Genomic DNA, 56878 nt, shown 5'->3' with positions numbered 1-56878 from the left:
CGCTGGGCGTATCGGCAAGCTGCCGGACAATTCGCACCTCCCAGTGATGACCATCTGGGATATCGGTATCGGCGACTCGACGGCCATCTGGTTCGTTCGCAAGGTCGGCACCGAGTACCACGTCATCGACTACTACGAGAACAGCGGCGAAGGCCTGCGGCACTACATGAAGGTGCTCAAGGACCGCGGCTACACGTACAGCGAGCACTGGGGGCCGCACGACATCGAGAATCGCGAGTTCGGCAGCGACGCCAAGACCCGCAAGGACATCGCCAAAGACGGCTACGAGATCGACGGGGTGAAGTACAGCCTGAAGTTCCAGGTGGTGCCCAAGATCGGCGTAGACGATGGCATTGAGGCGGCGCGGGAGATCCTGCCGCTATGCGCGTTCGATGAAGCCAAGTGCGACGAAGGCGTCACCCACCTGGAGAACTACCGAAAGGAATGGGACGACAAGCGCGGCTGCTGGAAGGATCGCCCGCTGCACGACAACACGTCGCACGGCGCTGACGCCTTCCGCTACTTCGCGGTTGCCATGACCAAGCGCAAGCCGACGCCAACCCAAACCCAAGACCTGAGAATCTGACCCGTATGAGCAACGACAACCCTGCCATCACGCTACCGGCAGTCGACCGCATGCGCGAGCACTGGGCTATTGTCGACCCGCTGATGGGTGGCACTCAGGCCATGCGAGCAGCCAAAACGGCCTTGCTGCCTCAGTACCCGGCCGAGAAGGACGACACCTACGCCGAGCGCCTGAAGCTGTCCACGCTGCTCCCGGCCTACGCCGAGACGGTGAGCAACAACACTTCCCGCGTATTTGCCGAGCCGTTACAGCTGGGCGAGGACGTGCCGGAGCAGATCAAGGCCCTTTGCACTGACATCGACCTGGGCGGCAACGACCTGAACTCGTGGTCGGTCGAGTGGTTCCGCGAGGCATTGGCGAAAGGCCTGTGCCACGCGCTAATCGAGCACCAACCCACCCGGGACGCCGAAGGCAACAAGCTGTACAAGACCAAGGCCGAAGAAGAGGGCGCAGGGGTTCGCCCCTATGCGGTGATCATCAAGCCCGGTCAGGTGCTGGGCTGGCGCTACGAAGGCGCTCGCCTGATCCAGTTCCGCTACCTGGAAACGGTGGAAGAGCAGGATGGCGAGTTTGGCGTCAAGTGCGTGGATCAAGTCCGCGTGCTGGAGCCAGGCCATTGGCGAACCTACCGCGCGCCGCAGAGCACCGGAAGGTCAACGGGCGGGGCATGGGAGCTGTTCGATGAGGGCTCCACCAGCCTGAGCTACATCCCCCTGGTGACGTTCTACACCGGCCGCACCGGCCCGCTGACGGCAAAGCCGCCACTGCTGGAGCTGGCGCACCTGAACGTCAAGCACTGGCAGTCGCAGAGCGACCAAGACAACCTGCTGCACGTCGCCCGGGTGCCGCTGCTGTTCGTGTTCACCGACAACGAAGAGTTCCAGCTGACGATCAGCTCGGCCAGCGCGACCCGGATGCCGAAGGATGGCGATGCCAAGTACGTCGAGCACACCGGGGCGGCGATCACCGCCGGCCGCGACTCGCTCAACGACCTGGTCGAAGACATGCGCATGGCGGGGGCCAAGCTGCTGCAGAAAGACAAGCAGCAGACCAAGACAGCGGCGCAGGCCAACGAAGAGGCGGCGCAGGAGCTGTCCCCGCTGGCGCGTCTGGCTGGCCACTTTGCCGACTGCCTGGCGCAGCTGCTGAAAATCATCGCCGACTATCAAGGCCAGCCGGAGGGCGGGCACGTCGAGATGCGCGGCAACTTCGACTCGGACTTCGCCCCCGAGGTATCGCTGCCGAACCTGATCAGCATGGCCAACTCGGGCAAGATCAGCGACGAGACCTTGTACTCGGAAATGCAGCGCCGGGGCGTCATCAGTGACGAGCTGGACTGGGAAGCCGAGAAGGCGCGCATCGAGGAGCAAGGCCCGGCATTAGGAGCCATCTGATATGCCAACGGTCAACGAGCAGCTACAGGCGGCCGCGATCAGCCATGCGGTCGACCTGCAGCACCTGAGCAACGCCGAGGCGCACAAGATCATCAAGCTGCTCAACAGTGTCGATTCTGACCTGCGGGCTCAGCTGATCGCCGCCGTCGAGCGCCTGGGGGCTGAGTCGTACACCGCCAAGCACATGAACACCGTGCTGGCCTCGGTCATGGCGCTGAACAAAGAAATCTACTCGGTCATCTTCGAGGCCATGGCCGCGTCCGTGGTCGAGATCGGCAAGTATGAAGTCGCCTATCAGGGTGCCTTGTTCACCAAGGTGATTCCCGAGCAGGTGCTAGTGCAGGTCGACCTGGCCACGGTCAACGCCAGGCAGGTGCGCGAGATCGCCCTTGCCCGGCCATTCCAGGGGCGCTTGCTCAAGGAATGGACCAGCGACCTGGAGGCCAGCAGAGCCGCCAAGATCCGCGACGGCATTCGTATCGGCATGGTCGAGGGGCAAGCCACCGACCAGATCGTGCGCCGCGTGATGGGCGTCAAGGCCGAGGGATACAAGGACGGCCTTCTGGAGCGCAGCCGGCAGGACATAGAGTCGATGACCCGCACGGCCATCAGCCACATCGCCCAGGGCGCCCGCGACAAGTTCTACAAGGAAAACGCCGACATTGTCGGCGAGGTGCGCTGGCTGAGCACCCTCGACAGCCGGACTTCGGCGCCGTGCCGACTGCGCGACCGCCTCGTCTATGAGAATGACGACGGCCACGCCCCGGTCGGTCATCAGGTGCCATGGGGTTTGGGCCCTGGCCGCATCCATTGGAATTGCCGTAGCACATCGGTGCCGATCATCAAGGAATACGAAGCGCTGCGCCTGGCCAAGGGCCTCCCCGAAAGCACCCGAGCCAGCATGGACGGCCAGGTCCCGCAATCCATCAGCTACGGCGAGTGGCTGAAGGGGCAGAGCGCTGCCCGGCAGGACGAAGTTCTTGGCCCGACCCGCGGCAAGCTGTTCCGCGATGGCGGCATGAGCATCGATTCGTTCTACAACGACAAGTCGAAGTACCTGACGCTTGAGCAATTGCGCGAGCGTGACGCCGCTGCCTTCAGTCGCGCCGGCCTGTAATCACCAAATCATCAGCCTCGGCAATCGCCGGGGCTTTTTTCTGCCTGTCTGTTCGGATGAGCGGGGCGCACCGGGCCGGATGGCCTGCAAGGAGAAGCAATGAAGATCAAGACAGTTGAAGTGGATGGCAAGCAGTACGCTGAGATCCAGGATGGTAAGCCGGTCTACATCGAGGACGACGGCAAAGAAGTCGCTTTCGACGCGGTAGGCACGCGCAACACCATCACCCGCCTGAACGCTGAGGCCAAGAGCCACCGCGAGCGCGCCGAGAATGCCGAGAAGATCGCCAAGGCGTTCGAAGGCATCGACGACGCTGGTGCAGCACGCAAGGCGCTGGAAACCGTCGCCAATCTCGACGCCAAGAGACTCGTGGATGCGGGTGAGATCGAGAAGGTGAAGGGCGAAATCAGCAAGGCCTTCCAAACCCAGCTGGACGAAGCCAACGGCAAGGCAACGACCTTTGAGCAGCAGCTGTACGCCGAGATGATCGGCGGCAACTTCGCCCGCTCCAAGTTCATCGCTGACAAGCTGGCGGTGCCGGCAGACATGGTGCAAGCCACGTTCGGCCGCAACCTGAAGATCGAAGAGGGCAAGGTCGTCGCCTATGACGCCCAGGGCCAGAAGATCTTCAGCCGCTCCCGCCCGGGCGAGCTGGCCGGCTTCGATGAAGCGCTTGAGACCCTTGTTTCTCAGTACCCCCACCGCGACCACATCCTGAAAAGCTCCGACGCCAATGGCGGCGGCGCTCAGAACGGTGGTGGCGGCAATTCCGGCGCCAAGGGCAACTTTGGCGGCAGCAAAGCAGATCGCGTCGCGGCCATCAAAGCGATGACCGCGAACACCTAATCTAGGAGCGCCTATGTCTCTGTCCAACATGAAGGTATTCAACGAATACCTCAAGAAAACCACCATCGAAACCCTGGCGCAGGACGTTGAGAAGTTCAACGCCGCCTCCGCTGGCTCCATCCGCCTGACCACTCAAGGCATCGACGGCGACTTCCTGCAAGAGTCGTTCTGGGCTGGCCTGCATAGCGCTCAGCGCCGTGTTGACCGCTATGCCGCCAACGGCGCGCAGGCTGCAACACCGCTGACCCAGAAGCAGTACGACTCGGTGAAGATCGCCGGCGGCTTCGGCCCGATCCTGTGGGAGCCGTCGCAGCTGTCCTGGGTGCAGAAGAACCCGGAAGAAGCGCTGGAAGTGATCAGCCGCAACCTGTCCGAGGCCATCATGGCGGACCAGCTGAACACTGCCATCGCCGCCCTGGTCGCCGCTATCGGCAACCAGCCATCCGCCACCAACGATGTTTCCGCCACTGCTGGGGTGAACTACGTCGCCATCAACAACGCTCACGCGCTGTTCGGTGATGCGTCGCAGCGTCTCATTGCGCAGGTAATGACCGGCGCCATGTACCACAAGCTGATCGGCCAGAACCTGGTCAACGCCGAGAAGCTGTTCACCTTCAGCGGTGTGCAGGTGGTCGACATCCTGGGCAAGGCCGTGATTATCACTGACGCCGCGGCGCTGTATGAGGCCGGCACCCCGAACAAGCAGAAGGTGCTGAGCCTGGCTGACGGCGCTGCAATGGTGATGGATGGTTCCGACCTGATCACCAACATCGAGACCTCCAACGGCAAGGAGCGCATCGAGACCACCATGCAGGCCGACTACACCTTCGGCATGAGCCTCAAGGGTTACACCTGGGACACCGCCAACGGCGGCAAGTCGCCAACCAGCGCCGAGCTGGCCACGGGCACCAACTGGGATCTGGTCGCGAACAGCATCAAGGCCTCGGCTGGCGTTATGACCATCGGTGACGCCACCAAATAACCGGTAGCGCGCCCTCCGGGGCGCATTCCCAAGGAGATCGCCATGAGCGAGAAAGTCGTTTACGAGAAACACCCGGTCACTGCTGAGCGCAAGGCTGAGCTGCGCCAGAAGGGCTACAAGATCATCGACGCCAAGTTCGCGCCGGATGACTACGAGCACCCTGAGCCGATCAAGGCTCGCGGCGATAAACCGTCCAAGGGCCTGAAGGTCGACGAGATCAAGGCAAAGCTGATCGAGAAAGGCATCCAATTCGACGTAGGGGCTGAACGGCCTGCGCTCGCTGAGTTGCTCGACAAGTCCGCCCAGGAATAACCCATGACCGACTTCATCACTGTTGCCGACGTGGACGCACTGCTGGGGTCGGGCTGGGCCGGGGCCGGTGATCCGGTCCTTTCTGTGATGCAGGCCAATGCCTGGCTGACCAGCAAGATTAAGCGCCCGGTGCCCGATCCGGTGCCGGCCGAGATCAAACAGGCCGGTGCTCAAGTGGCAAAGGTCGCCTCGACTGGCGATCTGTACAAGGCAAGCGAGCGCGAAACGGTGAGCGAGACGGTATCGGCTGGCTCAGGCGTATCCGTGAGCGAAACCTACGTGCAAGGCTCAACCGCGCTGTCTGCTGGCGAGAACTTCGCCCTGGCGCTGCTCTATCCGTGGATGACCAGCACAAACGCCATCCCGATGGTGAGGGGCTGATATGGGACTGCGCGACAAGATCCAAGCCAAGCTCGGCAAGGCCTTCGACGGCAAGCTGGCGGACGCGGTCAATGCCTTCTCCGGCTCCTACATGGGCGAAGGTGAGTGGGACCCGGTAACCGAAACCAGCACCGCCCAGCCCGTGACCTACGCCGGGCGAGGGGTCCTGGCCGGCTACGACAGCAGGCGCATCGACAACGTGAACATCAAGGTTGGCGACGTGAAACTGATCGCCCTGGCCAATGAAGTGACCGGCGCCCCCATGGTCGGCCACCAGATCGCCGCACCGGACCTGGTGACGGGCGAGCAGGTGACCTACCGCGTCGAGAGCGTCCAGGCCGATCCGGCGCAGGCGCATATCGAAGTCCAGCTGAGGAAATCCTAATGCCCGGATGGAGCATCCCGCCGACGGCGTTTATCGATCAGATCGAGAGCGACCTAGTTAAGCAGGCGCGCATCATCGCCATGGCTCTGCTGGGCGAGGTGATCCAGCGTTCACCGGTTGATACCGGGCGTTTTCGTGGCAACCACACGGTGAGCATCGGTGCGCCCGTGCTGACCGACAGCCCGAACCTAGACAAGAGCGGCGGAGCCACCCAGGCAGCCGGACAGACAGTGCTGCAAGGGCTGAAGCCGTACACGGTGATCTACTTGCAGAACAACCTGCCCTATGCCGAAAGGCTTGAAAACGGCCACTCCAAGCAGGCGCCCAATGGCGTCTATGGCCTGGCCTTCACCAGCGTAGCGGCGGCCTTCACATGACCTACGAGCAGATCAGGCTGGGCATCGTCAGCCGCATGAGGACCTTCACCGGCATCGCGCAAGACCGGGTCTTCTACCCGAACGCCCAGGTCCCAGCGCAGAACCTCGACACCTCGGGCGCCTTCAAGCCGCCGGCGACCGGCCTGTGGTGCCGGCTGAGCATCGGCCACGCCACCGCCTTTATGGCCGGCATGGCCGATCAGCCGTACACCCGCAAGCCCGGGATCATCACCGTGCAGTGCTTCGCCCGCGCACAGACCGGCATCAGCGGCCTGAACCAGTTGGCAGACGCCTTGGAAGCGCACTTCGCCTACTGGAGCAGCGGCGAGCTGGAGTGCATCGAAACCAGCCAGGTCGACGCCGGCGAGTTCGAAGGCTTCTACCAGATCAACGTGAACACCCGGTTCCGCGCCGGCTGACCATGAGCCACCCCATCTGCCCGCCGAGTGCGGGCTTTTTTATGCCTGCAAACAGGAGACGCACATGAGTAGCGGCGCCCGGCAAACATCGTACTTGATCCCGGAAGTCACTCCGGGCGTAACACCCCTCACTGGCGCGTGGGACACCCTGCGCCTGACCAGCAACACCCTGTCGCCGACCGTCAGCACTCAGGTCAGCGACGAGATCACCGAATCGCGCATCAGTCAGGGCTCGGTGGCCACTGGCGTCGAGATCGCTGGCGACCTGGTGGGCGAGCTGTCCTATGGCAGCTTCGACAAGCTGCTGGAAGCGGCCTTCTACGGAACTTGGGCTGCCAACGTGCTGACCGTAGGCGACACCCGGCGCACCTTCACCATTGCCAAGAACTTCGCGGATGTCGGCGTGTACACCCTGTTCAAGGGCATGCACGTCTCTACCTTCGCGCTGGATGTTCCGTCCGATGGCAAGGTGACAGCCACTTTCACCATGGCCGGTTTGGACTACGCCGATGGCGACACCAACACCGTCGCCACCGTCAACCCGCCGACCACCACCCCGTTCATGTCGAACATCAACGTCGGCACCCTGACAGTCGATGGTCAGTCGCTGGAAGGCGTGGCCTGCGTCTCAGCACTTACCGTCAACCTCGACAACGGCCTGCAAGCGCAGCGCTGCATCGGCACCGACAAACTCGGTCCCGGTGCGCAGATTGCCACCGAAGCCGCCGTCACCGGCAGCATCACCCTGGCCTGGTCGCAGCGCGCCTGGCAGATCTGGAAGAACAGCTTCACCCGGGGCACCGTCGCGGTGGCCTTCCCGATCACCGACAGCGAAGGAAACCGCTACACCCTGGACTTCCCGTCGCTGGAAGTGGATGGAGAGCTGCCGAGTGGTGGCAAGCGTGACCTGATCGAAGTCACCCTGAACTACACCGTGTCCAAGGTAGCTCCGACTATCACCCGCGCGCCTTATGTGGCGCCGACCAGTGTGGCTGTGGCTCCACCTACCGCAACCATCGCCGTGGCAGGCACCCAGCAGCTCACCGCCACCGTGTCGCCGGCTGGCGCCCCGCAGGAGGTTATCTGGACCAGCTCTGCGCCAAGCAAGGCGACGGTCAGCAGCACCGGCCTGGTCACCGGCGTGGCCTCTGGCTCGGCAACCATCACCGCGACCAGCAAATGGGACGGTACCAAGCTCGGCACCTCGACCATCACCGTGTCGTAACACCGCATCAGTCTTTTGGCCGCATCGGCTCAACGCCAACCGGTGCGGTCCTTTGTTTTGGCGTGGCGTAAGGAATTCAAGCATGGCATTGCGACTGACCAAGAACGAGCAGAACACCTCGGAAACCAAGTGGGTCGATTACGACGCCGACACCAAGGTGCGCCTGGCGCGCATCGACAACCCGCAGTACGCGGTCGCCCTGGAGCGCGAGCGGCGCAAGCTGCGCAACGCAGATGCCCAGTTTTCCGCCGGCGTGGTGGGTATCGTTCCTGGTGAGACCACCGAGCACCAGACCCAGTGCAAGCTACTGAGCCAGTTCATCGTCAAGGACTGGTCTGGCGTTCAGGACGAGGACGGCAACCCGCTGGCCTACAGTCCACAGGCCGGCGAACAGATGCTCGATACCCACCTGGATTTCTTCCTGTTCGTGCTGCGCGAAGCCTCCGCATCGACCCTGGAGGCGCAAGAAGCCATGGCGGAGACGGTGGGAAAGTAGTCGCCCGGTTCGAGTGGGAAAAGGAGTGGGGCGGCGGGGGCGAAAAGCGCCAGGTAATTTACCAGCGCCTGGGCATGGCCGTGCCGGATGAGCCGGAAAACGATCCTGTCACTGCCTACCTGCTAAGCACGTTCCGCAACATCACTCGCGGCCGGCGATTCCTGACCACGATGGCCGGAGCATTCCCGCTACCCTTGTCAGCTCGCGAAATCTCCGACTGGCTGGAGGCGCACCCTCCGGCAATGCCGCGCAGCGAGATAGACGAGGTGGTCTATACCCTCGATGCGCTGTGCCTGGCAGAGAAAGATGACTAAGGAGAGGCCCAGGTGATGCTAAAGTGACGGCCTCATTCAGGGAGAAACCTATGCGTATTGGGATCGCGATTGCCGCGGCAGTATTTATCAGTGGCTGCGCAGCCACATATCAAGCGCCAACCATTCAAAGCGTCAACGCAGTCAGCAACACGACGGCCAGCAAAGAGCAGGTCCTGATGGCTGCCAAGCGCGCCCTGGTTGCTGATGGATACCAGATCACGAGCTTCGACGATGCGGCCGGCGTAATCTCGACAGCTCCAAAGCAAGTCAAGCTGACCCCTCGGGACGCAGACTGCGGCAAGACCCTTGGGCTTGACTACCTGCTCGACAACAGAACCTCAACCAAGGTGACCATGGGCGTAATTGCCTATCAGGGCCGTTACGTGGTTAGGGCATCCATTGCCGGGGACTACCGCCCGGGCGAGGTGTCGCAGAACATGGATCTGACGTGCGTATCTCGCGGCAACCTGGAGGCGCTGCTCATGGAGCAGATCACTGCCGGCATCTAATCGAATCAGATACACAAGACCCGCTCCGGCGGGTTTTTTATTGCCCGGAGAAACGCAATGAACCAGACCTCGCGCCTGTCCATCGAGATCGATAGCCGCAACGCTGAGCAGAAGGCGGTCGACGTCCAAAAGGCGCTGGAGGCGCTGGAAGATGCAGGGCTGAGCATCAAGCCGGCGATGGAAAAGGCTGGCGCTGGCATGGAGTCGATGGGCAAGAGTGCAGACGGTGCGGCCAAGTCTGTATCAGCTGGAGCATCAGGCATCGAGTCGTCGTCTAAAAAGACCACGGCCGCCATCAAGGAGCAGGTGTCGGCCTCAGATGCTGCCACAAAGTCGTTCCGCGACCTGTACGGCGGCACCTCGGCGCTTGAGGCGGGCATGTTCTCGCTCGGCAACTCGATTAAGAACGGCTCTTTCATCAGCTCGCTGAAGGCAACCAAGGAGGCCGAGGCCTGGCTTGAGTCGCTGAACGCCACGACGAAGGAGTCGGGCAAGGTCTTTCTGGAGACGGGGCAGAAATTCACTCACCTGTCTAACGGCATGAAGGGCCTGGGCGCCTGGAATGGCACCGGCTCTCCGGTGTTCGAGTCGATCAGTCGGCGGAGCAAGCAGGTCTCGACTGGCCTATCCGGCGTAACCACTGATCTAAACAAGACTGGGATGTCGGCCAAGCAGACGGCGGCAGCCCTGCGCGGCGTTCCCGCCCAATTCACCGACATCGCCGTGTCGCTCCAGGGCGGGCAGGCGCCGCTTACCGTCTTCCTACAGCAGGGCGGTCAGCTGAAAGATATGTTCGGCGGCGCTGTCCCGGCAGCCAAGGCGCTGGGCGGATACGTCCTCGGGCTGGTTAATCCGTTCACCGTCGCAGCCGCGGCAGCTGGCACGCTCGGCCTTGCTTACTATCAAGGCTCCAAAGAGGCTGACGCCTACCGACAAGCCCTGATTTTGACTGGCAATGCGGCGGGCACCAGCGCAGGCGCCCTTGGCTCCATGGCTGAGAACGTCAGTCGGTCTGTAGGAACTATCGGCGCAGCATCGGTGGTGCTGGCTCAGCTGGCCGGCTCGTCAAAAATACCCGCGTCCTCTTTCGAGATGATCGCGACAGCGGCGCTCAAGATGGAAGATGCCACCGGAAAGGCCGCCAGCAAAACCGTGGCGGACTTCGAGAAGCTGGCGAAAGACCCGGTGAAGGCCTCGGCAGAGCTAAATGATCAGCTCGGCTACCTGACTGCATCCACTTACGCGCAAATTGAGGCGCTGGCGAAGCAGGGCGATCAGCAGGGCGCTGGAAACCTTGCCGAGAAAGCTTATGCCGAGGCTGTCAGTTCGCGGGCCGACACCATCAAAAGCAAGCTCGGGCTTGTTGAGTCGGCATGGGATGGCGTGAAGTCAGCAGCTAAGGGCGCGTGGGATGCGGTCCTGGACATTGGTCGGGAAGACACCTTCGAGCAGAAGCTGGTCAAGCTTGAGGATCGACTGAATAGAGTTCGCAATGCCAAGACGCCTACAATCTTCGACGACAACCCGAATCTTGGTGAGCTTGGAGCTGGCGAGAGCGGGGCGCAGTCGGCAATCACCGATCTGTATGTCCAAAAGGCTGAAGATGATCGCCGGGCCGCAGCCAAGGCAGAGTTGCTTCGACTGGATAAGGAATCCATTGCAAACCAAGGGAAGCTTAGCGAGGCGCTGAAAAATTCGGCGTCGAACGCTGAAAAGCTGAAAGCGCGTTACGCTGAGATCGATGAGCAGGTCAAGTCGGCCAGTCGTCGCGGCCAGTCGTACTCGGATGATCAAATCAAGCAGCTGAAGGACGCGGCAGCAAAGCAATACGCCGATCCCCAGGCCGCCAAGCCGAAGGCGTACACCGAAGACGCCGGAACCAAGATGCTGGATGCGGCTCGGCAAACCAATGCCGTGCTGACCCAACAGTTGGCATCGGTTAACGGTCAGGGAATTGCCGTCCAGCGTATCGGCGCCCAGGCGCAGGCCTTGGTCAAGTGGGAGCAGCAGCTCGCCGACATCAAGAGCAAGCAAACCCTGACTGCCGATCAGAAATCGCTGCTGGCCAATCAGGACTTGATCACCGCTCAGCTCAAGCGCAACGCCGCACTGGAGCGAGAAGCCGAGATTCAGAAGGGCATCAAGCAGGCCAATGAGGATCAGGTCAAGCTGCTGACCATGACCGGTCAGCTGCGCGAAGCCAATCAGCTCAAGTCCAGCCTGGAAGACGCCGCGCAACTGGCGGAGTACGAACGCCAAGGCAATGTCGAGGCAGCCAAGCGCCTGGAAACGCTGATCAAGATTCGCGACATCAACCTCAAGGCCGCCCAGAAACCTGGCACGGTGGAAGGCGTCAGTAAGGCGCCAACCACAACCGGGATTGATGCTTCTGTCGGCGGCGCCTACAGCGAGATAGACCGGCTTAATGATCAGCAGGCCGCTCTTGATGCGTGGCGAGCTACTGAGCTTGAGAAGCAAAGAGCCTACCTGGACCTGAAGGCCATCAACGAAGAGACCTACGCGGAGCGTGTCGAGAACATCGACAGGCAGGCGCAGGCCGGGCGCGAGCAGATCGAGAAAGCGAAAAACGCCGCAATCATGAGTGCAAGCGCTGACTTCTTCGGGAATATGGCCGTACTGAGTCGTTCTGGCAACAGTCGTCTTGGAGCTATCGGCAAGGCTGCGGCTATCGCCCAGACGACAATCAGCACCTACAAGTCGGCAACCGACTCCTATGCCGCGCTTGCTGCGATCCCGATCGTCGGACCGGCTCTTGGTTTTGCGGCTGCAGCCGCTGCTATCACAGCCGGTCTTGCCAACGTAGCAGCAATCAACGGTGTCGGCTTCTCCACTGGCGGCTACACCGGCCCGGGCGGCGTCAATGACCCGGCCGGCATCGTCCACAAAGGCGAAGTGGTCTGGTCTCAGGCTGATATCCGGCGCTTCGGCGGCGTGGCTGCGGTTGAGGGGCTGCGCACAGGAAACGTCACGCCGATCACTTCGGCGCGCATGGCCGGCGGATCCCAGGGACAGGCCGGAGCCGCCAGTGCGACTGGGATCCAGCAGAACATCAACATCCACAACTACACCAACAGCCAGGTCGAAACCCGACAGCGCTCGAACGGAGACATCGACGTCATCGTCAAGGCCGCCGTTGAAGAGGTTGCCGGCCAGTTCGCTTCTGGATATGGCCACGTGGTGGACGCTTATGAGGGCGCATATGGCGCTCGCCGTTCTGGAGGTTAGAGAGGTAGGCGATGAGTACAAGCGAAACCCAGGCGGACGAGACCCCGCAGTCGGCCTCCGAACCAGATGCAACGGCGCCACTCGATGAGAAAGAGCAGCTCCTGCAAAGGCGGCTCGCCCGCATCGAGGAAGCGCTGGGCCTCAGCCCTCTCACCTAAAACGAACCTCAGCTGAGGAATGGCAATGATTCAATACCCGGCAGAATTGCCACTTCCTCTGCAGGAGGGGTATGGCCTGAGCACGGTTGATCCGATGCGGGCTACGCCGATGGTTACCGGGCGGTCGCGGTACCGGAAAGTAACCAGTAATCCGCCGACCTCCGCTCAGTTCACATTCAACTTCAGCCAGGAAGAAGCCGCCCTCTTCGAGGGGTGGCATACCTGGGCTCTGAGCCTCGGCGTCGAGTGGTTCGAGATGCCACTTCAGACCCCGCTGGGTATGCAGGTGCACCTGGTGCACTTCAAAGGCATGTACACCGGCGGCGAGCTGGCTCAGATCAAGCGCTGGAGGTTCTCTGCTCGCTTGGAGTTCAAGAAGCGCCCGGTCTACTCCGAGGATCAGTATCTCGGCGCCTACCTGGGCATGCCGCTCGACCAGTTCAACGGCGGCCTTCAATCCGTCCTTGAGAAGTGGAACACGGAGTACTTCGGATGAGCCTGATCGAAGAGTGCTACGCCTCTGGGCGCGGGGAGCTGGTCGACACGATCGAGGCGAGGAAGGAGGGCGGCACGGTCTCCCACTGCTGCTGCTCTGGCTGGGAGGACCGGGTGTGCACCACCGAGGACGGCCGCACGCTCACCTTCATCGCGATGGCGATGGACCTGGCCCTGCCCAAGAACGACAACAGCGCGTTCCAGAACCTGGTACTGGGCCTGGACAACGTGACTGGCGAGGTGCAGGAGGTCGTAGAGGAAGCCAAGGCGGCGGACGAGCGCTTCATCATCACCTTCCGGCGCTACCTGGCCGAGGATCTGTCTTTTCCGCAGGAGCGGTACCGCATGACGCTGCTCAGCCGGGAGTATGACGGTGATGTCGCCAAGCTCACCGCCGGCTTCTTCGACCTGCTCAACACCAACGGTCTGCGCACCGTGCTGACCACCACCTTGGCACCTGGCCTCAAGTACCTCTAACCATGATCGAAAAATTCATGCGCGCCCCGTATCGCGAGGGTGCAAGGGGGCCTATTGCCTTCGATTGCTGGGGGATGTGCCGGGCGATCCGCCACGACCTGTTCGGCCTGCCATGGCTCCCGTCCTTGGGAGCGGTTGGAAAGGACAAGATCCGCGAAAACACCAAGGCCTACCGCAGCCTCCGCGAGGCAATGGAGGAGTGCACTCCAGAGCCTGGAGCCATTGCCGCGGTGCTGCGCGGAACTGCGCTCCTGCATGTCGGCACGGTCCTCCTGAGCGAGGGCCGGCTAAAGGTCCTGGACACAAACCCCGGCGGCGCCTGCCTCCGAACAACTGGCGAGTTCGAAGCCGCTCATCCGAAGGTGGTGTACTACCGTGATCGAATTTTTCCCGAATAAGCTGAGCGACACGGCGCCGCTCGGCACCTGGAAGACCGACCGCCGCATGTCGATCGAGGAATGGCTGAAGTCGCTGGCTCCGTCCTACGAGCGCCGGGAAAGCCCGCCAATCAGCATTGTCCTCAATGATGAGGTGATCGAGCAGCACCTGTGGCACAAGGTGAAGTTCAAGCCGGCCGACCTGCTGCAGATCTACCGCGAGCCGAAGGGTACCGACCCTTTCTCCATCACCTTCGCGCTGTTCAAGGGCGTCAAGGCGGTGGCGAAGGCGATGATGCCGAAGATGCCCGGCATGCCGTCCAGCGCCGGCTCTCAGCAGGGCGACCCTTTGACCGAGGCCAGTGCCAAGGGCAACAAGGTCAAGCTGGGCGAGCCTGTGCGCCAGATCGCCGGCCACCAACGGGTCTATCCGTCGTACCTGACCCAGCCCCGCCGGGCGCATGTCGCGCCGCGTGACCAGCGCGTGGAAATGCTGCTCTACATCGGCGAGGGGCAATACGACGTGCCGCTGGCTAAGGTCAAGGTGGGCGAAACCCCGCTCATTTCCCTGGGCGCCGACGCGACGTTCACGATTTACCCGCCAGGCGCTGACTTGTCAGGCGATCCGGCCCACATCAACTGGTTCAACGTGCCCGAGGTCGGGGCGAGCTCCAGCGGCTCGGCAGGCCTTGAGCTGACCATGGCCACCGACCTCACCGGGTCGGCCACGGCTTCGGCGTATCAGTTCGTTGGCGATACGATCAGCGTGCCGGCCGGCTCCGGCCAGTTCCCTGCTGACTGGTCGAACGGGATCATCGTTCGCGTGCTCGCGCCGTACACCTACACGGTGATCGACGGCGGCGCCGGGCGGGACATCATCCGTGGCCCGCTGGAAATGCTGAACCCAACGGCGGGCATGCTCATAGAGGTGGTCGGGGCGAACGCAGGCCTGTATGTGGTGCACAGCTACACGCCATACAGCCCTGGCGTGCCGGCCAACCCCGGCACCGCGTCGACGCTTACCGGTTCGGCCGCGCCCAGCCGGTACGACTTCAACGTCACGCCGCTGAGCTTTAGCCTGGTACGTGGCGCGTCCACCTACCCAGTGACCCTGAACACGGCCACAACCGACCTCGCCGGCCTGGTGTCTGAGCTGAATACCCTGCTCAGCGGTACGCCATTCCAGGCGCAGCAGAGCAGCGGTCTGTTGCGCTTCATTGAGCTGACCCCATTTTCCGGCCAGGCCATCACGGCGACCGGCGCATCCACCATCCTGGGATCGTCGCCTGTTGGGGCAACCGGCACGGCAGCGACCAGCGCCATTCCCGAGCAGCCAGCGGAAATGACGCTGGACTACGACGGTGGATCGCCTGTGGTGGGCCTGGCGCTTGGCCAGGGCCTTGCCACCATCGGCCCGCGCGGACTGCGGTACCGGATCACGGCCTTCAGCACGAGCCTGCTCGAGGTTGAGCGCCTGACCTCGTCCGGAGCTACGGACGCTGATTGGCCTGGCTTCAATGTCATGCAGTCCGTGAACGGCTTGGTGACGCTGGACGCTTCGAACCTGCAGGGCGGCTACCGTGGCCCGTTCGCCTGCTGCCCGGACAACGAGAAGGTCACCGAGCTGGAATGGACCATCACCTATGCGAACGGCCTCTGCGGCATAGGGCGGGAAGGGCAAATTTACCCGATCCCAACCTATTACGCCTTCGAGTACCGTGACATGGATGTGGCCGGCGCCTGGACGGTGGTTGAGGTCATGAACTACGGCGGCTCTCTGGACGCGCAGGGCTTCACTGAGCGGGTTGCTTTGCCGTACCCGATGCGTGCCGAGGCAAGGGCCCGCAAGCTGTACAAGGATCGTGCTGGCCGGATCAACAGCGAGGCCAGAGACGATGCCACCTGGACGGACCTGCGCGGGCGGATGCAGAACTCGCCTACCAGCTACCCGGGCCTGACAGTTATGACCTGCAACATCCGTGGCGGTGACCGACTGTCTGCTCAGTCGGAGAGCGATATCAGCGCCGAGGCAACCCGCATCCTGCCGCTGATGGAGGGCGGTACCGGGCCGAGCCGCGACATCGTGCCTTGGTGCATCTACCAGCTGAAGCAGCGCGGTTACACCGATGATGACCTGGATCTGCCTGAGTGGCAGGCCTTCCATAACACCTGTGTGGCCCGCGGCGACACCTACGACGAAACGCTGGAATCGACGATCACGGTCAAGGACATGATCAACAACGCGCTGGCCTGCGGGTTCGGCGAGCTGGTGACCTTCCGGGGCCTGCTGCGCCCGGTTCGAGACAGTGCCCGTGCCGCGTTCGACGTGACCTACGGCCCGAAGACGCAGACCTACTCGCCGCAGAACATGACCAAGATGCTGAAGATCAGCGGCGCCATGCCGTCGATCAACGACTTCGACGGCGTGGATGTGGAGTACTTTTCCCGCGAGACATGGGCCTGGGAGACGATCGAGTGCCGGTGGCCGGGCGATCTTGGCACCAAGGTCGAGAAGATCAAGATGCCCGGGTTCAGCGACGAGACCAGGGCCTGGCGATTCGGTATGCGCCGGCGTGGCCACCAGAAGTTCCGGACCGACATCTACACCTGGGAAACCGAGATGGACGGAAGCAACAGCGGCTACCTGAGCTTCGCGGCCGTTGCGGATGACGCGCCCAAACGGTGCCAGAGCGCGATTCTGCTGGCCTTCGAGGTTACTGGGTCGGGAACTCTGCTGACTTCTTCCGAGCCGCTCGACTTCAGCGCCGGCGGTGAACACCGGATCGGCGTGCGCAAGCTGGACGGCACTCTGTCCGGGCCGTGGACTGCCACTCAGGTGGATCAGTACACGGTGCGGGTCGATGCACTCGACTTCACCCCAGAGGTGGATGGCTCGCTGGAGCCGCCGCACATCCTGTTCGGGCCTGCGTCGCGATGGGCCTATCCGGTGCTGATCACCAGTTCCGACCCAGCCAACGGCAACACGGCGATGAAGGGCATGCCCTACGACGCCCGCGTTTACACCTACGACGACCAGTTCCCGCCGGCATGACGCCGAAGCAGTTACCAAGCCCGCCTAGTGCGGGCTTTTTATTGAGGAAGATTTGATGAGCGGCCAACAGACCATTCAGGAGCTGGACCGGATTGTCGGGACGACGAACGAGCTACTGCTGTCCCCAGAAGTGAAGATGATGGAAGTGTCGCCTGGAGTATGGAGGCCGACCAACGCTATGGTAATGGCCAACCTGGCAACTCTGCTGGGCGGCGCGATGCCCTATACCTCCGTCGCGCTTGGCTTGGAAGGCACTGTAGACGGCACGAACTTCAGCGTGTTGTCTAGCGCCCAGGACGAGTACGTCAATGCCTACCGTAATTCCGGTGGAGAGGCAGTATTTCTTGATACCTACCCCAATAAGACCGCTATAGATCAGGTCACTGATCTCATGCAGGGCCAATCACCCTTGCTCGTAGCTTCTGAAGAGGCCGCGCTGGCTCTGGCTGATGAGGAGGGCGGAGAGTTCCTGGTTATTACTCCACAGCGAACCCGCACACCGTCTGTTGATGCAATTACACATGCTATCGAGTCGGGCATTTACGATACTGAGGGTGGTGCGGTCATTCACGCGGGTGAGGATTATCTGTCTTTGGGGCCTCTGTCTATTGGCACAACCTCACTCCCAGGATTCTATGTTGTCGATTCAGAAGACAATATTCTCAAGGACCTCTCGGATCCAGGCGAGGCACCTGTATCTCAATCAACGCCCGGCTCACCGCTTGCTGATGGCGCTTACTTTTCACCTAAACTAGTGACCTCTGCTGGCGTTCCAGTGCATATCAACGTGCCTAGCTTGATATCGAACCGGGATCTCGCAAGCGGAGTAGTAGCTTCAATATGGAGCACTACCACACCAGCTTCGATGACATCGAGCTCGGATCTTATTGTTCAGTGCTCGGACTATGGATCATCTGCAAGGCTGAAACTGCGAGACCCATTGAACGGCGTCTATCAACATCTTCTTGACTTGCAGATGGTTGACCTGCCAGTGGCATCTGATGTAGGCATTTCACCGAAAGTGCTTCTGATTGGTGACAGCATCAGCAATCGCCAAGGCGCTCAGATAATGAAGGCTGCCATTCAAAAAAATGGGCGGGACTCAAACTGGATAGGCACCATTGGAGGTTCTGGTGTAGAAAATCAGGCCTACAACGAAACGGGGCCGCTCGGCGAGGCAAGAGAGGCGTATGAAACAGCCAACTTCACGTACGCAACAATAACTGAGATCACTATCCCTGTTCCTGTAGGTAGTGAGTCTGAGTATCTGGCCCTCTCGAAGATCGAGCGTCGGAACCGGAACCCATTCATTCGACCTGCAACCTCCAACGATGATCCGTCAATCGTGCGAAATGGGTATGTCTTGGACTTCGCGTTTTACCAATCGAGATTCAACCTGCAGACGCCCGACGTGATTGTTTATGGTCTCGGCATGAACGATTTTGGCAAGTTGTCCGGAGTCAGTGCGATCCAGAGTTACGTTAACGACAACGAAGGTTTGATGTTTTTGCGCATGAGAGCCGCATGGCCAAGTGCAAAGATCATTCGCTTTCTTCCTGGATTACCATACCACACAGCAAGAAATTCCGACTGGACGAATAAGTACATCCCACTCATTCGGGCGGTGATGGCTCTGCATAAGGGCATTGGCAATCCCAACACAATAGTCGTTCCTTCTTGGGCTTTTTCCGATCCTGAGGTCGGGTATCAGACGACCGCAGGGACAATTGACCAAGTAACTGGTTTTTCCGTAGTTCAGATTTCCGACGCCACACATCCCGGTCAAGCTAACCGGCAGAGACTTTTTAGCAGTATCGCTCCTTACATCACTGCCTCCTACCTAGGATTAATTTAAGGAATTTGTATGGGTATCAAACTTGTTTCTCCAGGTGCCTTGGCACCCTGGTACACCAAGGTTATTCCACCTGTCTCGCGCGGACTCGAAGGTTGGTTCTGTTTCGACACTGCCATTGAGAGGGTCGGGTTCAATCGAGCCTTAGGAAAATCAAATGCCAAGGTGACTGGCGCGCCTGTCGTTTTCAGCACTCATGCTCGTTTCAAAGGTGGGTCAAACTACCTTGAGACAGCAATCGCAGAAACTCCGGATCTCACAATTATTGTCGTTGGCAAGGCGTCCGGTCCACTTGGTGGTACCGGAACCTCTACGGCTGTGCCTTATGTTGGTAACTACGGAGGTTCGTCTAATGGGCTATCGGGCGGCGTAGAGCTCTACCACATCACTGATTCGACACTAACCGGGCAAGCTAATCGCCTAAATTCTGCTGGCGATGGCTCGACGAGTGCGTCTGCGCAAATAGCAGACGTGGCCGCTAATTGGGGAATTCGATGCTTAAGGACAAGTGTCGCTGGGGGGACGCAGGCCTGGAATTTAACTACTAACGTAAAAGGCAACCAGCCGCTGGCTACGAGCAGATTACTTGCGTCCGTACCACTGAGAATCGGAGGGACATATGCCACTACCTTCACAGGTGAGTCGGACATTAGTCATGTTGCAATTTTTTCTGTTTATTTAAATGATGAAGAAGTAGCGCTTGTCGCTGCTTCCATGAGGAAGCGAATGTCAAGATTGGGCGTTAGCGTATAGTTTGGTAATGGGCGCCAGCTTAGGCGCCCGCTTTAATTGAACAATGACTTCAGTTTTTGGTGGCGCTTATCCGTTTTCTTTTAAAGTGGCTTGAACTTTCTTGTCTACAATCCTGTTAACGGCTTCGATCTGTGCCTTGGTGAAAATGTCTAGCATGTCGAAATGATCTTCAATGTCCGTAAAAGGGGATTCTTTGCGAGGGCTGTCGGCGGACAATTTTTCAAACGTCTTAGGTATCCTCGCGATCACTTCAGCCCAATCATCGCTGGAGCCAGACCAGTCAATACCATGGCGATGACGCATTTCGACATTCCAGATACGAGGGTCTAGCTTGTTCTCGTCAACTTTGAAAAAATGGGCTGTAGGACAGGTAACGAATAGAATGCGAAAAGCAAGGTCTGGAAACTGTTTCTCTATGCTTGCAGCTACAGCGTTAAGTTCATCCGCGGCCACCTCAGCGTGATCTTTTGAATATGGCCATGCAACGAGCGGTTCCGCATGTCCGCCAAAACGGACAAAGGTTACGCATTGATCAGTTGATCTAATGCGAGCAGACATGGACTTATGCTTGTGCGTTAGCTTGCTCTTTGCGTCATCACGAACTTCGTCAGTCCAAAATGACTCATTATTTTCGTCTCTTTTGAATTCGTGGTGATACAGAATTCCGTACGTATCGCATGTCAAAGAGTTGGAAGGCTTGCTCAGAGTCAAACCTTCGCAAAAATTATCTCCATCGGTGTCAATAATGCGAGGAACTGACTTCAGAGAGGAAACGGTCCAGTCAAATGCGCTAGAGACAAAGCTTTCTTTTGCATGATTTTTGAGCTGTTGAGCCACTTGGCACCATGCTCCCAGACTTACATATAGCATCCTGTTTTCCTTGCAAGTGACTAATTGAGATCGACATCTTAAGGCGGTCATAGCTGCCCGCATTTTGCCTCATAGGCCGTTCCGATTGCCAGCCTTTGGGATGGCTTACCTGGTTGCTGCGTGAAAAACGATAGCCCCCACACATTTCTGCCTGCCATGTGGCCTTTTTTGGAGAAAATTTATGATTCCTTCCCGAGGAATTCGCAACAATAACCCTGGAAACATTGAATTTAACCCACGTAATCGCTGGCAGGGCCAGCTGGGATTGGAGGTAGATGCCGCCAAACCGCGCTTCGCTCGCTTCGACCAAGCCGAAAACGGAATCCGCGCATTGGGTAAGCTGCTGCTCAACTACAGAGGAAAGGACGGTATGCCCGGCGTTGGTCGTCCCGGCATTGATACGCCACTGGAGTTTATAAGCCGCTGGGCACCGTCCAACGAGAACGACACCCAGTCCTACGCCCAAGCCATCGCCAAACGGCTCGGCGTGGGCATACGTGACTGCATCGACATTACCAAGCAGAAAGTCCTGCGCGAGGCAGTTGTGGGCATCATCGTCCATGAGAACGGAAGCAATCCGTACGACGCTAAAGTGATAGACGAGGGTGTCCGGCGGGCCCTTTCGTCATGAGCCCCCTGGCAGTTGCTTCGGTAGGAACGGTACTGCTGGCGAGCCATTGGTTGGCATACGAACACGGTCGATCATTGGAGCTAGCTCAAGCGGTTAAGTTGTCAGCTTTGCGAGATAGTGGCGATCGTTTGGCCGAACTGATCAGCGAGCGGTCAGCCCGCCGTGAGGAACAAAGACGCGCTGCGGCGCAGGAAGAGTCAAGAGCTCATGCAAAGGAAGAACAAAGATCTGCTCATGCTGGCGCTGCTGGGGCCAATTCTGCTGGTCAGCGGTTGCGCGACGAAGCGAGAAAGCTCGCCTCCGACGTCAGTTGCCCCGGCGCGGATAGCGCCGCTCTCGCCCGAGGCCAGGCAGCCACCCGCGCCGCCATGGTGCTCTCCGAACTGCTCAACAGGTCTGTTGATACGAATCGAGAGCTGGCGGCAGCATATGACCAAGCCCGAATAGCCGGATATCATTGTGAGGGTGAGTATGGCGCGCTGACGCCACCAAGCTGATCGTGGTTGTCAGATGTGTTAGATTGCGCGCCTTACTAAACATGGAGAGGCTGTAATGGTTAGCATAGTGGAAGTAGTTTTGGAGCTTCGCGCTGATGGATTCACCAACAGCGACGAAATTACCGCTGGTCGTGTGCTGAAGAACATTGATACTGGTACGTTCACATGCCAGGTCGAGGCAACAATCACAGGAGTAACGCGACCCAAAGGGCCGTATAGCACCCAGGAAGAAGCTCGTAAAGCATTGATTGAGTTCTGGGCCGCTTGCGACACAGCTCTTGGCAAAGGTGCCCTTTGGACTCCATTGGAATTTGTCTGACCTCTGGAAAATTCGATGGTAAGGCGTAGCGAAGTCGCGCTGGCGGCAACAGTCGAATCTATGCCGATCCATCAAATTTTCAACCACGGCGTCGACCCTGTCCAGCAGCGCCAGGCAGGGACCTCTGCCGCCGTGGTGCTCGGGGGATTGCTTGAAGAGGCGAACCGAGTGGTGGGCTGCCTCGCAGGAGCGCTTGAACGAATTCGGATAGTGGGCGCTGCCTGCGAAGCTGTATAGAGCATGTTTCAAGGGGGAGCTAAGACCTTCCGAGGTCTATAACCCGATTGTTGCCAAATAATTAACTTGGCACATGGTCAGGCATATTTTTTGGCGAATTCGCCCGAGGCTATTTGTGATTTTATAATGGCCACAAAGTCATCTTTGGTTTTTCCGGATGTTGAAAAGATGAGCGATCTTGGGGCCCCTTTTTCAATAAGGCTGACGGCCTTGAAGTTAAAGGTGTGATTTTTCATATAGAAGGTAGTGCTATAAAGCACGCTTTGGTCTAGCCACCAGGTTTTGGGGCTAGAAGGGTCGAAAATCTCCATCATAAGTTTGGAGAGGGTTTTTGCGTATTCGATGCCGCGATTGGTGTTGTTTATGTATAGATACCCGCCACTTATCGAGTTCCATGGGTATTTTCTGAACGCATTCTGATCATAATTAGCGTCCACGCCGACGTCGTTTTGGCCTACAAACGATTTTACTAACTTAAGGTCGCCGATGACTGCTGAGTCAATATCGCAAATAACTATCGGCGAGTTGTAGTGTTGTATTATTCTGTGGGCGTTGATGAAGCGACTAAGAGCATAATATGTGGTGTTGTTATGGTCAGGCTTTCGTTCGAAGGAATACTGTATATCAATTTTCTTGTTTGTTCGAATTAAGTCCAGGTTAGCGCCTCGCTGTTTTGCTATGCTTTCTGCTTGGCCTATTACATGGAAGTGCACAGTAACTTCACTATTGGTTTCCTTTATGGTCGAAAGGAAACATTCAGAAAAACGATTGAAATATTCGGGGTCGCAGCTGACAAATGCAACTAATTCGGACGTTTTTTTCGGTGCGAGCTCAATTTCCGGTAGCGTCTTTATATCTGGCGCCGAAATCATTGCATTAAGGGTGCGGAATGACTTCGTCGAATAGCAGCCGTACGCAGACTTAAAGAAGAAAGGCTTATTAAGGTTTTCTCGATCTGCTTTAGTTGAGGCTTTTTCGAATATCGCTAGGGCTTCGGTTGTTTTATGGCGATAGAAGTTAACTGCGCCTAGATACAGAAGGTTCCATGGTTGCTCACCGTTTTTTTCTATATCCATATCGCATATCTTGTTCAGCTCATTAATTGTCTTGTCTCGAAAATTCTTGTCTGGGGATTTTCTAGCGATCGAAAAAAATAGGTCGCCTAGTGTTTCAAAGCTTTTGCAGTATTCCTCTGGGTCGTCCTTGTAATCTATGTGGAGAACCCTCTTTAGAGATCGGATGGCTTCCTCTTCATTGCCAAGTTTTAGTTGGCAAATTCCAAGGTGGTACAGCGCTGACATCCACTCGACATGGGTTTTAGTGCAGCTCAGGAAGTATGGCAAAGCCTCTTTGTGGTTTCCAGCCCGAATTAGAGACATTGCATATTGGTACTGGGCTGTTGTCCAGCTTGGGTCAAAGTCTAATATCGTTTTTGTAGCTTCCAATGCTTCGGCTTTTCGGTTGGCTCGTTTAATTTGAACAAAGTATTCACTAGCATCCAGATTCCTTTTCCGAGCTGAAATAATTTGTTCAATTTGAATGTCAAACACCTTCTGTTCTCCTTTTGTGCATATTTTCGTATGCTTAATCCATTCGTAGTTGCGCTGAGGCTGCATTGAAGTCTAGGCGGCGCCTATCATACCTTTGTTCATTGGTCGAGAGTAAGCTCCCTTATCACCGAATTGGATCAGGCTCGTTGGGTTCAGCCTAGTTCCATGCCGGCGAGCATTCTGCTAAGCGGGAAAGCAGCGACTGCCTTGCCGAAGTGTTCAGCGTACGGGCAGCGCGCGAAAAAGAACACCGGAGCGCAGCTGCGCATCAAGAGGCGAGGGAAATAGGGCATGAAGAAAGAAAAATTGGTGCTGCTGACGTCGGTGCTGCTGGCCAGCGGCTGCGCAGTGACGCCCCCCAGGTTACCGACGCCGTCAGTTGTCCCGGCACGGATACCGCGGCTGTCGCCATAGGCGCGACAGCCACCCGCGCGGCGGCAATGGTGCTCTCCGACCTGATCAGTCGGTCTGTGCAACGAATCGAGACATAGCGAAAGCTTATGACCAAGCCAGGATTGCCGGCCAGCAGTGCGAGAGAGTACGGGACTGTTTCAATAGAGGCTGATTAACAATAGAATGTGCTAATTTAGTAGCCTTCAAAATCATGGATAGAATGCTACTGTTTACCTATGGAGGTTATGTGAGCTGGTTCGATCTTAAATTGGGAAATATTACTTTTAAAAGTGTTCTGGGTGAGGCTTGTCAGAATGAGTTTTCAGATTATGCTTTGTCGGATTTCTCCGGCTGGGTGCATTTAACTTTTGTTTTGGCTTTTATTTTGTCAATATGTGCTTTCCTATTATATTTTCGAAAGTTTATAAGTAGCAGGCCGATGGAGTGGCGGGTGCTGGCTGTTGTTTCTTTTGTTGTGATTGTTTATGTGGTTTATTTGGTTTTCTTGCTCTGGAATATTAGCATTGTTGATATTCCTGATTGGGCTCGTCGCGGAGAATTTGGCGATAGCTTTGGGACGCTAAATGCTCTCTTCTCTGGTCTTGCTTTCTCAGGTGTTCTATTGACGTTGTTGTTTCAGCGTAAAGATATTGCCTCTACCAAACAGCAATTAATTGATCAGGCGTTCGAATCACAATTCTATAGCTTGTTGAATTATCAGCAAGAAATTGTGAAGAATTTTGATATTCAAGATCCTGATTCAAAGGTTGTTATTTCTCAGGGAAGGGATTGCTTTAAAAGGTGGGATCAATTTCTGAGGTTCAGGTTTTGGAATTATGATAAAATTCCTGAAAAGAAATCAAAAGCCCATGTTTTTGCTTACTGTGAGGTGGCGCCAGAGCACGGATCAGATTGGGATTTGTATTTTAACAGTCTTATGTTGTTGTTTTCCGTTATAAAAGATTCGAAACATCCCAAGGAGAATGATTTTGCATTTATTGTTAGGGCTCTTCTTTCTGCTTATGAATTGAAGTTGATTTTTTACTATTGCTTGACCCCTGGTGGTGAAAGGCTCTCATTCTTCGTTGACAGGTATTCGCTATTCAGTCATTTAGATGACTCTTTAATTTACAAGACTGAGCACCTGAAATGCTTTTCAGTGAAATCGTATGGTGAAAACGAGAAAATCATCTCTAAACTCAAGTAGGGCTAGAGAGGTTAATTTTTTAGTTTTAGCTCCCGAGCAATCTGAGTTTCTAAAGAAAATTTCTTACGGTGCCGTATCGTTATTGGATAATGTTTATGTACAGTGTCGGTGCCCTGAGTACTTCCTGCTCATTCGCCGCCGCGTGAATGGCGTTTCCAACCCATCAAATCAGGAAGGTAAAGCCCCTGAGGGCTGACATCCACATAGGAGATCATCACAGCCAGCTACTCAAGCGCGTAGCCACGTAGGCTGGGGTTTTCAAGCCAACTCCGGGGCCTCGCGTCTTCCAGCGCCGGCATGAGGTCAAGGTCAACGGAATGGCCCAGCTCGGCATCAACATCAACAGGGTGGAGGAGGTCGACGGCGTGCTGTACGCGCAGTCCTGGTGGCGCCGGGTCGAATGATGAGCCGGCTGCCGCGTGAGTGGGTCGCCGCGCTCGACAACCAATTCGACCTGGCCATCGATCCCGAAGTGCACGCCGCCAAGCTGGTGAGCATGGCTTTCGAATGCCGACGCCGGCGCGAGGTCGATGACCTACAGCTTTCCGACATGCTGGAGATGGCTGACGCGGCAAGGTGGTTCGGCTTGAGCGAGCACGAGGAGATGTACGCGTGCGGCCTGTTCAAGTACCACGAGCCCGAGCCGGATCACTATATGCACGAGATCCTGCGCAAGGGCAAGAAGTAGGCAGTGCAGTGCCTCAGGCGGGAGGTAAGACCATGTCCGCCCAGGACTGCATCATGTCGCGGCGCTGCTCTATATATGTGGCGTGGTTGTACACGTCACGGATGGCACTGCTGTCAGCGTGAGCCAGCTGGCGCTCGATCCAGTCCTTGTTGTAGCCGCGGCTGTTCATCTCCGTGGAAAACAGGTGCCGGAAACCGTGCGGCGATTGCCGGCCTGTATACCCGCACTTGTCCAGAAGGTTGACCGCGTAGTTGATGCCGATTGGCCTCACGGCATCGGAACGGTTCGGGAACACGTATTTCATCCCGCCGGAGATAGGTAGCATCGAGCGCAGAAGCTCCACGGCTTGGCGCGATAGCGGCACTACGTGATCGCGGCGCATCTTCATCTTGCTGGCTGGGATGGACCAGGTCGCGGTATCCAGGTCGATCTCCGACCACTCGGCCTTGCGCACCTCTGCCGGGCGGCAGGCGGTGAGGATGAGCAGCTTGGTCGCGCACTGCAGCTGCAGGCCTGACTGGCTTCCCTCAATGGCCTTGATGATGACAGGCATTTCCGTGAAGGCGAGGAACGGGCGGTGCTTATGGGGCGCCATCTTCTCGGTGACAGTGTGCATTTCCGCCGTGGGATTGTTCTCGATCATGCCGGTGGCGATCGCATACCGGAATACCTGGCCCATCCACTGCCGGGCTTTGACGGCGGTGGTCAGCGATCCTCGGCGCTCAATGCGGCGAATCAGCGTGATCACGTCGGAGCGCTTGATGGTGTCGATCTGGCGCATGCCGAAGGCCGGCAGTACATCCAGTTCCATCGCATTCGAAATAATCTTGACCGTCGACTCGGTCAGGCTCCCCTTCCTGAATTCCAGCCACTCGTCATAAACGCGGCGGAATGTCCTTTCCTGGGCGCCTAGGCGCTCTGTCTTCTTCACCCTCCTTGATTCGCGCGGATCAGTTCCCCGCGCAACCTCTTCGCGCGCTTCATCCCTCCGCGCACGCGCCTCCTTCAGTCCGATCTCTGGGTAAGTCCCAAGCGAAATCCTGGCCTGCTTGCCCAGCCAGGTGAACCTGAAATGCCAGCTCTTCACGCCGGTGTCGGCGATGTACAGCGTGAGCCCGAGCGAGTCCGCAAGGGTATAGCCCTTTTCCCGGGGCTTGGCCTGCCTGGCCGCGGTGTCCGTGAGCGCCACTAGTACATTGCCTCTTGCTGTCAGTTGGATGTACTGGATGATGTACTACGTTTTTGCGATTGGGAAGGTACAGCGTGGTACGCGGCGATACGCCAATGACGCCGTATTCAGGGCGTCATGGCTGTTTGTGGTATCGCTCGGTTTTCTGCGGGAATCCAAAGTGGAATCTTTGAAAATTTCCACGCGGGGTTAGCTCTGTGTGAATCAAGAATGCGCGCAGTTTACCAGTTCGCCTCAATATCTTCAGCGCCTATCAGATCGAGCGCCGCCCGCGCGGCGCTTCGCGGCACAAGGCCGCTCCCACATCTGTTTCGGGCCAGTTACTCCTGCCGCCTGCGCACTCGCACCCTGGGTGCATGGCTGGAGATTGATGAAGAGCAGCGGCGCAGCCGATATCGAAGGGTACAAACAAGGCGGGCAGAGGTGACCTCACAGGATTGACTGGCCCGAAACAGATGTAGGAGCGGCCTTGTGCCGCGAAGCGCCGCGCGGGCGGCGCTCGATCTCATAGGCACCGCCTCTCCTGCGCCATGCACCTGCCCGCTCATCGCCCCATTGCAAACCGGCTGCGCTATCATGCTGCCAGCTGTTTTCAGGTTGAATTAAGGACCGGTGGTTAACCTTAACCCCGTAGACAACTTGCACAGTTCTCAGGAGAGAAGAACGATGAAAACCTTGACTGCCCTGTTCACCGCCGCCGCCCTTGCCTTGGGCGCCAATGCCGCCTTCGCCAAGGACGTGCAGCCCGACGAAGTGGTCAAACTGGTCAACGCCAAGACCATCAAGTCGCTGGACGAACTGAAAGCCGCCGCCGTGGCCAAGCATCCCGGCGCCACCGTCACCGACTCGGAGCTTGAAGACGAGTACGGCCGCTACATCTACAAGGTCGAGCTGCGCGACACGCAGAACCTTGAATGGGACGTGGCGCTGGACGCCAAGACCGGTGAAGTGCTGAAGGACGAGCGGGACAACTGATGATCCACTTACCGCGGCCAGCGCGCTACTTCGCGCTGGCGCTGCTGGCCGTATGCTCCCTGGCCGCTGCCCGCGACCTTGACCAGGACGAAGCCCTCAAGCTGCGCCAGAAGGGTATCATCCTGCCGCTCGAACAATTGCTGGAAACCGCCCTGGGGCGTCACCCCGGGGCGCGTTTGCTGGAAGCCGAGCTGGAAGAGGACGACGATCGCTACCAGTATGAAGTCGAGCTGCTGACGGCTGAAGGTGTGGTGCGCGAGATCAAGCTCGACGCCAGCACCGGTGCCCTGCTCAAAGACGAGGAAGACGACTGAATGCGCCTGTTGCTTGTCGAGGACAATGTGCCGCTGGCTGACGAACTGATCGCCGGCCTGCAGCGCCAAGGCTACGCCGTGGACTGGCTGGCCGATGGCCGAGACGCGGTGTACCAGGGCCAGAGCGAGCCTTATGACCTGATCATCCTCGACCTCGGCCTGCCGGGCTTGCCGGGCCTGGAGGTGCTGGCCCAGTGGCGCGCCGCCGGCCTGGTCACGCCGGTGTTGATCCTCACCGCCCGCGGCTCGTGGGCCGAGCGTATCGAGGGGTTGAAGGCCGGGGCCGATGACTACCTGAGCAAACCCTTTCACCCCGAAGAGCTGCACCTGCGCATCCAGGCCTTGCTGCGCCGCGCCCGCGGCCTGGCCAACCAGCCGAAGCTGGAGGCCGCCGGCCTGCACCTGGACGAAAGCCGCCAGTGCGTGAGCCGTGACGGCGTGGACATCCAGCTGACCGCCGCCGAGTTCCGCCTGCTGCGCTACTTCATGCTGCACCCGCAGCAGATCCTGTCCAAGAGCCACCTGGCCGAACACCTTTACGACGGCGAAACCGAGCGCGACTCCAATGTGCTGGAGGTGCACGTCAACCACCTGCGGCGCAAGCTGGGCCGCAGTGTCATCGAGACCCGTCGCGGGCAAGGCTATATCTACGCCGGGAGTGCCGGGTGAAGTCGATCCAGGCACGCCTGAGCCTGGGCCTGGTGGCCGTGCTGGTGGTGGTCGGCGTGGTATTGGCACAGCTGACCTTGTGGCTGTTCGAGGCTGGCCTGCAGCGCTACCTGGAAAACGGCCTGCGCAAAGAGAGCGAGAACTTGCTGGTGGCCCTGGTGCGCGGGCCTTCTGGCTTGCAGCTGGATGAGCGACGGATTTCCGCCGCCTACCAGCGACCGTTTTCGGGTTATTACTTCCGCATTGATTTCGAACAAGGGACCTGGAGGTCTCGTTCGTTATGGGACCTGGACATGCCCAAGCCGGCCGCACCGGGTCTTTCCGATAGCCATGAACTGGGGCCGGAAGGCCAGCAGCTGCTGGCCCTGCGTGCCGACTACCGGCGCCTGGGCCAGGACATCTCGATCAGCGTGGCGCAAGACTACTCACCGGTGCGTGAAGGCTTCCGGCGCATGCAGCAGATCGGTCTGGGCATGGGCCTGGTGGCGCTGATCCTGGTGCTGGTGTTGCAGCGCATCACCGTGACCCGTTCGCTGCGGCCGCTGGAGCGGGCACGCCAGCAGATCGCCCAGTTGCAGCAGGGCCAGCGCTCGCAGCTGGATGCCGAGGTGCCCAGCGAATTGGCGCCACTGGTAGGGCAGATCAACCACCTGCTCAGCCATACCGAAGACAGCCTGCGCCGCTCGCGTAATGCCCTGGGTAACCTGGGGCATGCGTTGAAGACACCGCTGGCAGTGCTGCTGAGCTTGGCGTCCAGCGAGCGCCTGAAGGATTTGCCCGAGGTGCGCGCGCAGATGCGTGAGCAACTGGAGCAGATCCAGCAACGCCTGGCGCGTGAGCTGAACCGCGCACGCCTGGCGGGGGATGCGCTGCCGGGGGCGCAGTTCGACTGCGATGCGGAGTTGCCGGGGTTGCTGGGGACCTTGGGCATGATCCATGGCGAGGGTCTGTTGTTGGCCAGCGATGTGCCGCCTGGGCTGTTGCTGCCATGGGACCGCGAGGACTTCCTGGAGCTGCTGGGCAACCTGCTGGATAACGCCTGCAAATGGGCCGACAGCGAGGTGCGACTGGGCATTGCGCCGGATGCCGAGGGTTACCGGTTGTGGGTCGATGACGATGGGCCGGGTATTCCCGAGGGCCAGCGGCAGCAGGTGCTGGAGCGGGGTTCGCGGCTGGATGAGCAGGTTGACGGGCATGGCCTGGGGTTGGGGATCGTGCGCGATATTGTCGAGGCTTGGGGTGGGCGCCTGGCCTTGCTTGAGAGCCCTTTGGGCGGGCTTCGGGTAGAAATCGACCTGCCTCGCAAGGCTCGATAAAGCTGGGGCCGCACAGCGGCCCCAATGCCAACTCATAGGCATGAGCCCAAGGACATATCACCACTGCAAAAAAATTGCAGTACAGCCGCATTTTTTTGAATTAGCCCAATTCCACCCCAGCCGGCAAAATCCCCTTCACGAAACCCTGCGGTTTCCATCTCTCCATGGACGGAGCCCCTTGTGATATTGCGCTCGCAATACGAGGCCCAGGCCTGCTTGGCTGGGCTTTCTTTTTAACCAGAAAAACGACAGATCCCGATTACCTACATGTCTGCCTCGCGTTCCGAAAGTCGTCTGCAGCGGCTGTTGCCGGCGCCCTTGAATATCCCCCCCAAAGAATGGCTGCGTGCCGGTATTGGCGCGTTGCTTGGCCTGTTCCTCGCCGGCTGGCTGACCAGCATGGCCTATGGCCCGGGCATTGCCCTGCACCTGCTCGGCCCGTTGGCGGCTTCGGCGGTATTGGTGTTTGCCGTACATTCCGGGCCGCTGGCTCAACCCTGGCCGGTACTGGGCAGCTACGCCCTGGCTGGCGCCGTCGGCCTTGCCATGCGCCAAGGCTTCGGTCCCGAACTGTGGGTGGCTGCCGCCGCGCTGGGTATCTCGATCCTGGTGATGTGCCTGCTGCGCTGCCTGCACCCGCCGGGTGGTGGGGTGGCGGTGAGCGCGGTACTGGCCGACTCGGGGCTGACCGCCATGGGCGACCACCTGCTGGAGCCGGTGCTGCTCAATGCGCTGATCCTGGTGACGGTGGCAATCGTCTACAACCGCCTGACCGGCGTGCGCTACCCGAAAGGCGCGTTGCCGCGCAAAGACTTGCACCATACCCATGACCCGCTGCCCGGCGAGCGGGTCGGCATCCGCAGTGAAGACCTGGACCAGGCGCTGGAGGAATTGGGCGAGTTCGTCGACGTTACCCGTGACGAGCTGGAACGCATCATCCTGGCCACCGAGCAGCACGCCCTGCAGCGCAGCCTGGGCGGCATCACTGCCGCTTCGGTGATGTCCCGTGATGTGCAGTTCGCCACGCCCGACACCACCCTGGAACAGGCCTGGAAAATGTTGGCCAGCCACCACCTGAAAACCCTGCCAGTGCTGCAGCAAGGCAAGCTGGTGGGTATCGTCAGTCTCAGCGATCTGGTCGGCCCGGCCATGCAGCGTGGCCGTTTCAGCTGGCGTGGGCTGTTCGGCCGCAAGGCGGTGCGCATGGAGCAGGTAATGAGCCGCCGGGTGGTCAGCGTCAGCAGCCAGCACCCGCTGGAGCGCCTGCTGCCACTACTGAGCGAGCAGGGCCTGCACTGCCTGCCGGTACTTGATGCCGACAAGCTGGTGGGCGTAATCACCCAGACCGACCTTATCGCTGGCCTCAAGCGCCAGCTGCTCAGCAACGCCGAGGCTTCAGATAACCGGGTCCCAGCGCTGTGACCAGTCGCTGGCGCCGGCGGCTACCAGCCGGCGCAGGATGGCGAAGGCCTGTTGCAGGGCTTCGCTGTCACGCTTGCGTGGGTACACCAGGAAGGTCGGGTAGGTGAATTCCGGCGCTTGCGGCACCCGCTCGAACACCCCGCTGTCCAGGTAGGCCTGCACCACCCGCGTGCGGAAGTAGCCACTGCCGCCCTGGTCGAGAATGAACTGCAAGGCCAGCGGGCCCAGGTTGAAGCTCAATGCCGGGCGTGCGTCGTCGGGCAGGGCGGCATCGTGCTGACGGCGGAAGGCCTCGCCCCAGTCGATGTAGATATACGGTTCGGGCTGTTCGACCCGGCGTACGCGAATCAGCTTTTCTTCCATCAGCTGTTCCACCTGCAGGCCCGGGCCGTAGGTCGGCTGGTAGACCAGCGCGGCGTCCAGCAGGCCCATCTCGACCTTGCGCAGCAGCGACTCACCGTCGCTGACCTCGCTGCGGATGGCATGGCTGGGCAGCTCGCGGTGCAGGGCGCTGACCCAGTCGAGCATCATCGGGTTGCCCAGGCTCACTTCACCGCCCACATGCAGTACCTGTTGGCAGCCTTGGGGCAGCGGCAGGTCACGGCGTGCCGCTTCCCACGTTTGTACCAGCTGGTTGGCATAACTGACAAACGCTTCGCCGTCGCTGGTCAGGCTGGCGCCGTTGCGGCTGCGCACGAACAGCTGGCAGCCCAGTTGCTGCTCCAGGCGCTGCACCCGGGCGGTGATCGCCGTCTGTGACACGAACAGGCGTTCGGCGGCGGCGACCAGGCTGCCGCAACGCACGATTTCCAGGAAGGTACGGGCCTGATCGATATCCATGAGTTGCTCGGTGGCTGAAGGGGTGGCCCATTCTAGAGGCTTTGCACCGTTATGGGGCGTTTTTGCGTTGTCTGCAAATTTGCAGGTCGGTTGTGACTTTAGTCCCATGGCGGCGTGGGTGCAGCGGTCCATACTCAAGGTTCGCCCTTCAATAACAACAAGTACCGGGTTTCTTTCGATATGAGCTACCAGCACAGCTACGCCCATTCCATTTCCGACCCTGCCGCTTTCTGGGCGGAACAGGCCGCGCACCTGGCCTGGCACCGCAAGCCTGCCCTCACGCTGCAAGACAATGCCGACGGCACCCACCGCTGGTTCGCCGATGGCCGCCTGAACAGCTGCTACCTGGCCCTCGATCACCAGATCGAGCAGGGCCGCGGCGAGCAGCTGGCGCTGATCTATGATTCGCCGGTGACTGGCGTACAGCAGGCCTACACCTACCATCAGCTGCGCGACGAGGTAGCGCGACTGGCTGGCTTGCTGCGCCAGCTGGGGGTAAACAAGGGCGATGGCGTAATCATCTACATGCCCATGGTGCCGCAGGCGGCCATGGCCATGCTGGCCTGCGCACGGATCGGCGCGGTGCACTCGGTGGTGTTCGGTGGCTTTGCCGCCAACGAACTGGCCCTGCGCATTGACGATGCCCGGCCGACGCTGTTGCTTACAGCGTCCTGCGGCCTGGAATTCGACCGGGTGATCGAATACAAGCCGCTGGTCGACCGCGCCCTGCAACTGGCCCGGCATCAGCCGCGCAACGTGCTGGTGCTGCAACGGCCACAGGCGCAGGCTGAACTGCAGCCAGGTCGCGACCTGGACTGGCAGGCGGCATTGGCCAGCGCCGAACCCGTGGCCCCCGTCGAGCTGGATGCCGGCGACCCGCTGTACATCATGTACACCTCGGGTACCACCGGCAAACCCAAGGGTATCGTGCGGGAGAACGGCGGCAATGCCGTGGCGCTGTGCTATGCCATGCGCCATATCTACGGCATGCAGGCCGGCGATGTGTGGTGGGGCATTTCCGACGTGGGCTGGGTGGTTGGCCATTCGCTGATCGTCTATGGGCCGTTGATGAGCGGCTGCACCACGGTGTTCTATGAAGGCAAGCCAATTCGCACCCCAGACGCCTCGGCCTACTGGCGAGTGGTGGAGCAATACAAGGTCAACGCATTGTTCTGTGCACCTACTGCCATGCGCGCCATCCGCAAGGAAGACCCGGAGGGAGAGCTGATCCGCAAGCACGATCTGAGCTCGCTGCGTCAGCTGTTCCTGGCTGGCGAGAAGCTTGATTCCAGCACCCATGAATGGCTGGAGCGGGTCAGTGGCAAGCCGGTGCACGACCACTGGTGGCAGACCGAGACCGGCTGGCCGGTCACTGCACCTTGCGTAGGGCTGGAAGGCAGCGCGGCGAAACCGGGGTCGAGCAACCGCGCGGTGCCGGGCTACCACGTGCGTGTGCTGGATGACGACGGCCACCTGCTGGGCCCCAACCACCAGGGTTCGATCGTGATTGCCCTGCCATTGCCGCCCGGTTGCAGCCAGACGCTGTGGGGCGATCACGAACGCTACCTGCAAGCTTACCTGCGCACTTATCCGGGGTATTACCACACCGGCGATGGCGGCTACCTGGACGATGACGGGTTCGTCTACATCATGGGGCGCACGGATGACGTGATCAACGTCTCGGGGCACCGGCTGTCTACCGGCGAGATGGAAGACCTGGTGGCGCGGCACCCGGCGGTGGCCGAGTGCGCGGTGATTGGCGTGCATGACGAGATCAAGGGGCAGGTGCCGCTGGCGCTGGTGGTGCTCAAGGACGGAGAGGGCATTGCCGAGGCGCAGTTGCTGGTGGACCTGGTGGGCAGCGTGCGTGAGGAGATTGGCCCGTTGGCCTGCTTCAACCGGGTGCGGCTGGTGAAGCGCTTGCCCAAGACCCGCTCCGGGAAGATTCTGCGGGCGGTGCTGCGCAAGATTGCCGATGGGCAGGATTATGTGCCGCCGTCGACCCTGGATGATCCGGCGGTGTTGGGGGAGATCGAGGCGGTGCTGGCGGATTTGCCCCGGGCGGGTTGATGGGTTGACAGTGCTGGCCCTTTCGCGGCTAAAGCCGCTCCTACATGGAATCACGTTCCCTTGTAGGAGCGGGTTTACCCGCGAATAGGCCGGTTCAGGCCATACAAATCTAAGGGGCCAGCTGATGCAGCTGCCCCAACCGGCTGCGGGTACGCATCAGGTCGGCCAGCGGCCCGCCCAGGCTCTCCTCCAGCGGCCGCGTGCCGATCACCACCACCTGCCGGTCCTGGTCATACAGCACATCCACCAGGTTGACGAAGCGCTGCTGCGCCGCCAGCGAGCATTCCGCCAGATCATCCAGCCCATCAATGATCCACTCATCGTATTGCCCGGCCAGCACCAGGTAGTCGATGACCGCCGTGGCCTTCTCGCACAAATCGTCAAAGCCAAGCATCACCCGACGGCCATCAATGGCCAGCACGCGCAGCGGGCGCTTGTTCACCTCCAGCATCACCGGCTGTTCATCCGGCACATTCAGCGCCTGGCGCTGCGCGGCATCCCCCGGCCATACATAGTGGCCCTGGGTGAAACGTTGATGCTCACGGTTGGCCGGCAGGCTGCGAAAATCGGTGTCGCCGCCCACCTCCAGCACCTGCATGCGCCCGTTGATCAGGCGAATCACCGGCAGGAAGCGCTCGTGGTACAGCGGGTTGGGCAACAGCCCTTCGGGCGCATAGTTGGAGGTTACCAGCAGGAACACGCCGCGGGCGAACAGGGCGTTGAACAGGCGGGTGAGCAGCATGGCATCGCCAATGTCGTGCACATGGAATTCGTCGAAGCACAGCACCCGGCAATCGCCCACCAGCTCGTCGAGGGTCGCGCCCAGTGCGTCGTCCAACGCCCGGTGGCGGTGCATACCCTGGTGCAGGCGGGCAAAGAAATCATGAAAGTGCAGCCGCTTCTTGGCCTCTACCGGCACGGCCTGGAAGAAACCATCGAGCAGCCAGCTTTTGCCCCGGCCAACCGAGCCGTACAGATAGAGGCTGCGTGGTTGCCCTTGCTCAAGCTGCGCCAGTTGCTCGGCCATGCAGTGGATCACCCGGCGCTGGCCGTCGCTCAGCTGATAACCGCGGCTGTGCGCTTTGTCCTCGAACCAGCCGAGCAGTTCGCTCTGGTTGGCAGTGGCGCCACGCAGGCGCTGGCCAAGCTGGCGGAGTGGGGTAGGGATCCAGGCAGTCAAAAGCTAAGCTCCTTGGGCGATGGCAGGGCAGCGTGCAGCTTGCCCGAGGGTCGCCATTTTGACTAATACATAAAGTGCGGGGCAATGATCGCCTGACGAGATAGGTGCGTTGGACAGGCGTACATTAAAGGCTGGGACTGATACGCGGAGAAGCGAACATGCGTGCCGATTTAGATCTGGAGCGTTTTGTTGAGGCGCAGAACCGGGTGTACGACCAGGTGCTGCAGGAGCTGCACACCGGGCACAAGCGCAGCCACTGGATGTGGTACGTGTTCCCGCAGCTTGATGGGCTAGGCCACAGCGCCATGGCCGAGCGTTATGCATTGGCCGGCCTCGACGAGGCCCGGGCCTACCTGGCCCACCCGCTGCTGGGCCCGCGGCTGGAGGCCTGTGTGACTGCGCTGTTGCAGCACAGTGACAAGAGTGCCCGTGACATCCTCGGCAGCCCCGACTGCCTCAAGCTGCGCTCGTGCCTGACCCTGTTCGCCCAGGCGGCGCCCGACAACCCGTTGTACCCGCTGGCGCTGCTGCAGTTCTACGGCGGTGAGCCGGACGCCCAGACCCTGGCCATGTTGCCGCGTTAACCGTAAAAATGACTAACTCGCTGTTTTCTGGCAATTTTTTTTCATCAGGGGGTTCACAGACCGAAAGTTTGTTGTTAAAGTGCCGCGCATTCCAAGACAACAACCCAGTTGTCACTCAGTTGGAATTGTCAGAGCAGCTAACGCTGCATCCGATACAGGGGCGTCGCCAAGCGGTAAGGCAGCAGGTTTTGATCCTGCCATGCGTTGGTTCGAATCCAGCCGCCCCTGCCATTTTCTTGCTTCAAACGTATATTCCCAGTGCTTAGAAAGATAAGCGCTGGGTTTTGTCGTTTCCGATTTTCTATCCGTTGCGCGCCCCCTGTAGGAGCGGCCTTGCGTCGCGATGGGCTGCGCAGCAGCCCCGGCAATCTATGCTGTGTCTGCAATCTTGAGGCTGCTGCGCAGCCCGATCGCGACACAAGGCCGCTCCTACAGGGGATCTCGCCGTTCTGGACTACCCGGCGACTCCCACCATCTCGTTCAGCACCCGCGCCAGTTCATCAGCCTGCACCGGCTTCTGGATCACCAGGCTGCCCGGTAACTCCAGCCCCTGCAGCTCCGCATACCCGGTCAGGAACACCACTGGCAGGTGCGGGTACCGTTCGCGTGCCGCCAGCGCCAGTTGTGCGCCGTTGAACTCGGGCATGGCGAAATCGGTCAGCAGCAGGTCGATCCCGTCATCCAGCAGGGCCAGGGCCTGTTCGCCACTGTGCGCCTGGCGCACCTGGTAGCCGTACTGGCGCAACACATCGCCGAGCATGTCGCGCACCAGGTGGTCATCGTCCACCAGCAACACCGTGCGGTTATGGCCACTTTCGCTGATCGACTGGTTGAGCAGCGCTGCCACTGGTTCGCTCACCGCCTGGCCCTTGACCGCTGGCAGGTACACCGCCACCTGCGTACCAAGCCCTGGTGTGGTGTCGATACGCACGCCACCGCCGGACTGCTTGGCGAAGCCGAACACCTGGGCCAGGCCCAGGCCCGAGCCTTTGCCGATGTCCTTGGTGGTGAAGAACGGCTCGAACACCTTTGCCAGCACCTCTTCGCTCATGCCGCAGCCGGTATCGTGGATGCTCAGCATCACGTACTCGCCGGGGTCCGGGTCTTCCGGGCGCTGGGGGCGGGCGTCGATCCGGGTGTTGCGGGTCGACAGCGTCAGCTGGCCACCGTCGGGCATGGCGTCTCGGGCATTGATGGCCAGGTTGAGGATGATCATCTCGGTCTGGGTCGGGTCGGTCAGTGCCTGCCACAGGGCCTGGTCCAGGTCCAGGCGCACCGAGACGTTGCCGCCGAGGGTGCGGCGCAGCAGTTCTTCCAGGCCCGCGAGGGTGCGGTTGAGGTTCAGCGCCACCGGTTCCAGGCGCTGACGGCGCGAGAAGGCCAGCAGCTGCGACGTCAGCTTGGCGCCACGTTCACCCGCTTCGCGGATGTGCGTGAGGCGCGTACGGGCCTTGTCCAGGTCGGCCTTGGCCAGGTCGCGTTCGAGAAAGCTGGCACCGGTGAGGATCACCGTCAGCAGGTTGTTGAAGTCGTGGGCCACGCCGGCCGTCAGTTGGCCGACCGCTTCCAGGCGCTGCATCTGCTGTAGCGCGGCCTCGATGCGTTCGCGCTCGTCGATCTGCTCGCGCAGGCGGGCGTTGGCTTCAGCCAGGCCCAGTGCGGCTTCGCGCTCGCTGGTGATATCGCGCGCCACCACGTACAGCAAGGTGTCTTCCGGCACCACCACCCACGACAACCAGCGTTGCTGGCCGCCGGCATGCAGGATGCGCCCGACGAAGCGTGCGCTGGTGCGGCCATGGGCGAGGGCGGCCAGCTCGGTGAGCAACAGCTCCTGGTCGGGCTCGGGCAGCAGGTGCAGCAGGGACGACTGGCTCAGGCGCTCGCGAGAGAAGCCCAGGCTGGCTTCCCAGGCGGGGTTGAGCGCAACCGGGGTCAGGTCTTTGTTCAGCACGGCCAGCAAGTCTTGTGACAGCTCCCAGGCGCGGTCGCGTTCGCGGGTACGGCGCTCGACCCGTTCGCCGAGCATCTCGTTGAGCTGGCGCAATGCCTGGTTGGCCAGGCGCTGCGCATGGATGTCCTGCAGCACGCCGGAAAAGCGCACGCACTGGCCGTCGACGAACTGGCTCTGGCCGCTGCTGAGCAACCAGCGCGGCTCCAGGCCATTGGGTTGGGCAATACGAAACTCTACCCGGTACTGGCCGCCGCTATCCGGACGCATGGCGTGTTCCACCGCCTCGCGTACCAGTGGCAGGTCGTCGGGGTAGATGCCGGCGTAGAACACCTCCAGGCTCATGTCGGTGCTGGTGGGTAGGCCGAACAGGGCCTTGCAGCGGTCATCCCACAGCAGCAGGCCTTCTGCCGGGCGCAGGTCCCAGGTGCCCATGCCGGCGGCGTCGATGGCGATGCGCGCACGCGCCTCGACATCGGCCAAGGCCTCTTCGGCGCTGTGCCGGCGCTGGCGCTCCTGCACTTCGGTCAGGGCCCGGCGCACGGCCTTGGGCAACAAGGGCAGGTTCTTTTTCAGGACATAGTCGGTGGCACCCAGGCGGATCATTTCCACCGCATGCTCTTCGCCGTAAATGCCAGACAGGAAGATGAACGGAATGTCCGGCGCCAGGCGCTGGGCGATGGCCAGCACTTCGGTGCCGGACGAGCCCGGCAACACGCAATCGCACAGTATCAGGTCATAACAGGCCTCGCGCAGGGCGTGCTCGACGCCAACGTGGTCGAACACCAGTTGCGCTTGCACATGCAGCCCGCTGCGCTCAAGGCGCATCAGGGTCAGCTCGGCGTCCATCGAGCTGTCTTCGACCATCAGGAGTTTCAGCGGCGTTGGTTGCATTGTCGCGGCGGCCTCAGTTGCTGCTGCGCCGGTTCAGGCGCAGCGAGCCAGGTGGCGGTTCGTTGAGCACTGCCCAGAATACCCCCAGGTCGGAAATGGCGGCGACAAATTCCTTGAACTCCACCGGCTTGACCACATAGGCATTCACCCCCAGCTCGTAGGCGCGCAGCAGGTCAGGTTCCTCCCGTGAAGAGGTCAGCATCACCGTCGGGATACTGCGCAATTCGGCGGTGGCGCGTACCGCCTTGAGCACTTCCAGGCCGTCGACTTTGGGCAATTTCAAGTCCAGCAGCAGTACCGCGGGGTTGCCGCCATCGCGCTCGGCATAGGCCTTGCGGCGCAACAGGTAGTCGAGCGCCTCTTCACCGTCACGTAGCACGATGACCTCGTTGGCCAACTGGCTGCGTTCCAGTGCCAGGAGCGTCAGCTCCAGGTCCCGTGGGTTGTCTTCGACCAGCAGGATGGGTTTGAGCATGATGGTGATGGTGCCTCAGGTGGTCGCGGGGTGGCGCGGGAGGGTGAAGTGAAAGCTCGCGCCGTGGTCGATCTGGCCATTGGCCCAGACGCGGCCATCATGGCGCTCGATGATGCGGCGCACACTGGCCAGGCCGATCCCGGTGCCTTCGAAGTCTTCCATGCGGTGCAGCCGCTGGAACACCCCGAACAGCTTGTTGGCATAGGCCATGTCGAAGCCCACACCGTTGTCGCGGATGCACACTTCGGTTTCACCCGGGTGCTGCGTAGCGCTGATCTGGATGCGCGCCGGGGTGCGGCCACGGGTGTACTTGATGGCGTTGGCCAGCAAGTTGTGCAGGGCCAGGTTGATGAAGGCCGGGTCGCCAATGACTTTGGGCAGCGTGGCGATGTCCCAGACGATTTCGCGGCCCAGGTAGTCGGGGGCCAGTTCGCTGCGAATGGCCTCGACCAAGGCGTTGAGGTCGACGTCCGACAGGCGCAGGGCCGAACGGCCCATCTGCGAGAAGTTGAGCAGGTTGTCGACCAGGCTGCCGGCAAACTGCGCGGCTTCCTCGATGTGTTGCAGGAAGCGCTTGCCGCGCTCGCTCAGGCCCTGGCCTTCGATTTCGCCGAGCAGTTCGGTGTAGCCGGCAATATGCCGCAAAGGTGCGCGCAGGTCGTGGGACACACTGTAGGAAAACGCTTCGAGCTCCTTGTTCGAACGGCGCAACTCGCCGGCCAGTTGCGCCAGTTCCTCGGCCTTGCGCAGGACAATGCCGAGCACGGCGCTGCGCAGTTCCAGCACGCCTTCGACAACCAGCGGGTGCCAAGGCTCACTGTAGCCGCGCAGCTGTTCCTGCCAGCGTTCAAAACTGTGCCGAGGGGCGAGGTTGCCCTGTGGCCCTACCTGTTTGTTCGGCTGCCCGGCCCAGTTCACCGTGCGGACCTGTTCGGGGCGGAACCACAGCAGGTAGTGCGAGTGGATTTGCGAAATGGCCACTGCCAGCACGCCGCCGACATGGTTCGCAAGCTCGGGCAGTTCGTCGATGTCGCGGCGCAGGTTGTCGCTATGGAACACGCTCTCTTCACCACGCTGGGCCAGCCAGTGCACCAGCGCTGTGACCTGTGCGGCGGGCGGCGTCTGACCGATCAGGTCGCAGCGTTCGGCCGAGACCACTGCGGCGCCACTGGCACCGGCGAACGCCAACAACACATCGGGCAAGTCGCGCAGGCCCTCACTGACACTGTCATGGTCGGCCATGGACGAGATCATGCGCACGATGTGCTGGCGCAGTTCCAGCAGCTTGCGCGTACTGGCATGGGACTCGCGTGATTCGATCTGCAACGACAGTACACTGGCCAGCAGTTCGCAGGCAGTGCGGGTGCGCAGGTCCACCGGGCGTGGCTGCTGGTGATGGCAGGACACCAGCCCCCACAGTTGGCCGTCGACCACGATCGACAGCGACATCGAGGCCAGGGTGCCCATGTTGCGCATGTATTGCAGGTGCACCGGCGACACGCTGCGCAGTGCGGCGAAACTGACGTCCAGCCCCTTGCCAGTGCGTGGGTTGACGGCAGGCAGCAGGGGCGAGGGCTGGTAGTTGGCATCCTCGATGACACGGATGCGGTTGACCCGGTACAGCTCACGCGCCTGGCGTGGGATGTCGGCGGCCGGGAAGCACAGGCCCAGGTAGCTGGGGTAACCCGGGTCGGCCACTTCGGCCAGTACTTGGCCATTGCCTGCGGCGTCGAAGCGGTAGGCCTTGACCCGGCCAAAGCCGGTGATGCGCTTGAGTTGAACCACGGTTTGTTGCAGCAGTTCTTCGAGGCTGCCGGCCAGCTGCAGGCTGCTGACGAAGCTGCGCACCAGCGGGTAGTAGTCGCCTTGCCCGGCAAGGTCTGCTGGCAGGCGTGGGGGTTCGAATTCGGTAATCAGGACCTGGTCGTGACGGTGGGCCAGCAGGTGCAGGGGGGCGCTGAACGGTGCGCCTTGGCGCAAGCGCACGTCGCCGATGTGAAAGGGCAGGACTTCGTCTTCGGGCAGCCGCGTGAGGTGCGTGCGCAGGTCGAAGGCGCCGCTGAGCTGTTCGGCCAAGCTGCAGCCGATCAGTTCCCTGGCCGGGATGCCCAGCCATTGCTCGACGTTTTCACTGGCCTGCAGCACGCGCAAGTCAGCTTCGTCCAGCACCAGCAAAAAGCCATGGGGCTGGATGCTGCCAGGTACGTGGATCGGCTCCTGGGCACAGCGCTCCACGGCTTCTGCCAGCGTGTGGTCTGCAGTCATCAATGAAAACGCTCCTGTCATGTCCGTCCATGCGTGCCGCATGTGCCTGGTGCAGGATGAGGTTGAGTCACCCTAACAGAATATCGGCCTGGGTGTCGGGCCTTGGCTATTGGAGGCGTGTGGGGGCTAGGGGTTCTGCGGATTTTGGGATTTTTTGTCCGCTTTGATAAGGCATCTCGGCTGACAGGTGTTTGTCACAACATTTTCATCGCCTTTGAGATCGAGCGCCGCCCGCGCGGCGCTTCGCGGCTAAAGCCGCTCCTACGTTTGTTTCGGGCCAGTATCGCCTGTGCCAGACGCGCGCGACCGCCTTGTTTGTACGACGCGATACCGAGCCATGCGCCAAGGCGTTCGCGCGCGAATCCCACAGGAATAATTGGCCCGAAACAAATGTAGGAGCGGCTTTAGCCGCGAAGCGCCGCGCGGGCGGCGCTCGATTTCACAGGCGCTGAAAATGTTGCGGTGAACACCTGGCGGCGCTCGGCCTCACAGCCGCTGAATGTGTCACGGCGAACACCTGGCGGCGCTCGACCTCCCAGGCGCTGAACGTGTCACGGCGAACACCCAGGTAACACATCAGCCCCCGCAAAAATCTGTTACCCACCCCTTCCGCCGTAACAGTTCCCGAGGCGTACGGTAACGAAATTTCGACATTTTCGACCTGCCGAAAATCGCCAAACCCTCTCAACCCATTGATTTTACTGGGTTTCAAAAAGTTGGCACGGCACCTGCTATATGCTTAGTACAAAAACAATAACAAGCACTGAAATCTAAAATAAGAACAAGACGAAACGGCTCACGCACAATAAAAACAAGACGGCGGAGGCGCAGCTAACTGATTCTTTTGGAGAGGATGCGTGTTTGGGGCTTGCCCCACGACCAGGCAGAGAACAACAAAAACTGCACTAAAAAGCAGCGCCTGAACTGGTTGGATCGACAGATCAACGTGACATCAGCGACCAAAGCAATCCGTTTGCTCTTAACCCCTGGATTGGGGGTCGTCCACAAGCTTCGAGATTTGTGGACAGGGCACTCAACAAAAACAAGAAGCCCAGCAAAAAAATAATAAGAGCACGCAACGACACTTCTTGGGGAGCTTAGGCTCCCCTTGTCGTTTCTACCCTTCTGGCAGGCATCCTGCTACCCGCCTACACCATTCCCTGAGTAAATGCTAGAATCCCCGCCCATCATGCGGCCATTCTCCTATTCTTGGCCGAACATTCCTTCAAACAGTGCATCCCATGCTGAAGAAGCTGTTCCAGTCGTTCCGCCCGCCCGTACAGGGCCAGCACCACAGGCGCACCACGCCTGAGGTGATCAACAAGAGCCAGCACTCGCTGCAGCGCCACCAGTTCAGCCGCCATGCGGTGAACATCGTCGAGCGCCTGCAAAGTGCGGGTTACCAGGCTTACCTGGTCGGTGGCTGTGTCCGCGACCTGATGCTGGGCATCACGCCGAAAGACTTCGACGTCGCCACCAGCGCCACCCCCGAACAGGTTCGTGCCGAATTCCGCAACGCGCGCATCATTGGCCGCCGCTTCAAGCTGGTTCACGTGCATTTCGGCCGTGAGATCATCGAAGTCGCCACATTCCGCGCCCACCATTCGGATGAAGACCAAGGCGACAGCCACCGTTCGTCGCATAACGCCAGTGGTCGCATCCTTCGTGACAACGTATACGGCACCCTGGAAGAAGACGCGCAGCGCCGCGACTTCACCATCAACGCCCTGTACTACGACCCGGTCAGCGAGCGCATTCTCGATTACGCCAACGGCGTGCACGACGTGCGCAATCGCCTGTTGCGCCTGATCGGCGACCCGACCCACCGCTACCAGGAAGACCCGGTGCGCATGCTGCGCGCGGTGCGTTTCGCCGCCAAGCTGGACTTCGGTATCGAGAAGCACACATTCAAGCCGATCCGCGAACTGGCCCCATTGCTGCGTGAAATCCCGCCAGCGCGGCTGTTCGAAGAGTGCCTCAAGCTGTTCCTTTCCGGCCAGGGCGCCATCGCCTTCGAAATGCTGGTCGACCTGGAACTGTTCGAGCCTTTGTTCCCGGCCAGTGCGCACGCCCTGGAAGACCGCCCTACCTACACGCACACGCTGATCAGCCAGGCATTGAACAACACCGACCTGCGCGTGAAGCAGGGCAAGCCGGTGACGCCAGCCTTCCTGTTCGCTGCGCTGCTGTGGCCTGCCCTGCCGGCCCGTGTACTGCACTTGCAGAACCAGGGCGTGCCGCCGATTCCGGCCATGAATGGCGCGGCCCACGACCTGATCGCCGAGCAGTGCGCGCGCATTGCCATCCCCAAGCGTTTCACCCTGCCGATCCGCGAGATCTGGGACATGCAGGAGCGCCTGCCACGCCGCAGCGGCAAACGCGCCGACATGCTGCTGGACAACCCTCGCTTCCGCGCCGGTTACGACTTCCTGCTGCTGCGTGAAAGCGCCGGCGAAGAAACCGACGACCTCGGCCAGTGGTGGACCGACTATCAGGATGCCAACGACAGCGAACGCCGCGAAATGATTCGCGAGTTGGGCAGCCGTGACGAAGGTACCGGCGCCGGCCCGCGCAAACGCAAGCGCAGCAGCAGCAAACGCAAGCGCGGTGGCGACGAGGCATTCGAGTGAAGACCCGCGCCTACGTCGGCCTGGGCAGCAACCTGGACGCACCTGCCGAGCAGTTGCGCAGCGCCTTGCAGGCCCTCGACCAGGTCGAGGGTACGCGCCTAGTGGCGGCTTCGGCCCTGTACACCAGCGACTCACTGCTACCGGGCCAGCCGCGCTACACCAACGCCGTCGCCGCCCTGGACACCGCCCTGCCGCCACTGGCCCTGCTCGATGCGCTACAAGCCATCGAAAACGGCCAGGGCCGCGTACGCAAGGAACGCTGGGGGCCGCGCACGCTGGACCTGGACATCCTGCTGTTCGGCGACCATGTGCTCGACGAGCCGCGCCTGAAAGTGCCGCATTACCACATGCATGCCCGGCCTTTCGTGCTGTACCCGCTGGCCGAACTGGTACCGGGCGATTTCCGCCTGGCCGATGGCCGCGCCCTCGCGCAACTGCTCGACGACTGCCCGTTCGTCGGCCTGGAACGCCTGTAAACCGGGCGTTTCAGCCTTTCACGCTGGACGGTAACGCCAGTAACACCCTGATCGTAACAATGCGGTAACAGGGTGATTGACTTCCCCCACCTCGCTCACGACTATAGGCGTCCCGTGTGGCACCAAAGTGCCGCATACCCGTATTTAGGCCCGGACGGACCTGTGCTCGAACATCACGCGCGATGATGTGCCGCTCCGGAAGATGACTACACGCGTTGAATGCAGTCGTTTTTTACAGCGCCTGAACGAGGAATTTCCTACATGCCTGAAGTAACCCTGACCACCCTCAACGGCCTCAAGGCCAAGGGTGAAAAAATCACCATGCTGACCTGCTACGACGCGACCTTTGCCAAGGCCGCCAGCCAGGCCGGCATCGAAGTGTTGCTGGTGGGCGACTCGCTGGGAATGGTCCTGCAAGGCCACGACAGCACTTTGCCGGTAACCACGGCAGACATGGCCTACCACACCGCCAGCGTCAAACGTGGCAATGACGGCGCACTGATCCTCACCGACCTGCCGTTCATGGCGCACGCCACCCCGGAACAGGCCTTTGCCAACAGCGCCACGCTGATGCAGGCCGGCGCCCACATGGTCAAGATCGAAGGCGCCGCCTGGCTGGCCGAGACCATCCGGCTGCTGGCCGAACGTGGCGTACCGGTGTGCGCGCACATGGGCTTGACCCCGCAAACCGTCAACGTGCTGGGCGGCTACAAGGTCCAGGGCCGCCAGGAAGCCCAGGCCCGGCAGATGCGCGCCGACGCCATCGCCCTGGAGCAGGCCGGTGCGGCGATGTTGCTGCTCGAATGCGTGCCCAGCGAGCTGGCGGCGGAAATCACCCAGGCGGTAAGCATTCCGGTAATCGGCATCGGTGCGGGAAGCGCGACTGACGGCCAGGTGCTGGTGATGCATGACATGCTTGGGCTGTCGTTGAGCGGTCGGGTACCGAAGTTCGTAAAGAACTTCATGGCTGGCCAACCCGACATCCACAGCGCCCTCGCTGCCTACGCCAAGGCAGTCAAGGACGTTACCTTCCCAGCAAGTGAGCACGGATTCAGCGCATGAACACAGTCAAGACCGTCCGCGAACTGCGCGCCGCCGTTGCCCGCGCCCGCGGTGAAGGTAAGCGCATCGGCTTCGTGCCGACCATGGGCAACCTGCACAGCGGCCACGCGGCCCTGGTGACCAAGGCCGCGCAGCGCGCTGATTTCGTGGTCGCCAGCATCTTCGTCAACCCGCTGCAGTTCGGCGCCAACGAAGACCTCGACAAGTACCCACGCACCTTGGCCGCCGACCAGGAGCGCTTGCTCCAGGCGGGCTGCAACCTGCTGTTCGCGCCAACCGTCGAAGAGATGTACCCCGATGGCATGAGCGTGCAAACCCGCGTCAGCGTGCCCCAGCTTTCCGAAGGCCTGTGCGGCGCCAGCCGGCCTGGGCATTTCGAAGGCGTGGCCACCGTGGTCAGCAAGCTGTTCAACATGGTCCAGCCAGACCTTGCCGTGTTCGGCGAAAAGGACTTCCAGCAGCTGGCGGTGATCCGCGCCATGGTGCGCGACCTGAACATGCCGGTTCAGATCATCGGCGAACCTACCGTACGCGCCGAGGATGGCCTGGCGCTGTCGTCGCGCAATGGTTACCTCACACCTGAGCAGCGTAGTGCTGCACCGGCGCTGTACCGCACCTTGCAGCAGATTGCGGCGGGCATTGGCCGTGGCCAGCGGGACTTTGCCGCGCTGGTTGCCGAGGGGCAGGCGCAGCTGAGTGCCGCTGGATTCCGTCCGGATTACCTGGAAGTGCGCCATGCGGTGAGCCTGCGCCCGGCGGTGATCGATGACCGTGACCTCGTGGTGATTGCGGCGGCTTACATGGGTAACACCCGGTTGATCGACAACCTGTACCTGCATGTGGAAGAGAAGACCGCGTAACGGCCTGGGGCTGCTTTGCAGCCCATTCGCGGGACAAGCCCGCTCCCACAGGGGCGCTAAGCGCCCCCCCAAATTCCCCCGCCATACCCATTCCCTGTCATTGGCCTATGCCTATAATGATGCCAGCCTGAACCCGGCAATGACTGCCGTGTCCAAGGCATCACCACGCACCGAGGGAACCCTGCGCAATGGCGTATTACCGTACACCCCATGATGTGACGGCCCTGCCCGCCTGGCAGGCGCTTCAGCAACACCGCGACGTCATGCAAGGCTTCAGCATGCGCGAAGCGTTCGCCGCCGATGCCAAACGCTTCGACCAGTTCTCCCTGAGCTGCTGCGGCCTGTTCCTCGACTATTCGAAAAACCTGATCACCGAGCAAAGCCGCGAACTGCTGGTCAACCTGGCCAATGAAGTGGGCCTGCAGGACGCCATCAAGTCGATGTTCAGCGGCGAAATCATCAACGCCTCCGAAGGCCGCCCGGTGCTGCACACTGCCCTGCGCCGGCCCGTGGGCGACAAGCTCAGCGTCAACGGCGTGAACGTGATGCCGGAAGTGCACAAGGTGCTCAACCAGATCACCGAGCTGGTCGGCCGCATCCACGACGGCCTGTGGCGTGGCTACAGCGAAAAGCCGATTACCGACGTGGTCAACATTGGCATCGGCGGCTCGTTCCTCGGCCCCGAGCTGGTCTCCGAGGCACTGCTGCCTTACGCCCAGCGTGGCGTACGCTGCCATTACCTGGCGAATATCGACGGCAGTGAGTTCCACGAGCTGTCGGCCAACCTGCGTGCCGAAACCACCCTGTTCATCGTCTCGTCGAAGTCGTTCAACACCCTCGAGACCCTGAAGAACGCCATGGCCGCGCGTACCTGGTACCTGGCCCAGGGCGGCTCGGAAGCCGAGCTGTACCGCCACTTTATCGCTGTTTCCAGCAACAAGGCCGCCGCCGTGGCCTTCGGTATTCGCGAAGAGAACATCTTCCCGATGTGGGACTGGGTAGGCGGGCGCTACTCGTTGTGGTCGGCCATTGGCCTGCCGATCGCCCTGGCCATCGGTACCGCCAACTTCAAGGAACTGCTGTCGGGTGCCTACACCATGGACCAGCACTTCCAGACTGCGCCGTTCGACAAGAACATGCCGGTGCTGCTGGCCCTGCTGGGCGTGTGGTACGGCAATTTCTGGGGCGCCAGCAGCCACGCGATCCTGCCGTACGACCACTACCTGCGCAACATCACCAAGCACCTGCAGCAGCTGGACATGGAGTCCAACGGCAAGAGCGTGTTGCAAGACGGTAGCCCGGTGAAGACCGAAACCGGCCCGGTGATCTGGGGGGGTGTCGGCTGTAACGGCCAGCACGCCTACCACCAGTTGCTGCACCAAGGCACCCAGCTGATTCCGGCCGACTTCATCGTGCCGGTCGTAAGCTTCAACCCGGTGGCCGACCACCACCAGTGGCTGTACGCCAACTGCTTGTCGCAAAGCCAGGCGCTGATGCAGGGTAAAACCCGCGCTGAAGCCGAAGCCGAGCTGCGCAGCAAAGGCCTGAACGAAGCGGACATCGAGAAGCTGGCGCCACACAAGGTGATCCCGGGCAACCGCCCGAGCAACACCCTGGTGGTGGAACGCATCAGCCCGCGCCGCCTGGGCGCCCTGGTGGCGATGTATGAACACAAAGTGTTCGTGCAGAGTGTGATCTGGGGTATCAACGCCTTCGACCAGTGGGGCGTGGAGTTGGGCAAGGAGCTGGGCAAGGGCGTGTACCAGCGCTTGGTCGGCAGCCTGGAAGACAGCGCCGAAGATGGCTCCACCCAAGGCCTGATCAACTACTTCCGCGGCCGTCACCGCGGGTGATCTGAAACCTGCACCGGCCTCTTCGCGGGTAAACCCGCTCCTACAAGGGACCGCACAAATTTCAAAGATTGTGCGGTCCCTTGTAGGAGCGGGTTCACCCGCGAAGAGGCCGGCACAAGCGGAACACCACCCCCAGCTACACTGTCCTATCGAATAGCCGTTGCAGTCCCTCGCCCCTTACAAGAGCAGGACCACCCGCCATGTTCGATATCCGCAATTACCCACAGGCCCTGGCCGTCAGCCAGTCCGCCGCCCTCACCCCCGACGAGTACCGCCGCCTGTACCGCCAGTCGGTAGACGACCCCGACACCTTCTGGGCCGAGCAGGCCAAACGCCTGGACTGGATCAAGCCCTGGTCGAGCGTGCAGCAATGTGACCTCAAGACCGGCCAGGCACGCTGGTTCGACGGCGGCCAGCTCAACGTCAGCTACAACTGCATCGACCGCCACTTGGCCCAACGCGGCGATCAGACTGCCCTGCTATGGGAAGGCGACGACCCGAAAGACTCAAAAGCCATCAGCTACCGCGAACTGCACCGCCAGGTCTGCCGCCTGGCCAATGCGCTGAAAGCACGTGGGGTGAACAAAGGTGACCGGGTGTGCATCTACATGCCGATGATCCCCGAGGCCGCCTTCGCCATGCTCGCCTGTACCCGCATCGGTGCCATCCATTCGGTGGTGTTCGGCGGTTTCTCGCCCGATGCCCTGCGCGACCGCATTCTCGATGCCGACTGCCGCACCGTGATCACCGCCGATGAAGGCGTGCGCGGCGGTAAGCGCGTACCGCTGAAACAGAACGTCGACAAGGCCTTGGCCAGTTGCCCCGCAGTCAGCAGCGTATTCGTGGTACGCCGTACCGGCGGCGATGCCGCCTGGGCCGAGGGCCGCGACCTCTGGTACCAGGAGGCAACGGAAAAGGCCGGCGACAACTGCGCCCCCGAGCCGATGGAAGCCGAAGACCCGCTGTTCATCCTCTACACCTCCGGCAGCACCGGCAAACCCAAGGGCGTGCTACACACCACCGGCGGTTACCTGCTGCAGGCGACCATGACCTTCAAAGTGGTGTTCGACTACCGTGACGGCGAGGTGTTCTGGTGCACCGCAGACGTCGGCTGGGTCACCGGCCACAGCTACATCGTCTATGGCCCACTGGCCAACGGTGCGATTTCGCTTATGTTCGAGGGCGTGCCCAACTACCCCGACACCTCGCGCTTCTGGCAGGTGGTGGACAAGCACCAGGTGAACATCTTCTACACCGCCCCCACCGCCCTGCGCGCGCTGATGCGCGAGGGTTCCGCGCCGTTGCAGAGCACCTCGCGCAAAAGCCTGCGCCTGCTGGGCAGTGTCGGCGAGCCGATCAACCCCGAGGCCTGGGAGTGGTACTTCGAAGAAGTCGGGCAGAAGCACTGCCCCATCGTCGATACCTGGTGGCAGACCGAAACCGGCGGCATCATGCTCACCCCGCTGCCTGGCTCGCAGGCGCTCAAGCCCGGCTGCGCTACCCAGCCCATGTTCGGCGTGCAACCGGTATTGCTGGACGAGAAAGGCAAGCTGATCGAAGGCCCAGGCGCAGGGCTGCTGGTCATCAAGGCCAGTTGGCCTGGGCAGATCCGCAGTGTCTATGGCGACCATCAACGCATGGTCGACACTTACTTCAAGCCCATGCCCGGCTACTACTTCACCGGTGACGGCGCCCGCCGCGATGCCGATGGCGACTACTGGATCACCGGCCGCATCGATGACGTGATCAACGTTTCCGGGCACCGTATCGGTACCGCCGAAGTAGAAAGCGCGCTGGTGCTGCATGACAGCGTCGCCGAGGCCGCAGTGGTCGGCTACCCCCACGACCTCAAGGGCCAGGGCGTGTACGCCTTCGTCACGCCCATGAATGGCGTGACGCCAGACGACGCACTCAAGGCTGAGCTTCTGGCCCTGGTCAGCAAGGAAATTGGCAGTTTCGCCAAACCTGAGCTGATCCAGTGGGCGCCGGCGCTGCCCAAGACACGCTCAGGCAAGATCATGCGGCGTATACTGCGCAAAATCGCCTGCAACGAGCTGGACAACCTGGGGGATACCTCGACCCTGGCCGACCCCAGCGTGGTGCAAGGCCTGATCGACAAACGCCTCAACCAGTAACCGGCGGCCGCTGTTCATGGCCGCCCTGCACCACAGGTCGCCATGGAAGCCCTTCGCCGCCGTATCGAAACCCAGGTCATGAGCCTCACCGGGCTGGCCCTCGGCCAGCTCGACCTGGAATCGCCCAAGGGCGACCCCGGCCTGTTCGGCCCGCACAGCATCAGCTGGCGGGTGCACGGCGACTTCCCAAGCATGCTGGTCGGCGGCATCAGCGCCCTGCTGCTGCAATTGCTGCATCCGCTGGCCTTGGCCGGGGTATGGGACCACTCCAACTTCCGTGAAGACCTGCTTGGCCGCCTGCGCCGCACCAGCCAGTTCATCTCCGGCACCACCTTCGGCGCTACCGGCGATGCCGAGTGGCTGATCGACAAGGTGCGCACCATTCACCTGCAGGTCACCGGCATCGCACCGGATGGCCGCCCTTATGCGGCCAGCGACCCCGACCTGCTGACCTGGGTGCATGTAGCAGAGGTCAGCAGTTTCCTCGCCGCCCACCTGCGCTACCGCGACCCGCACCTGTCGCGCGCCGAACAGGATGCCTACTACAACGAAATCGCCCTGATCGCCGAGCGCCTTGGCGCCCGTGACGTGCCGCGCTCGTGCCAGCAGGTCGAAGACTACCTGCAGCGCATGCGCCTGCAGCTGCAATGCGACGCCCGCAGCCATGAGGTAGTGCAGATCCTGCTAGCTGCCCCGGCCCCCAGCCGCCTGGCACAGCCGGTGGGCAAACTGATGCTGCACGCGGGCATCGACCTGCTGCCGGGCTGGGCCCAGGCCATGCTCGGCCTGCAACACGGCCCCCTGCAGCAGCGCCTGATTCGCCTGGGCCTGCAACGTACTGCCCCAGTACTGCGCTGGGCGATGCGCGACGGTTCGGCACACCGGGCCAAGCGGCGCATGGGCATCGAATGAGGCCAAATGGTCGCCCCGGCGGAACTGATTTAACGTGCCATACTCCAAGCACTCCTGCTTAGACAGACGAAGCGACACATGTACAAAGGATTGACTCGCGCCGCTGGCGCACTGCTGGCTCTGGTAGCCCTCTACAGCCTGCTCGGCTTTCTCATTCTCCCCGGTGTCGCGCTGCGCATCGCCAACCAGCAGTTGGCCCAGTACGCCACCGTACCGGCGCACCTTGAACGGATTGAACTCAACCCCTTCAGCCTGGAGCTGACGCTATGGGGCCTGCAGATTGGCGAACCCGGCAAGGAGCAGGTTGGCTTCGACCGGTTGTACGCCAACCTCTCGCTCGACAGCCTGTGGACGCGCGCCCTGCACCTGGAAGCGGTCGAGCTCGACAAGCCGCGCAACGAAGTGCTGTTCGCCAAGGACGGTACCCTCAACCTGACGGGGTTGTTCAAGCTGCCCGCCAGTGAAGCCAAGCCCGACCAGCCGCCAAGCGACCCGTTCCCGCTGCGCATCGGCAGCATCAAGCTCAAGCAAGGCTACCTGCACTTCGAGGACCAGCGCCCGAGCGAGCCGATCGAGTTCCTCTACGACGACATGAACCTGGAGCTGAAGAACCTCAGCACCTTGCCCGACGACAATGCCGACATGACCCTGATGGCCATCGGCCCCAATGGTGGACGCATTGACTGGAATGGCACCCTGAGCCTGTCACCGATTGCCTCCGAGGGCACGCTGAAGATCACCGACGGCAAGATGAAGCTGTTCTGGCCCTACGTGCGCGATGCCGTGCCGTTGGTGCTGGAAGACGGCGTACTCAGCCTCGACACCCACTACAAGCTCAACCTCGCCAAGCAGACCGAGCTGTTGCTGGACAACACGTCCCTGCGCATTGCCCCATTCGCCATCAAGGCCCCTGATGGCCGCCCGCTGGCACGCCTGGCCAGCCTGGAAGTGAGCGAAACCTCCGTCGATCTGGTCAAGCAACTGGTCACCGTAGGCAAGATCCGTAGCGAAAAACTCGAAACCTGGGCGGCGCTGGAAAAAGACGGCCAACTTGACTGGCAGAAGCTGTTCGCCAGCCAACCGGCCAAGGCCACGCCAAAAGAAAAGGCCGAGCCTGCCGCCGCCGAGCCCACGCCCAAAGAGCAAGCCGCCAAGGAGCCAAGCAGGCCCTGGCAAGTGCTGCTCAAGGACGTGCAGCTACGTAACTACATGGTGCACCTGGCAGACCGCTCCCGCAAAGAACCGGTAGCCCTGGACGTTGGCCCGCTCAACGCAGACCTGCAAGGTTTCGACAGCCTCAACCAGTCGCCCTTCACCCTCAAGCTTGATACCGGCGTAGGTAAGCAGGGCAAGTTGCAGGCGGCCGGCCAGGTCAACCTGGCGCCGATCTGGGCCAAGCTGGACGTGAGCACCCGCGACATCGACCTGCGCGTGGCCCAAGCCTATATCAGCCCGTTCATCCTCCTGGAGCTGCGCAGCGGCATGCTCGGCAGCGACCTCAAGGTCGACCTGAAGAACACCGCACCACTGGCCTTCAGCGTTACCGGCAAGGCACAGGTCAGCCAATTGCACACCCTCGATACCATCAAGAGCCGCGACTTCGTCAAATGGCAACAGGTGAACGTCGACGGCTTGTCCTACGTGCACGGCGATGCACTGTCGATCGACAAGGTGACCCTGCTGCAACCCTATGCGCGCTTCATCATCAACGAAGACCGCACCACCAACATCAATGACCTGCTGATTCCGCAGCCAGCCGGCGCGCCGGCGGCCAGCCAGGCCAAGCCGGCCAGCAGCGACAAGCCGCTGGGCATCCACATCGGCCAGATCGACATCAACGACGGCTCGGCCAACTTTGCCGATCTGTCCCTCACCCCCAACTTCGCCACGGCCATCCAACAACTCAACGGCCGGATCGGCACCATCGACAACCGCAAACCGGTGCCGGCCAAGGTCGACGTCAAGGGCAAGGTCGACCGTTACGCACCGGTCACTATCAAAGGCGCCCTCAACCCGTTCAACCCGCTGGCCAGCCTGGACATCGCCACCAGCTTTAAGCGCGTCGAGCTGACCACGCTGACCCCCTACTCCGGCAAATTCGCCGGCTTCCGTATCCGCAAGGGCCGGCTCAACCTCGACTTGCACTACGTGATCACCAAAGGCCAGCTCAAGGCCGAGAACAAGGTGGTGGTGGAGCAGCTGCAACTGGGTGAGAAAGTCGACAGCCCGGACGCGGTCGACCTGCCAATCCGCCTGGCGGTGGCGCTGCTGAAGGATACCGAGGGCAAGATCTCGATCGAGCTGCCGGTGTCTGGCGACCTCAACAACCCGCAGTTCAGCGTGATGCCGATTGTGTGGCAAACCCTGCGCAACCTGGTGCTGCGCGCGGCCCAGGCGCCGTTCAAGTTCATTGGCGGGCTGATTAGTGGCGGTGGCGCCGAAGACCTCGGTACCGTGGCCTTCGCCCCAGGCTCCAGCGAACTCAGTGGCGATGCCCAGTCGTCGCTGGACAAGCTGGCAGCAGCGCTCAAGGAGCGCCCGGAACTGCGCCTGGAAATCGAGGGCACCAGTGCCCAGGCCAGCGATGGCCCGCTGATCGCCCAGCAGCGCCTGGAGCGCGAGTACCAGGCCACCTGGTACAAGATCCTGCAGCGCCGGGGTGACAAGGTGCCAGCCAATGCCTCGATGCTGGTGGTCGACGACAGTGACAAGCCGGCGATGCTCGAAGGCATCTACCGTACCCGCCTCAAGCAGCAGCCGCCTGCCGAATGGGAGCAGCTGGGGCGCGACGAACGCACTGCCAAGCTGCGCGCGGCAGTGATCAAGTCGTGGGCCGAGAGTACCGCCTTGCTGCGTACGCTAGGCCAGGAGAGGGCCAGCAGTATCAAGGATTACCTGGTCGACAAGGGCAAGCTGGAAGATGACCGAGTGTATTTCATTGATACCAGCCTGGGGCAGGCCGAGAGCGATGGGCGGGTGATGACGCCGATGCATCTGGATGCTGAGTAATCTCTAATAGCAGGGCCGGCCTCTTCGCGGGTAAACCCGCTCCTACAATTGCCTCTGTGGGAGCGGGTTTATCGGGGCGCCGAACCGCCGCGAACAGGCCAGACCAGGCAACCTCAATTCAGGCACTGACCAACCGCTGCCCCGACACCGCCGGGTGATACAGCGGCTGCACCTTGTTCCCCGCCGGGTCCAGCAGGTGGAAGCTGCGCGCACCGTCACCATGGTCAAATGGCAGGTCGAGCAAGGTCACACCATGGGCCTTGAAGTACGCATACCAGGCCTCCAGCTCCTCTACGCTATCGACGATAAACCCATAGTGGTCAAGGGTCTGCAGCCCATTGGCCGCCCCTGCCCCGCGCCCCAGCGACAGGTTGTCGTTACCGCAGGTCAGGTAAACCAGGTCTTCATTGGCGCGGTTCAGCACTTCCATGCCCAGCACATCAACGTAGAAGCGTTCGCACTCCTCAAGGTTGGGCACCAACAAGGCAATATGACGCAGGCCATTCAGGCGACCCGGGCGTGCAGGCAATTCGGACATTGGCTAGGCTCCATTTTTGTATACAATTCATTATTGAATTTAAAACAAAAGGAGAGCTTTGTGTATAGCCTGTTCATTAAGACGCGTGTGAAACCCGGTTGCACCGAGGCTTTTCTGACTGCGATCACGGTCAATGCCTCAGCCTCTGTCGCCACCGAGCCCGGCTGCCTGGTGTTCGATGTGTCGCAGGACCGGGTCGACCCAGAGGTGATTTACCTGTACGAAATCTACCGCGATGATGCGGCGTACGAAGCGCATACCCAGACCGCGCATTTCCGCGATAGCCGGCCGTTGGTAGAGCCGCTGATCGTCGAGCAGGAATGCTTCGAGAGTAATGTGATTGCGCGTAATCCTGTTTATTAACTGAAAAGGGCCGCGAAGCGGCCCTTTTCAGCAAAATGGTGGCCAAGTCCATTTGGCCGACGGGACATTCCTTATTCGGCCTTCAGGCCATCAGCCGATACAGCCTGCACGCCTTTGATCTTCTTGGCGATGGCAATAGCCATCTCTTTCTGGGCACTGGTCACTGCGGTATCAGAAGACAGCGACACAACACCCTTATTGGTTTCGACCTTGATATCGCTGCCAGGCACACCCTTCTCGGTCATCAGGTCAGCCTTTACCTTGGTGGTGATCCAGGTATCGGAGGTTGCTTCCTTGGCTTTGGTCACCTCACCGGCCGCCAGCGTCATCGGGGCCTGGGTGGACTGCTGGGCAAATGCCGCGTTAGCCATGGTCAGGGTCAGAGCGGTAGCAGTGGCGGCAGCAATGGCGAACTTCTTCATGTGTGTCACTCCTGTTTTTCGAAAGGTCTGCGCCGTAAGTCCTGGCGGCAGGTAAGAGTGTATTTGCATGTGCTGTGCCAGCTTTACCGCTTCGATTAAGCGCTTATAAATCAACAAGTTAGCATACGGCCAGTATTTCAAGGTTCGTGCATTTTGCAATCAGCCCGGTAAACCTGCGTGCAAGATGCAAGTCCGCAAAAGGTTCCCTTCGCCCATGAAAAAAGGGCCCCGAAGGGCTAATGCCAGTCAGTTAAGACTGACGCATTGACCTTTAGCCCATAGGCCGCAAAATCCGATGCTTGGAAACGAGCATCGGATTTTTTATGCGCCTG

General features: G+C 60.8%; 53 protein-coding genes, 1 tRNA gene and 2 pseudogenes (1 of these 56 cut by a window edge). 46 read left to right on the top strand and 10 right to left on the bottom strand.

Annotation, left to right across the window (positions count from 1 at the left end):
- From ACIP1G_RS10950 to ACIP1G_RS10850, 21 genes are all read left to right on the top strand, one after another.
- Positions 1-586: the 3' portion of a terminase gene (locus ACIP1G_RS10950; protein ID WP_400736504.1), read on the top strand. The gene continues 902 nt to the left of window position 1, outside the view; only the last 586 of its 1488 coding nucleotides appear in the window; its start codon lies beyond the left edge, outside the window; its stop codon occupies positions 584-586.
- A 5-nt stretch (positions 587-591) separates the two neighbouring features.
- Positions 592-1980 carry a DUF4055 domain-containing protein gene (locus ACIP1G_RS10945; protein WP_400736502.1) on the top strand — a complete coding sequence of 463 codons (1389 nt, stop codon included), beginning with the start codon at positions 592-594 and terminating at the stop codon, positions 1978-1980.
- A gap of 1 nt (position 1981) precedes the next feature.
- Positions 1982-3097, top strand: coding sequence for a hypothetical protein (locus ACIP1G_RS10940; protein WP_400736500.1), 1116 nt, complete (start codon positions 1982-1984; stop codon positions 3095-3097).
- Positions 3098-3196: 99 nt separating this feature from the next.
- Complete coding sequence (locus ACIP1G_RS10935) at positions 3197-3943, top strand: DUF6651 domain-containing protein (protein ID WP_400736497.1); 747 nt, start codon at positions 3197-3199, stop codon at positions 3941-3943.
- A gap of 13 nt (positions 3944-3956) precedes the next feature.
- Entirely contained in the window at positions 3957-4925 is a 969-nt protein-coding gene (locus ACIP1G_RS10930; RefSeq protein WP_400736495.1) for a major capsid protein, read from the top strand.
- Between the two features lie 42 nt (positions 4926-4967).
- A complete protein-coding gene (locus ACIP1G_RS10925; RefSeq protein WP_400736492.1) occupies positions 4968-5237 on the top strand; it encodes a hypothetical protein in 270 nt (89 codons plus the stop codon).
- 3 nt (positions 5238-5240) lie between these two features.
- Positions 5241-5618 carry a hypothetical protein gene (locus tag ACIP1G_RS10920; RefSeq protein ID WP_400736489.1) on the top strand — a complete coding sequence of 126 codons (378 nt, stop codon included), beginning with the start codon at positions 5241-5243 and terminating at the stop codon, positions 5616-5618.
- Between the two features lies 1 nt (position 5619).
- Positions 5620-6003 (top strand): glutamate 5-kinase, encoded by a 384-nt coding sequence (locus ACIP1G_RS10915; RefSeq protein ID WP_400736486.1) that lies wholly within the window; start codon positions 5620-5622, stop codon positions 6001-6003.
- Positions 6003-6380: an HK97 gp10 family phage protein gene (locus ACIP1G_RS10910; protein ID WP_400736484.1), complete on the top strand. Its 378-nt coding sequence runs from the start codon at positions 6003-6005 to the stop codon at positions 6378-6380. Before ACIP1G_RS10915 ends, ACIP1G_RS10910 begins: the two co-directional genes overlap by 1 nt.
- A complete protein-coding gene (locus tag ACIP1G_RS10905) occupies positions 6377-6799 on the top strand; it encodes a hypothetical protein (RefSeq protein WP_400736481.1) in 423 nt (140 codons plus the stop codon). Before ACIP1G_RS10910 ends, ACIP1G_RS10905 begins: the two co-directional genes overlap by 4 nt.
- 64 nt (positions 6800-6863) lie before the next feature.
- Positions 6864-8024: a phage tail tube protein gene (locus ACIP1G_RS10900; protein WP_400736478.1), complete on the top strand. Its 1161-nt coding sequence runs from the start codon at positions 6864-6866 to the stop codon at positions 8022-8024.
- 82 nt (positions 8025-8106) lie between these two features.
- A complete protein-coding gene (locus ACIP1G_RS10895; RefSeq protein ID WP_400736476.1) occupies positions 8107-8520 on the top strand; it encodes a hypothetical protein in 414 nt (137 codons plus the stop codon).
- 74 nt (positions 8521-8594) lie between these two features.
- The gene (locus tag ACIP1G_RS10890; RefSeq protein WP_400736474.1) at positions 8595-8834 is read left to right on the top strand and encodes a hypothetical protein; all 240 of its coding nucleotides are present in this window, start codon (positions 8595-8597) and stop codon (positions 8832-8834) included.
- Between the two features lie 50 nt (positions 8835-8884).
- On the top strand, positions 8885-9343 hold the full coding sequence (locus tag ACIP1G_RS10885) for a hypothetical protein (protein WP_400736472.1): 459 nt from the start codon (positions 8885-8887) through the stop codon (positions 9341-9343).
- Positions 9344-9400: 57 nt separating this feature from the next.
- Positions 9401-12589: a phage tail length tape measure family protein gene (locus tag ACIP1G_RS10880; protein WP_400736471.1), complete on the top strand. Its 3189-nt coding sequence runs from the start codon at positions 9401-9403 to the stop codon at positions 12587-12589.
- A 183-nt stretch (positions 12590-12772) separates the two neighbouring features.
- Positions 12773-13243, top strand: coding sequence for a transposase (locus ACIP1G_RS10875; protein ID WP_400736469.1), 471 nt, complete (start codon positions 12773-12775; stop codon positions 13241-13243).
- On the top strand, positions 13240-13719 hold the full coding sequence (locus ACIP1G_RS10870) for a DUF1833 family protein (protein WP_400736468.1): 480 nt from the start codon (positions 13240-13242) through the stop codon (positions 13717-13719). The genes ACIP1G_RS10875 and ACIP1G_RS10870 overlap by 4 nt, the downstream gene beginning before the upstream one ends.
- A 2-nt stretch (positions 13720-13721) precedes the next feature.
- The gene (locus ACIP1G_RS10865) at positions 13722-14117 is read left to right on the top strand and encodes a hypothetical protein (protein ID WP_400736466.1); all 396 of its coding nucleotides are present in this window, start codon (positions 13722-13724) and stop codon (positions 14115-14117) included.
- The gene (locus ACIP1G_RS10860; RefSeq protein ID WP_400736464.1) at positions 14095-17148 is read left to right on the top strand and encodes a host specificity factor TipJ family phage tail protein; all 3054 of its coding nucleotides are present in this window, start codon (positions 14095-14097) and stop codon (positions 17146-17148) included. Before ACIP1G_RS10865 ends, ACIP1G_RS10860 begins: the two co-directional genes overlap by 23 nt.
- Before the next feature lie 55 nt (positions 17149-17203).
- A complete protein-coding gene (locus ACIP1G_RS10855; RefSeq protein ID WP_400736462.1) occupies positions 17204-19003 on the top strand; it encodes a hypothetical protein in 1800 nt (599 codons plus the stop codon).
- 9 nt (positions 19004-19012) lie between these two features.
- Positions 19013-19753, top strand: coding sequence for a hypothetical protein (locus ACIP1G_RS10850; RefSeq protein WP_400736460.1), 741 nt, complete (start codon positions 19013-19015; stop codon positions 19751-19753).
- Between the two features lie 66 nt (positions 19754-19819).
- On the opposite strand, the gene ACIP1G_RS10845 is transcribed toward ACIP1G_RS10850, so the two are convergent.
- A complete protein-coding gene (locus tag ACIP1G_RS10845; RefSeq protein WP_400736458.1) occupies positions 19820-20623 on the bottom strand; it encodes a DUF1796 family putative cysteine peptidase in 804 nt (267 codons plus the stop codon).
- Positions 20624-20804: 181 nt separating this feature from the next.
- Here ACIP1G_RS10845 and ACIP1G_RS10840 point away from each other — a divergent pair, with 181 nt between their 5' ends.
- The 4 genes and pseudogenes from ACIP1G_RS10840 to ACIP1G_RS10825 form a co-directional block, all read left to right on the top strand.
- Positions 20805-21254, top strand: a complete 450-nt coding sequence (locus tag ACIP1G_RS10840; protein WP_400736456.1) for a structural protein P5 — start codon at positions 20805-20807, stop codon at positions 21252-21254.
- Entirely contained in the window at positions 21251-21751 is a 501-nt protein-coding gene (locus ACIP1G_RS10835) for a DUF2514 domain-containing protein (RefSeq protein ID WP_400736454.1), read from the top strand. Before ACIP1G_RS10840 ends, ACIP1G_RS10835 begins: the two co-directional genes overlap by 4 nt.
- A 55-nt stretch (positions 21752-21806) precedes the next feature.
- Positions 21807-22070 (top strand): hypothetical protein, encoded by a 264-nt coding sequence (locus tag ACIP1G_RS10830; RefSeq protein WP_400736452.1) that lies wholly within the window; start codon positions 21807-21809, stop codon positions 22068-22070.
- A gap of 102 nt (positions 22071-22172) precedes the next feature.
- Positions 22173-22307, top strand: a pseudogene (locus ACIP1G_RS10825) (DUF2514 domain-containing protein); the annotation flags it as partial.
- Positions 22308-22384: 77 nt separating this feature from the next.
- Here the strand turns inward: ACIP1G_RS10825 and ACIP1G_RS10820 are convergent.
- Positions 22385-23857: a tetratricopeptide repeat protein gene (locus ACIP1G_RS10820; RefSeq protein ID WP_400736450.1), complete on the bottom strand. Its 1473-nt coding sequence runs from the start codon at positions 23855-23857 to the stop codon at positions 22385-22387.
- Positions 23858-24072: 215 nt separating this feature from the next.
- Here ACIP1G_RS10820 and ACIP1G_RS10815 point away from each other — a divergent pair, with 215 nt between their 5' ends.
- The 4 genes and pseudogenes from ACIP1G_RS10815 (at position 24073) to ACIP1G_RS10800 (ending at position 26145) form a co-directional block, all read left to right on the top strand.
- Positions 24073-24348 (top strand): DUF2514 family protein, encoded by a 276-nt coding sequence (locus ACIP1G_RS10815; protein ID WP_400736448.1) that lies wholly within the window; start codon positions 24073-24075, stop codon positions 24346-24348.
- Between the two features lie 149 nt (positions 24349-24497).
- Positions 24498-25457, top strand: coding sequence for a putative phage abortive infection protein (locus ACIP1G_RS10810; RefSeq protein ID WP_400736446.1), 960 nt, complete (start codon positions 24498-24500; stop codon positions 25455-25457).
- A gap of 82 nt (positions 25458-25539) precedes the next feature.
- A pseudogene (locus ACIP1G_RS10805) lies at positions 25540-25861 on the top strand (hypothetical protein).
- Positions 25861-26145, top strand: a complete 285-nt coding sequence (locus ACIP1G_RS10800) for a hypothetical protein (protein WP_400736444.1) — start codon at positions 25861-25863, stop codon at positions 26143-26145. Before ACIP1G_RS10805 ends, ACIP1G_RS10800 begins: the two are co-directional and overlap by 1 nt.
- A gap of 13 nt (positions 26146-26158) precedes the next feature.
- Here ACIP1G_RS10800 and ACIP1G_RS10795 read toward each other — a convergent pair whose 3' ends face one another.
- Positions 26159-27334 carry a tyrosine-type recombinase/integrase gene (locus ACIP1G_RS10795; RefSeq protein WP_400736442.1) on the bottom strand — a complete coding sequence of 392 codons (1176 nt, stop codon included), beginning with the start codon at positions 27332-27334 and terminating at the stop codon, positions 26159-26161.
- A gap of 666 nt (positions 27335-28000) precedes the next feature.
- Here ACIP1G_RS10795 and ACIP1G_RS10790 point away from each other — a divergent pair.
- From ACIP1G_RS10790 to ACIP1G_RS10770, 5 genes are all read left to right on the top strand, one after another.
- Positions 28001-28309, top strand: a complete 309-nt coding sequence (locus ACIP1G_RS10790) for a PepSY domain-containing protein (RefSeq protein ID WP_172228398.1) — start codon at positions 28001-28003, stop codon at positions 28307-28309.
- Positions 28309-28623 (top strand): PepSY domain-containing protein, encoded by a 315-nt coding sequence (locus ACIP1G_RS10785; RefSeq protein ID WP_400736440.1) that lies wholly within the window; start codon positions 28309-28311, stop codon positions 28621-28623. Before ACIP1G_RS10790 ends, ACIP1G_RS10785 begins: the two co-directional genes overlap by 1 nt.
- Positions 28624-29292 (top strand): response regulator transcription factor, encoded by a 669-nt coding sequence (locus ACIP1G_RS10780; RefSeq protein WP_400736438.1) that lies wholly within the window; start codon positions 28624-28626, stop codon positions 29290-29292.
- Positions 29289-30608, top strand: coding sequence for a sensor histidine kinase (locus tag ACIP1G_RS10775; protein ID WP_400736436.1), 1320 nt, complete (start codon positions 29289-29291; stop codon positions 30606-30608). Before ACIP1G_RS10780 ends, ACIP1G_RS10775 begins: the two co-directional genes overlap by 4 nt.
- A 267-nt stretch (positions 30609-30875) precedes the next feature.
- A complete protein-coding gene (locus tag ACIP1G_RS10770; protein ID WP_400736434.1) occupies positions 30876-32030 on the top strand; it encodes an HPP family protein in 1155 nt (384 codons plus the stop codon).
- On the opposite strand, the gene ACIP1G_RS10765 is transcribed toward ACIP1G_RS10770, so the two are convergent.
- Positions 32004-32870 (bottom strand): LysR family transcriptional regulator, encoded by an 867-nt coding sequence (locus ACIP1G_RS10765; RefSeq protein WP_400736432.1) that lies wholly within the window; start codon positions 32868-32870, stop codon positions 32004-32006. The two genes, ACIP1G_RS10770 and ACIP1G_RS10765, sit on opposite strands and share 27 nt — an antisense overlap.
- A gap of 180 nt (positions 32871-33050) precedes the next feature.
- Here ACIP1G_RS10765 and ACIP1G_RS10760 point away from each other — a divergent pair, with 180 nt between their 5' ends.
- Positions 33051-34940, top strand: coding sequence for a propionyl-CoA synthetase (locus tag ACIP1G_RS10760; protein WP_400736430.1), 1890 nt, complete (start codon positions 33051-33053; stop codon positions 34938-34940).
- A 109-nt stretch (positions 34941-35049) separates the two neighbouring features.
- Here the strand turns inward: ACIP1G_RS10760 and zapE are convergent, their stop codons facing one another.
- Positions 35050-36120 (bottom strand): cell division protein ZapE, encoded by a 1071-nt coding sequence (gene zapE, locus ACIP1G_RS10755; protein ID WP_400736428.1) that lies wholly within the window; start codon positions 36118-36120, stop codon positions 35050-35052.
- A 158-nt stretch (positions 36121-36278) separates the two neighbouring features.
- On the opposite strand from zapE, the gene ACIP1G_RS10750 reads away from it, so the two are divergent.
- Together ACIP1G_RS10750 and ACIP1G_RS10745 are read left to right on the top strand one after the other, a co-directional pair.
- On the top strand, positions 36279-36704 hold the full coding sequence (locus tag ACIP1G_RS10750; protein WP_400736426.1) for a DUF1810 domain-containing protein: 426 nt from the start codon (positions 36279-36281) through the stop codon (positions 36702-36704).
- Between the two features lie 156 nt (positions 36705-36860).
- Positions 36861-36935, top strand: a tRNA-Gln gene (locus ACIP1G_RS10745).
- A 223-nt stretch (positions 36936-37158) separates the two neighbouring features.
- Here ACIP1G_RS10745 and ACIP1G_RS10740 read toward each other — a convergent pair.
- From ACIP1G_RS10740 to ACIP1G_RS10730, 3 genes are read right to left on the bottom strand one after another with little or no spacing between them, the layout of a single operon-like run.
- Positions 37159-39546 carry a response regulator gene (locus ACIP1G_RS10740; protein WP_400736424.1) on the bottom strand — a complete coding sequence of 796 codons (2388 nt, stop codon included), beginning with the start codon at positions 39544-39546 and terminating at the stop codon, positions 37159-37161.
- A 13-nt stretch (positions 39547-39559) separates the two neighbouring features.
- Positions 39560-40021: a response regulator gene (locus ACIP1G_RS10735; RefSeq protein ID WP_400736422.1), complete on the bottom strand. Its 462-nt coding sequence runs from the start codon at positions 40019-40021 to the stop codon at positions 39560-39562.
- Between the two features lie 15 nt (positions 40022-40036).
- Positions 40037-42286 carry an ATP-binding protein gene (locus tag ACIP1G_RS10730; RefSeq protein ID WP_400736420.1) on the bottom strand — a complete coding sequence of 750 codons (2250 nt, stop codon included), beginning with the start codon at positions 42284-42286 and terminating at the stop codon, positions 40037-40039.
- Positions 42287-43527: 1241 nt separating this feature from the next.
- Here ACIP1G_RS10730 and ACIP1G_RS10725 point away from each other — a divergent pair.
- From ACIP1G_RS10725 to ACIP1G_RS10690, 8 genes are all read left to right on the top strand, one after another.
- The gene (locus ACIP1G_RS10725) at positions 43528-44916 is read left to right on the top strand and encodes a polynucleotide adenylyltransferase PcnB (RefSeq protein ID WP_400736418.1); all 1389 of its coding nucleotides are present in this window, start codon (positions 43528-43530) and stop codon (positions 44914-44916) included.
- Positions 44913-45392: a 2-amino-4-hydroxy-6-hydroxymethyldihydropteridine diphosphokinase gene (folK, locus tag ACIP1G_RS10720; RefSeq protein WP_391136891.1), complete on the top strand. Its 480-nt coding sequence runs from the start codon at positions 44913-44915 to the stop codon at positions 45390-45392. The genes ACIP1G_RS10725 and folK overlap by 4 nt, the downstream gene beginning before the upstream one ends.
- A 261-nt stretch (positions 45393-45653) precedes the next feature.
- The gene (gene panB, locus ACIP1G_RS10715) at positions 45654-46454 is read left to right on the top strand and encodes a 3-methyl-2-oxobutanoate hydroxymethyltransferase (protein WP_400736416.1); all 801 of its coding nucleotides are present in this window, start codon (positions 45654-45656) and stop codon (positions 46452-46454) included.
- On the top strand, positions 46451-47314 hold the full coding sequence (panC, locus tag ACIP1G_RS10710) for a pantoate--beta-alanine ligase (RefSeq protein WP_400736414.1): 864 nt from the start codon (positions 46451-46453) through the stop codon (positions 47312-47314). Before panB ends, panC begins: the two co-directional genes overlap by 4 nt.
- 188 nt (positions 47315-47502) lie before the next feature.
- Positions 47503-49167, top strand: a complete 1665-nt coding sequence (pgi, locus tag ACIP1G_RS10705) for a glucose-6-phosphate isomerase (RefSeq protein ID WP_400736412.1) — start codon at positions 47503-47505, stop codon at positions 49165-49167.
- Positions 49168-49367: 200 nt separating this feature from the next.
- Positions 49368-51302 carry an acetate--CoA ligase gene (gene acs / locus ACIP1G_RS10700; protein ID WP_400736410.1) on the top strand — a complete coding sequence of 645 codons (1935 nt, stop codon included), beginning with the start codon at positions 49368-49370 and terminating at the stop codon, positions 51300-51302.
- Positions 51303-51344: 42 nt separating this feature from the next.
- Entirely contained in the window at positions 51345-52214 is an 870-nt protein-coding gene (locus ACIP1G_RS10695; RefSeq protein ID WP_400736408.1) for an oxygenase MpaB family protein, read from the top strand.
- 78 nt (positions 52215-52292) lie between these two features.
- On the top strand, positions 52293-55223 hold the full coding sequence (locus ACIP1G_RS10690; RefSeq protein WP_400736406.1) for a DUF748 domain-containing protein: 2931 nt from the start codon (positions 52293-52295) through the stop codon (positions 55221-55223).
- Between the two features lie 118 nt (positions 55224-55341).
- Here the strand turns inward: ACIP1G_RS10690 and ACIP1G_RS10685 are convergent, their stop codons facing one another.
- Positions 55342-55761: a VOC family protein gene (locus tag ACIP1G_RS10685; RefSeq protein ID WP_400736404.1), complete on the bottom strand. Its 420-nt coding sequence runs from the start codon at positions 55759-55761 to the stop codon at positions 55342-55344.
- A gap of 60 nt (positions 55762-55821) precedes the next feature.
- Between ACIP1G_RS10685 and ACIP1G_RS10680 the strand changes: the two genes are divergently transcribed.
- Positions 55822-56124: a putative quinol monooxygenase gene (locus tag ACIP1G_RS10680; RefSeq protein WP_400736402.1), complete on the top strand. Its 303-nt coding sequence runs from the start codon at positions 55822-55824 to the stop codon at positions 56122-56124.
- 71 nt (positions 56125-56195) lie between these two features.
- On the opposite strand, the gene ACIP1G_RS10675 is transcribed toward ACIP1G_RS10680, so the two are convergent.
- Positions 56196-56546, bottom strand: coding sequence for a BON domain-containing protein (locus ACIP1G_RS10675; RefSeq protein ID WP_400736400.1), 351 nt, complete (start codon positions 56544-56546; stop codon positions 56196-56198).
- Positions 56547-56878: the final 332 nt, after the last annotated feature.

The organism is Pseudomonas sp. NPDC089392 (genome assembly GCF_044749595.1).
Taxonomy (GTDB): Bacteria; Pseudomonadota; Gammaproteobacteria; order Pseudomonadales; family Pseudomonadaceae; genus Aquipseudomonas.
The sequence above is the reverse complement of the archived record's forward strand: the minus strand, read 5'-3'. Positions and strand labels throughout refer to the sequence as shown.

Coding starts and splice junctions, on each gene's coding strand:
- ACIP1G_RS10945 (WP_400736502.1), top strand. CDS start 592: ATGAGCAACGACAACCCTGCCATCACGCTACCGGCAGTCGACCGCATG.
- ACIP1G_RS10940 (WP_400736500.1), top strand. CDS start 1,982: ATGCCAACGGTCAACGAGCAGCTACAGGCGGCCGCGATCAGCCATGCG.
- ACIP1G_RS10935 (WP_400736497.1), top strand. CDS start 3,197: ATGAAGATCAAGACAGTTGAAGTGGATGGCAAGCAGTACGCTGAGATC.
- ACIP1G_RS10930 (WP_400736495.1), top strand. CDS start 3,957: ATGTCTCTGTCCAACATGAAGGTATTCAACGAATACCTCAAGAAAACC.
- ACIP1G_RS10925 (WP_400736492.1), top strand. CDS start 4,968: ATGAGCGAGAAAGTCGTTTACGAGAAACACCCGGTCACTGCTGAGCGC.
- ACIP1G_RS10920 (WP_400736489.1), top strand. CDS start 5,241: ATGACCGACTTCATCACTGTTGCCGACGTGGACGCACTGCTGGGGTCG.
- ACIP1G_RS10915 (WP_400736486.1), top strand. CDS start 5,620: ATGGGACTGCGCGACAAGATCCAAGCCAAGCTCGGCAAGGCCTTCGAC.
- ACIP1G_RS10910 (WP_400736484.1), top strand. CDS start 6,003: ATGCCCGGATGGAGCATCCCGCCGACGGCGTTTATCGATCAGATCGAG.
- ACIP1G_RS10905 (WP_400736481.1), top strand. CDS start 6,377: ATGACCTACGAGCAGATCAGGCTGGGCATCGTCAGCCGCATGAGGACC.
- ACIP1G_RS10900 (WP_400736478.1), top strand. CDS start 6,864: ATGAGTAGCGGCGCCCGGCAAACATCGTACTTGATCCCGGAAGTCACT.
- ACIP1G_RS10895 (WP_400736476.1), top strand. CDS start 8,107: ATGGCATTGCGACTGACCAAGAACGAGCAGAACACCTCGGAAACCAAG.
- ACIP1G_RS10890 (WP_400736474.1), top strand. CDS start 8,595: ATGGCCGTGCCGGATGAGCCGGAAAACGATCCTGTCACTGCCTACCTG.
- ACIP1G_RS10885 (WP_400736472.1), top strand. CDS start 8,885: ATGCGTATTGGGATCGCGATTGCCGCGGCAGTATTTATCAGTGGCTGC.
- ACIP1G_RS10880 (WP_400736471.1), top strand. CDS start 9,401: ATGAACCAGACCTCGCGCCTGTCCATCGAGATCGATAGCCGCAACGCT.
- ACIP1G_RS10875 (WP_400736469.1), top strand. CDS start 12,773: ATGATTCAATACCCGGCAGAATTGCCACTTCCTCTGCAGGAGGGGTAT.
- ACIP1G_RS10870 (WP_400736468.1), top strand. CDS start 13,240: ATGAGCCTGATCGAAGAGTGCTACGCCTCTGGGCGCGGGGAGCTGGTC.
- ACIP1G_RS10865 (WP_400736466.1), top strand. CDS start 13,722: ATGATCGAAAAATTCATGCGCGCCCCGTATCGCGAGGGTGCAAGGGGG.
- ACIP1G_RS10855 (WP_400736462.1), top strand. CDS start 17,204: ATGAGCGGCCAACAGACCATTCAGGAGCTGGACCGGATTGTCGGGACG.
- ACIP1G_RS10850 (WP_400736460.1), top strand. CDS start 19,013: ATGGGTATCAAACTTGTTTCTCCAGGTGCCTTGGCACCCTGGTACACC.
- ACIP1G_RS10845 (WP_400736458.1), bottom strand. CDS start 20,623: ATGCTATATGTAAGTCTGGGAGCATGGTGCCAAGTGGCTCAACAGCTC.
- ACIP1G_RS10840 (WP_400736456.1), top strand. CDS start 20,805: ATGATTCCTTCCCGAGGAATTCGCAACAATAACCCTGGAAACATTGAA.
- ACIP1G_RS10835 (WP_400736454.1), top strand. CDS start 21,251: ATGAGCCCCCTGGCAGTTGCTTCGGTAGGAACGGTACTGCTGGCGAGC.
- ACIP1G_RS10830 (WP_400736452.1), top strand. CDS start 21,807: ATGGTTAGCATAGTGGAAGTAGTTTTGGAGCTTCGCGCTGATGGATTC.
- ACIP1G_RS10800 (WP_400736444.1), top strand. CDS start 25,861: ATGAGCCGGCTGCCGCGTGAGTGGGTCGCCGCGCTCGACAACCAATTC.
- ACIP1G_RS10790 (WP_172228398.1), top strand. CDS start 28,001: ATGAAAACCTTGACTGCCCTGTTCACCGCCGCCGCCCTTGCCTTGGGC.
- ACIP1G_RS10785 (WP_400736440.1), top strand. CDS start 28,309: ATGATCCACTTACCGCGGCCAGCGCGCTACTTCGCGCTGGCGCTGCTG.
- ACIP1G_RS10780 (WP_400736438.1), top strand. CDS start 28,624: ATGCGCCTGTTGCTTGTCGAGGACAATGTGCCGCTGGCTGACGAACTG.
- ACIP1G_RS10770 (WP_400736434.1), top strand. CDS start 30,876: ATGTCTGCCTCGCGTTCCGAAAGTCGTCTGCAGCGGCTGTTGCCGGCG.
- ACIP1G_RS10765 (WP_400736432.1), bottom strand. CDS start 32,870: ATGGATATCGATCAGGCCCGTACCTTCCTGGAAATCGTGCGTTGCGGC.
- ACIP1G_RS10760 (WP_400736430.1), top strand. CDS start 33,051: ATGAGCTACCAGCACAGCTACGCCCATTCCATTTCCGACCCTGCCGCT.
- ACIP1G_RS10750 (WP_400736426.1), top strand. CDS start 36,279: ATGCGTGCCGATTTAGATCTGGAGCGTTTTGTTGAGGCGCAGAACCGG.
- ACIP1G_RS10740 (WP_400736424.1), bottom strand. CDS start 39,546: ATGCAACCAACGCCGCTGAAACTCCTGATGGTCGAAGACAGCTCGATG.
- ACIP1G_RS10735 (WP_400736422.1), bottom strand. CDS start 40,021: ATGCTCAAACCCATCCTGCTGGTCGAAGACAACCCACGGGACCTGGAG.
- ACIP1G_RS10730 (WP_400736420.1), bottom strand. CDS start 42,286: ATGACTGCAGACCACACGCTGGCAGAAGCCGTGGAGCGCTGTGCCCAG.
- ACIP1G_RS10725 (WP_400736418.1), top strand. CDS start 43,528: ATGCTGAAGAAGCTGTTCCAGTCGTTCCGCCCGCCCGTACAGGGCCAG.
- panB (WP_400736416.1), top strand. CDS start 45,654: ATGCCTGAAGTAACCCTGACCACCCTCAACGGCCTCAAGGCCAAGGGT.
- panC (WP_400736414.1), top strand. CDS start 46,451: ATGAACACAGTCAAGACCGTCCGCGAACTGCGCGCCGCCGTTGCCCGC.
- pgi (WP_400736412.1), top strand. CDS start 47,503: ATGGCGTATTACCGTACACCCCATGATGTGACGGCCCTGCCCGCCTGG.
- acs (WP_400736410.1), top strand. CDS start 49,368: ATGTTCGATATCCGCAATTACCCACAGGCCCTGGCCGTCAGCCAGTCC.
- ACIP1G_RS10695 (WP_400736408.1), top strand. CDS start 51,345: ATGGAAGCCCTTCGCCGCCGTATCGAAACCCAGGTCATGAGCCTCACC.
- ACIP1G_RS10690 (WP_400736406.1), top strand. CDS start 52,293: ATGTACAAAGGATTGACTCGCGCCGCTGGCGCACTGCTGGCTCTGGTA.
- ACIP1G_RS10685 (WP_400736404.1), bottom strand. CDS start 55,761: ATGTCCGAATTGCCTGCACGCCCGGGTCGCCTGAATGGCCTGCGTCAT.
- ACIP1G_RS10675 (WP_400736400.1), bottom strand. CDS start 56,546: ATGAAGAAGTTCGCCATTGCTGCCGCCACTGCTACCGCTCTGACCCTG.